The sequence below is a fragment of the Bacillus sp. GW823-FHT06A10 genome (assembly GCF_058795375.1).
In genome coordinates, this window is the sequence record NZ_JBXAHT010000001.1 from 2240804 (window position 1) to 2298474 (window position 57671).

A 57671-nucleotide genomic window follows, 5' to 3' on the forward strand; every position below is an offset into this window, starting at 1 on the left:
CTTTCCATTTCCGCACCGTTTCTCGAACGTTTTTCACTGCATAATGGATCGTTTCAATTTGTTGTACTTTGTTTTTATGTTCCGTAATCGTTCCAATGTTACGTAAATCATTTCTTCTTTCTTCGTCCGTTTCATTCCACTGTATAAAGAAAGGTAATTTCAGTCCGTTCTCTTCTTGCTTAACAAATAACATTTTCCATTCTAAAAGCCGGCCATCTTTTCTCATGCGTTTCCCTTCAAATGGCCCTATCGTATGTAAGCCGTGCTTCTTAAAGTTAACTACTAGCTCCTCAATTGCATCTGTTCGGATTGCGATTTGTAGCATTCCTTCTCCATTTTGTAGTTTCACCACTGTTTCTTGTACTAATGGATTTTCTGCTTCTTTCGCTTTTTCTTCATGTTGAACTGCTAAAAATTCTATATATGATAAATCAAAATAACTTAAACTATTCCAAGTACCCCAATTCGTATGCTCTCCGCCTAATACAGTATGAAATCCAAGTTCCTGCATTTGTTTTGCCGCTTCCTCCGGTGTACCATGAACTGCATGAACGAGATGATCAAATCGTAACATGTCTTTCTCCCCTTTCTCTTCATCCTTTTATTGTATATTTTATTTTTCTTTCATTCAATTCAAAAACTTTAAAACCTAGTTGATTTATACGATTAATATGTATTATAATGAAACAAATTTAATTATTGCTGATTGGAAAAACCAAAGGCACTTTTCTCATACGGGAAAAGTGTCTTTTTCATTTATTATTACAGGGGGATTATTTATGCAGAAATTAATTGTCTTTGCTATTATCGGATTTTTCGCTCAATTGATCGATGGAGCACTTGGAATGGCGTATGGGGTAACGTCTACTTCACTATTATTAATGTTTGGTATTGCACCGGCTGTAGCTTCCGCGTCCGTTCATTTAGCTGAAGTGGTTACAACTGCAGCTTCTGGCGCATCTCATATCAAATTTGGAAACGTTGATAAATATACCGTTTCTAGACTTACATTACCTGGGGCAATCGGCGCATTTGTTGGGGCATGTTTTTTAAGTAATTTGCCTGGCGATGTAATCAAACCGTACATTTCCGTATTTTTATTTACTTTAGGGGTTTATATTTTATTACGATTCATCATTCAAAAACAAATTGTCACTTCAAATAAGCGTATGTCTGCAAAACAACTTGTGCCGCTTGGTTTATTCGCTGGATTCGTTGATTCAACTGGTGGCGGTGGTTGGGGGCCGATTACGACGCCTGTTCTTCTAGCAAGAGGAAATGAAGCTAGAAAAGTTATTGGATCTGTAGATACGAGTGAATTTCCTGTTTCACTCGCTGCAACAATTGGCTTCTTCATCTCACTTGGCTGGGAACAAGTAAGCTGGGTTTGGGTATTTGCGTTAATGCTTGGCGGTATTGTCGCAGCTCCAATTGCTGCATGGTTAGTTCGTATCGTTCCAGCACATTTACTTGGGGTATTAGTTGGCGGTCTTATTATCTTTACGAATATACGTACACTGCTTACTACATTTAAAGTGGATCCAACTATTATTTCACTTTCTTACGTTGCAGTTGGTCTTGTCGTTATTATTTCTATTTTCATTGCTGTTCGAAATCATTCCAATCGTCCTAACGCATCAACGGCTGAGTATCCAAATGATCAGAAGCAAATGCTACCATAACTATAAGAAATACCGCCCAATTTAGAGCGGTATTTTTTATTTTTCTATTTTCCAATTAATCATCGTTTCTGTAGCATTTACTCTCTTCATATGTAACTTTTCTAAAACACGAATCGAACTATAATTATCTAGAAGTGTCTCTGCAATTATTGTTTCTACCTCTCCTGTTTTGAAAGCCCAATCGATTAGTTCTCTTACAGCTTCTGTTGCATAGCCCTTATTCCAATATTTCTCAATAAATCCATAGCCAATTTCCACTGTTTGATTCTCGTTTGGTTTCCCTTTAAACCCAATATCACCTATAACGCTATCATCTTCTTTCCGAAGAACATACCACGCGCCCCATGGTAATATAGCTGCATCTTGTTTTACATTCTTTACATGCCCTACAATATGCGGACCGCTATTGTATCCTTGCTCGTTAGCAATTTGAATTCTCTCTTCTGTACACGGCACTATATAGAGCCTTTCTGTTTCTAATTTCATATTGATTTCCCCTTTTCAATTAAACAATACCCCAATTTTACTAAAAATAAAAAGAATATTCATCCTATTCGTTAAATTTATACTTATTCTTTGAAACGAATTTAAGGAATAATCCTCTTTTGATAGTTATGTCGAATTATATTTTTCTGAATTTTCTTTTAATTTAGAGGATTTTTCAATATTTTTTGCGAAACATTTGTATAACAATTTTTTCTTTGCTTATTGCTACATAATAGTAGGTTCGGGTGGAGTTTTGCAAGCGTTTCCTATACAATAACCGATATTTTTTGACTTTTCCTAACAAAATATCTTGCAATATATTCAGAAAGTCATTACAATTGCCATATATTAAAAATCTTAGCAATATATAAATCCTCATCAATCCGATGAGGTAGAGGTTGCGACTTTTAATAGTAAAACGGACGAGACACAGAGAATGTCAGCTGACTCCGTTTGAAAGGAAAAGTTGCCGAAGTTTATATTTCTTCTCTGGAAATATGAGCTGGGGCTGTCTCCGAAAGGAACAGAACTGTCACGTTTACAAAATTACCGTGTAAACGTGGGGTGCTATCTTAACGGAAGGGTATGATGGGGTGGTTATTTGTGAAACGTTCCGCCAAATTCCTTTGGCGGTTTTTTGTATTTTTCTCCCCCGCTCCTTCCTAACCTACAAGAAAAGGAGTGTTGAACATGAATAGCGCAACAAATCAATCTACCTCTAAAACGCAAACTACACAAGGACAAGGTGAATTAAAACGCGGATTAAAATCTCGTCACCTTACGATGATTTCTCTCGGTGGTACAATTGGTACCGGACTATTTCTTGCCAGCGGTGGTGTCATCCATACAGCTGGACCTGGTGGCGCATTAATTGCATACGCCGCAATTGGAATTATGGTTTATTTTTTAATGACAAGCTTAGCTGAACTTGCAGCTTACATGCCTGTTACTGGATCTTTTAGCACGTATGCAACAAAATTTGTTGATCCATCACTTGGCTTTGCACTTGGATGGAACTATTGGTATAACTGGGCAATTACGATTGCTGCTGAACTTGCAGCCGTAACATTAATTATGAAATTTTGGTTCCCAGATACCCCTTCTCTTATTTGGAGCGGATTATGTTTAGCTATTATTTTCCTTTTAAACTATTTATCTGTTAAAGGGTTTGGTGAATCTGAATATTGGTTCGCACTTATTAAAGTAGTTACGATTATTATCTTTTTAATTGTTGGTTTCATGATGATTTTTGGAATTATGGGCGGTGAAACGGTTGGATTTAAAAACTTCACTGTTGCAGATGCACCATTTAACGGCGGTATCATGGCAATTATCGGTGTGTTTATGGCAGCTGGTTTCTCATTCCAAGGTACTGAACTATTAGGAGTAGCTGCTGGTGAAACGTCTGATCCAGAACGTAATATCCCAAAAGCAATTCGTTCAATCTTTTGGCGTATTCTTTTATTCTATATCCTTGCGATTCTCGTTATCGGTTTATTAATTCCTTATACAACTGAAAGCCTTGCTGCAAGTGATGTTACAGTAAGTCCGTTTACACTTATTTTTGAAAAAGCGGGCGTTGCCTTTGCTGCTTCTGTTATGAACGCTGTTATTTTAACTGCTGTACTATCTGCTGGTAACTCTGGTATGTATGCATCAACTCGTATGCTTTGGGATTTAGCTCGCCAAGGAAAAGCACCAAAGTTTCTTGGTAAATTAGATAGCCGCGGTGTACCTGTTAACGCGTTAATCGTAACGTCAATTGTTGGGAGTATTGCTTTCATTGCTTCTTTATTCGGTGATGGTGTTGTATACATTTGGTTATTAAACGCATCCGGAATGTCTGGTTTTATCGCATGGGTTGGAATTGCAATTAGTCATTACCGTTTCCGTAAAGCATATATCGCACAAGGAAAAGATTTAAATGACTTACCATATAGAGCAAAATGGTTCCCATTCGGTCCAATCTTCGCATTTACACTTTGTATCATCGTAATTTTAGGACAAAACTACGGCGCATTTATGGGTGAAGCAATTGATTGGAACGGTGTACTCGTTTCTTACATCGGTTTACCACTCTTCTTAGTACTATGGTTAGGTTATAAATTTACGAAAAAAACAAAAGTGATTCCACTTGATAAATGTGAACTAAAATAAAGTGAAACGAGCAAACAAATTTGTTTGCTCGTTTTTTGTTGCAAACCTCTTTACTTCCCTATTGCTCCTGTTTTTGCAATAATAAAGGAAATATAAATAAAGGTTGGGATACAATGAACATTCGCATTACTGATGAAGCGAAAGCAGCTATACATAGATTAGAACTTGAAGATAAAAAGATCGTTCGCATTAGAGGAACAATGACGAACTCTTGTAGTATTTTCGTTGATGTCGATTTAATTTGGGATACATATAACGCAGATGATGTTGTATATGAAGATGCAGAGCTTATCGTACAAATGGATTCATTCACGAAAGACTACACTGGTGATACCGTGAAACTTGATTATAAGACGACAGGTTTTAGTATTACGACTCCGAGTGAGACTTTGGTTTATGGATTGTCGATTAAAAAATAAAAATTGTTTTCATTTGACCACCGAGGTGAAAAAATGGGTAAATATATTCCGTTAAAATTTTTATTTAATGAAGAATTAGCAGAAAAAATAGCTGATTCTATTTGTAAACACGATCCTTGTTTCTCTAAAAGCATCTTTGTAGATTCTGTAGCTTGTAAAGTTGAAAATTTAGAGTTAAAACAGCGTATTGAAGTAATTGCAGATGAATTACACAATGCTTTACAAAAAGATTTTAATGCCGCAATACATATATTACTGAAAACATTAGGACCAGAAAATACAACAGAAGTAGGCACATTTACAAATGGATATATGTACATGCCTGTTGCAAAATACGTTGAAAAATATGGGCTTAACGATTTTAAAATCTCGTTTAATGCAATGTATGAAATAACGAAAAGGAATACTGCTGAATATGCCATTCGGCCCTTTCTTGAAACATACCATGAAGATACACTAAACATATTACAACAGTGGATTCATGATGAAAACAGCCACATTAGGAGATTAGTTTCTGAAGGTACAAGACCAAGGCTTCCTTGGGCTAAAAAAATAGGAGCTCTAAAAGGTGATTTTAAGTACAATTTACAACTTCTTGAACCATTAATGAATGACCCTTCTAAATATGTTCAAAAATCTGTAGCCAATCATATTAACGATATTACGAAAGAAGATAAAGAACTCGTTTTTCAGTGGTTACAGCAATTACGTGATAAACAGCATCCTATTAATCCTTGGATTATAAAACATGGATTAAGAACAGTTATTAAAAATGGTACTTTACCAAAAGATTTTTGTTTTTGAGTATATTAAACAAAAACGCTATCTTTTCCTATGATTCTAGAAAAAGAATAGCGTTTTTTTACTCGTCCAGTATTTAGTAGGTATAACTTTTTATATTTCAAAAGACTTTTCTCTCTAAAAATATTTTTCATACAAATTTTCACATTCTAAAAAATCTATAAATTTCTTATAATGTGTCACTGTTCTTTCTAAAGCAATCATTAAAACAAAAATAAAATAAATTGCTTGGATTCCATTCATATAATTAAAGAGTGATTCAAATATATATACAATACTTGCAATCATAGAACAAAACCATAAATAAAACTTCATTTTCAGCTTTTTAATTTTTTGCTTAGTTGTCTTACAATACTGGCCATGAACTCTTATAAACAAATAAATTGCTGTATGTAAAATAATAATTGAAAATTGAAAACTTCGATTGTCCTCCGAACTAAATTCAGAAAAATCTATTTCTAATGAATGTAATACTATCCAAATAGAAAATAAAGATAGCAGAAATACATATAAAAAACCAATTAATAATTCAAAAATAAAGAGCCAAGGTTTATTTATGATTGAGTAAAATGGATTTAGATATTTTATGGTTAATAAAAATTTTCTCACTAAATCAGTAATAATAATTGATGTATTAGTTATATTCATATAGAAAAGTAATGTTATTGGAACTAATAACATTATAGTGATGCCCCAAACAGTAATCTTAATGCCTGATAAAAAGAAAACAGCTCCATAAATTATAACTGAAAAAATAAAAGTTGATACTGGAACAAACATTAAAAATGTAAAAGTTCTTATTAAGATTAAATCCCCTAAAAAATCTTTTATTATGGAAACGTGTATTTTTTCCTCCTTGTATTTTTTCACAGTATCAACTATTTCTTTCTCAGATAAAAGAAAACACTTCAATCTATTAAACATAAAAAAACCCCTTTATATTAAAAAGATTAAAATATATACCACACTGTTATTAAAATTTCATAAAAATAATTGTAAATTTTGTATAAGCATTTTTTTCACTTTCAACTGTAATTAAGGCGTGATGTGCCTCTATAATAGCTTTGACAAGTGCCAATCCAATTCCGGTCGATCCGTGCTTTTTAGAACTACTTGATTTATAGAATCGTTCAAAAATATGAGGTAATTCTTCAGCTGAAATTCCCTCTCCAAAGTCTTGGATTACTAGTTCTGTATAGATTGGAGAATTTTTGGCCTGAATCATTATTTTACCACCGGGTTTAGAATGTTCGATTGCATTCTTCAACAGGTTTAACAAAGCTTCCTGCATCCATAATTTGTCATGAATAACGACTATTTCTCTTGGGGCATTCCAATCAATCAAAATATTTTTATCACTTATCATGCTTTGCAAGCGATTTAGTACTTCCTCAGTCGTATCTACTAAATTCCCTGGCTCTTTATCAAACGAAATCGCTTTTGCATCAATTTTTGCTACTTTTAACAAATTCTGAATTAAGACATTCATTCTAGAAATCTGAATATCATTATTTTGTAGTAATTGAGCTTGTTGCTCTCGGGATAGTTTCTCATTTAACAACATTTCATTATAGATAGAAATAGTTGAAAGCGGCGTTTTTAACTGATGAGATATATCCTGCAACATTTCTCCTAAAAACCGTTTCTCTTCAAGCAAATCATGCATATTTTTTCTAATGATATCCCTCATTGAACGAAATGAAATCGCCAGTTTCGCGAAATCCCCCTCTTTATTTTCATTGATGACAACCGAGTAATCTCCCTCGATTATCTTTTTTGCAGCTCTAGTAAGCTGGCTAATCTTATTGAAAATAATTTTTTGTTGCATGTAGTTTGCAACAAAAAGTAAAAATCCAAAAGCAATCAATCCCCACATCATAAATTGATTGTGATTAATAATTAGATTATTTAAGTGAGGAAAAAATTTTGAATCCAAGTCTTCATATAATCCATATTGCTTTAGGATCTCTGTCCCTTTTTCCTGATATTTACTTGAGTGAGACGAATGACTTGATAAGACTTTCATAATTTCCGCTTCATTTTCTGGATTCTGCTCTACCAACCTAGCTGTAATTTCCCCCCATGTTGCAATAGAGTCTCTTTTCAAATGATCATAAAATAATTGTTGAATAATAAATTGGTAAATCACAAATATAGATAAAAGGACGGCTAGTATCGTCATATAGCTTTTTAACTCGGTATTTTTCATTATCTTGCTCACCCAATCACGTCCTTGCTCCAACGATAACCATATCCTCTTTCGGTAACGATAAACTGTGGTTTTTGAGGATTGTCTTCAACTTTAGCTCTTAAACGCTTTATGTATACAGATAACGTGTTTTCATCAAAAAAAACATTTTCTCCTTCTGTTATTTGTTGTAGGAGTTCATCTCTTTTTAATGCTTTGTGAGAATTCTTCATGAAATTCAATAGCAGCTTGTATTCTAAATTCGTCAATGTAATACTTTCACAATTTTTATAAACCTTGACTAGGTTCGTATCGATTCTTATATTCTCAGATCTTAAAATTTGAGATGGCGTTTCTAGCGACGCTTGTTTACGCAATTGTACTTTCACTCTGGCCATGAGTTCCCTAACCCGAAAAGGTTTGGTTATATAATCATCACCGCCTATATCCAGCCCCATTACCACATTTGCTTCTTCATCTAGTGCAGTTAAGAAAATAATAATCGAATTCTCGTTTTTCTTTTTAAAATACAAACATAAGTCATAACCATTACCATCTGGTAGGCCGATATCAAGGATGGACAAATCAAATGTATTGTGAACAAACTGGTGTTTAGCTTCTTTTACACTGGACGCTCTAATCACCTCATAACCTTCATTTCTCAATGAAAATTCGATGGCTATGCCAAGAGCTTCATCATCTTCAACTAGTAATATTTTTTTATTCAAGTATGCCCTCTCCTTTTTTTCCCCTAGCTTATACTCCAATTACAATAGCCTGGCTATAATCTAGCCAGGCTTATAATATTATTGTTCTCTAATATTATCAATAATATTATCTTGTTGAATTTTTTTCAATGGATTTAAGACTGATAAATAACTAATTATTAAAGCTGAAACAAACGTAATGATACAAGCCTCATAAGGAATCGTCCATGTCATTTTCAACATATCAGATATAGCTAAATATATAATATAAGACAATATACAGCCAAAAAAGATTCCTTGTAAACTTCCCGAAAAACCGTAAATCAAAGCTTCATAGGTAATCATTTTTTTCAAATCCTTTTGTGACATACCAATGGATTTCAAAGCGGCCAATTCTTTTCGTCTAGTCATGATACTTATAGTTATAGTATTGAGGATATTAACGCTACTAATTAAAGAAATGACTGTAATGAAACCATATGCAAGCACTTGTAAAGTAAGTTTTTCTTCTTTTTTTGTTTTATTTTCTTGATAATTATTTACGATTGTAATGGAATAGCTTTTTCCAATCGTGTTTTCTATTTCCTTTACTGTCGCGGAAGATTGAGTTACATCCTTTAATTTAGTTTCAAAGCTATTCTCCTTTTTTTCGTATACTTTAGATATATTTTCAAGTGATTTCAATTGATGCAAAACTTGTTCACTTTCAGCTAAATGATCTGGATTATTATCCACTATCTTAATTGTAATATCCGATTTAACAGATAACTTATCAAAAGATTTAGATGCAAATGCAACACTCATTAAATACGAGAAAGTAATAAATAACACACTACTTATAATAATTGATAAGATTGTAATGGTATAGCGATTTTTATTTCGCTTAACATTTTTCATAGCCATGCTCAAAGGAATAGATAAAGGTTTTTTCACCATGGAATTCTTTTGTTTTTTGATTTGTTCCTTTTTAATTGACAACCTGCTACTAATTGCCAACAAAGGGGAGATTTTCCCTGCAAAATAAGCTGGGTACAAACTTGACGCTATTACAGAAAGCAAGGTAATAATCGAACTGATTAGTAAAATATTCCAATCAACATGAAATATCGAGACCGCTTTACTATTTTCCATTAAAAGTGAAAAAGTGAACTGCAGAGAGGCAAGTGCTATTAGGCTACATATAATTCCAATTGGTATAGCGATAACAGCCAGAAAAGTAGCTTCTCTCAGAACGATTTGTCTAATTTGCTTTCGTGTTGCACCAATGCTTCTCAACAAGCCAAACTGCCTCGTTCGTTCTACGACACTGATTTGAAAAGCGTTGTAAATCACAACAATTGTCGCTATCACAACAATGCTGATTGTAATAATTAGCGTAGCCATAATCGAATTATTGTAACCTGGTTTCTCTAATTGAATTAATTCATTACTTATATTAATATTATTTTCTCCGGAAATGGTCTTGAGTCCCTCTAAAACCTCATTAAAGTTTGCTTTTGAGCTAATTCCAACTAATATTTTTCCTTCACCAGCGCTAAACTTACTCTTATAGGTTAGTAACCGTCCCACCTTATTTTCCTGTGTATATGTACTATCACTTAGAAAACCAACCAATTTGTATTTTTTTTCATTTAATTCGAATGAATCACCTATTTGAATATTTTCTTTTATATAAGGTAATACCCAGGGATCAACAGCAACTTCTTGATCATTAGATGGCAATCTGCCCTTAATAATACTGTATTTTAAAAATTCCAAGGCGTTATCATCAGCAAAATTCATTTGTACAGCAGCCTCTCCAACTTGGACTGTTTCTCCCTGTGACATTAAACCAAATGATTCAATTTGCGGGTTATATTTAATTTTTTTCAATATCGATTCATCGTAATTTAATACAACGGCATGAAAAGAATACCCTTGCCTCTTTTTCGTATTCTCGATTTGAGAAATCTGAGTACCGTTCATAAATAGGCCGATTGTAGAAATTAACGATACAGAGAGTACGATTCCTATCAAAGTTAAAATTGTTCGTTTCTTATTTCCCTTTAAGTATCTCCTGCTTAATTGTTTATAATTACCAATCAAGATTAGTTTCCTCCCGTCTTAGGCTTATTCATGGATAGCCACTGATCGGAAATGATTTGGCCATCTTCAATTGTAATAATACGGTCAGAAGTTGATGCAATTTTTAAATCGTGAGTAATCAATACAATAGTTTGATTATATTTTTTTGCTGTCAATCTTAATAAATCCATGACTTCTTTTGTATTTTGAGTATCCAGATTTCCTGTAGGTTCATCAGCTAAGATTAAATGTGGGCGATTTATAAGTGCCCTCCCAATCGAAACCCGTTGTTGCTGACCTCCTGATAATTCAGATGGTAAATGATTTCGTCTTTCATGAAGTCCCAGAATTTCAATAATTTCGTCCATATAAGGATTATCTACAGGTTCATTATCTAGTAAAGTGGGCAAAGCTATATTCTCTTGCACATTCAATACAGGAATTAAATTAAAGAACTGAAATATAAAACCAACTTTTCTTCTTCTAAATATCGAAAGTTCATTATCTGAATAATTATAAATATTGTTCTCTCCAATAAATACTTGTCCTGAACTCGGACGGTCCAACCCTCCCAAAATATGTAACAATGTACTTTTACCTGAGCCAGAAGCTCCTACGATTGATACAAATTCCCCTTGCTGTATAGAAAGATTTATGCCCTTCAAAGCATCTACCCTACTATTTCCTTCACCATAACTTTTGACTACATTTTCTATTCTTACGATTTCCATTTATATCACCTTATTTTCATTTTAATTTAGTCTTGTACCTCTACAAAGTTTATTTTATTCTGATTATTCGAAGAGAGCTTATCAATCTGTTGTAAAACTTTGTCTACTTCTTGTTTGTTTTTATAATCAAAATTACGTTTTTGAAATTGAATCAATTTCATTATTGACTCTGATTCAGAAATTGTATTATATTCTTGGTCGTTTAGAATAACAAGGTTCATTGGAACATACCCAATCCAAATTTGCTGTTTAACATACTGAGCAGGTACTATCTTACCGTTCAAATTCAACTGGTTATTTTCAAAATTATCACCCGCATAAGAAAATAATAGATTCTGATCACTAGATACTTTATTTTTATCTTTCACCCTCTCAGAAATAATAGATGCTGAATTTGGATCTTTTCTAGCTCTTAGAAGTCCCTTATTAAATAATTTTACCGCGGTAGAACTATTAATAACTGCATATTCTGTAGTGTTGATTTCAAATTCTTCATTTGTATCATTTTGTTTCTTATCTTCTTCTGATAATGGAATCCTTTTTGTTATTGTGACGTACTTTACCTTATAGTCTATTGATTGTTTAGTGTCATCTTTAAACTCTTGTTTAACTTTTTCTACGTCAGTTGCAGTACCACTAACTAGAATCCCATCGACTGGTTGTCCTGGACCTTGCACATAACGTTTTACTCCTAATCCTATTCCTATAAAAATAGCAATAACAACCGTATAACTTATAATTTTTTTCATTAGAATACTCCTTTAGTAAATGATTTATATCTGGATTATAGATGAGTTTTTTTCATAAGTTAATGACTTCTATCTAACTATGTGACTTCTAATCTTACAATTTTGTAAGATTAGTATTCCCCATGCTCAACAAGCTAAATTTATATAATAATAATCTTATACGTTATTATTCTCTTTTTTATTGAAACGGATCGAATCACAGGCAATAACCCGACCTATAATGATTAATGTTACAGATAATAACTTAAGGCCCGTCTTATATATAATCTAAATCTTTAAAATAAACAAAGGATATTACTCCTAATACAGCACCAACTATCCCTAGCATCAAATCCTTATACTTTTGTATAAACATCTTATTCCTCTTTTCGTACAAATAAATTATTCCATATATAACAATACTAAATTATGGAATGTTTCCAAAGAATTAAAACGTTTTTATATTCAGTTTATATGTCTACTTATTTACTTATCCCATAGATAAGTAAATCCAAAGGGATACAAAAACGTCACTTCTTTTATAAACAGTACGACTTTATTGTTACATAATAGTAGTGAGAAATATCACATATCTCATAAAAGGGCTGGGCGGAAATTTAAGTTTACTAAATACCTTTTCTAAAGTTTGAGTGCAACCTTTTTCTGTACACTCCATCCAATCTTTCATCAAACAACTACCTTCTCCCATAATTTTAAAGGATTCCCACTCGATTATCCCGAATATATAAATTACTATTCTCACAAGGAGCGAATTTATATGAATCTATTCGAACACGAAACGTAAAACCGTTCCCCTTTCATAAGAGGTCCTCCTTTTTTCTTTTCTCACCATATCATTTACTTACAAAATAGGAGGATACAATTATGAAACGTGATCCATTATTTTTAACTTTATTAGAAAGTGCTAATACAAATTTTAGCGGTTGGGATTTTTCTTTTATTTCAGAAACGGGTCGAATGAAGAGCGAGCCTTTATCGTGGTCATATGGCAGTACAGCTTTCCAGCTTATGCAGCATGCAGAATCAATGCTCGATATGGGGACTGGCGGCGGAGAGTTTTTATCTCTGTTACAACCGTTCCCGTCAACTATTTATGCTACTGAGGGCTACGCTCCAAACGTGCCAATTGCTCGAAAGAAATTAGAGCCTTTAGGGGTTACTGTTGTAGAGGTGAACGATGATACTGCATTGCCATTTCAAGATGGTCAGTTTAATCTAATCCTAAACCAACATGAATCATATGCTGCTTCTGAAGTAAAAAGAATTCTTTCTCCAAATGGAACATTTCTTACACAACAAGTTGGCGGTCTCGATTGCGCGGAACTTAATGACCAATTTGACACACCACTAAATAGTGAATTTGCAAGTTGGTCGCTTGAAGCGGCATGTAATGAACTACAGGAAAACGGATTTACTATCTTAGAAGCAAAAGAAGAATTCCCTTTCCAACGCTTTTATGATATTGGCGCTATCGTCTATTATTTAAAAGCAATTCCGTGGCAAATTCCTGATTTCACTGTCGAAAGGTATTATGAGGAGTTATATCGTATACATGAGATTATCTTGCAAAAAGGATATTTTGATGTGAAGCAACATCGATTTATGATTAAGGCGATTCGTGACTAACGGAAAAGAGGTGGCAAAGCCACCTCCTTTTTTGTTCCTTTTACGTATGTTCTCTACTCTTTCACCATAAGAAAAGTTATATCATACATATTACAATTATGACCAATGAATTGTATTTCTGAAACTTATAATCACCTCGCATATATAACAAGAGCAAAAACGTGATTTTTCACTTTCCTCTTCTATTGAGAAACAAGTTGTTTTTCATATCGCTTGTTCGCATCATCTTCTTTCAAACATGCAGTTGTGTAATTAATAATATTCCGGTTATCGTACGTGAATATATGTTTTAACTTATTTTCTTCTGTTAATACTGTCGGTAAGTATTTTGGTAAATTGCTAACTACTCCTCTATTATCACCATCTAATATCCAATCAATTTCTTTCCATTCTAATAAGCCTTCAGCCGTACGTAATGGTGTATTCATTTGCATTCCATCTGGCAAATCAGCAACGAACACATACATTCCTTCACTAGCCTGGGGCTCACCTTTACCTTTAAAACCAACAGTCCCTTTATACGTTACACTTGAAAGTTCTATGCCCGTTTCCTCAAACGTTTCTCTAATTATTCCTTCGTATGGCGTTTCATTCTCTTCTATTTTTCCTCCAACACCATTCCACATCCCCATATTCGGCTTTTTATTTCTATGTTAATAGCAGTATTTTATCGCTTTTTCTAATAAAGCAAATTGTGTATTTGTACATACGATCATTTCCTTTCATTTTCCACATGAGTTATTTGGCTTATTTTCAAGTAAAAACACTCGCCTTACAATTCCTTACTACATAATATATAGTACAACTTTCATGCGTAAACACTTTACGTCAAACGAGAGAATCCTTTTTAGAAAGGAGAATTTAAAATCGATACTATAAGCAATGAATTTCTAAAACAATATTACGACAGCCTTGTGTGGTTAAAAGATACACATTGGTTTGGAGTTCCAATCTATAAACTTCCCTCTGATCTCTTTTTGTATCAAGAAATCATTTATGAATTAAAGCCCGATTTAATTATTGAATGCGGGACTTTTCACGGTGGTAGTGCACTGTATTTAGCTTCTATGTTAGATTTAATTGGAAAAGGTCACGTACTTACTATCGATATAACTCCGCAGCCAAATCGGCCATCACATAATCGGATTACGTATTTAACAGCATCTTCTGTTTCTGTGCAGGCCATCCAAACAATAGTAAGTATGCGCAAACCTGATGATGTGATTTTAGTTATTTTAGATTCTGATCATAGTAAAGAGCATGTTTCAAAAGAACTCTTGCTATATAAATCTATCGTCACTACTGGCAGTTATATAATTGTAGAAGATACCTCCATTAACGGAAATCCGCTTCTTCCCGATTGGGGTCCTGGCCCGATGGAAGCTGTGGAAGAGTTTTTAACTAAAAACAATAACTTCATAATCGACGAGTCTAAACATAAATTTTTCATATCATTTAATCCAAAAGGTTTTTTAAAGAAAATAAAGTGAAACTTTAATAAGTGGGGTTTTGCTCATCCCCCACTTATTCTATCATTTTCATTTTTGAAAACGGATAATATACAAATTCCACCTTGCCAATTATGTTATCTTCTTTAATATATCCTAAGCCATTGCGACTATCTCTACTTACTTCGCGGTTATCTCCCATAACAAATAACTTATTTGGCGGAATTTTTGTCTTTTGAAAGTTATAAAACACTTGTGTGTTGTTAAATAAATCTTTGTTCGTATATGGTTCTTCTTGCTTTTTATCGTTCACATATACCTTTCCGTTCGTTATGTTAATTACATCACCAGGAAGCCCTATTACACGTTTCACATAATATTTCGATTCATCCTCTTCTTTTATAATGACAATTTCTCCGTGTTGTAAATTAGAAAGACGTACTACCGCTTTATTTACAAATACGTAGTCTTCTTCATATAAAGTCGGCTGCATCGATTCCCCTTCCACCTTACATAAAGTAAAAGAATGGTAGCCTATGACTATCACCAATATAAATAGTATGTACTTTCCCCAGCCTCTCTCAATCTCCTTTTTCATATCCATTCCCACCTTATAAAGCGCTTTTTAACTCAAAAAATATATCACTGCACAATATGTTTCCATGCAGTGATACTATTTTTACTGTGCCTTGTTCGGTTGTTCTACTGGAACTGGATTTGTATTTGATCTATTTGTTTTTAATTCAAAGTACGCATCCAAAATCTCTTTACCAATCGCAGAATTAATTCCTGATTTATCATCATTCACCCATGGTACAACAACTGAAAAAGCTACTTCCGGATCCGCATCATATGGTGCATAACCGGCAAGAGTTAAATTATAACATTTTTTTCGGTTGTTGTTCTCATCTCTTCCAATATCACTTTCTCCACCATATACTGTCTCAGCTGTTCCTGTTTTTCCCGCTGGTTTATATGGTAGACCTTTAAATGTTCCGGTTCCGGTTCCGTCAGCTTCTTGAAAAACTCTTCTAAATCCTTCTTTTACATGATTAATGTACGAAGTTTCCATATCCACTCTATTTAATACAACTGGTTCAATCGACCGAACGACTTTTCCTGCATCCTCTGGTCTATTCGGTTGCTCTCTAACTTCTTGTACAATTTGTGGTTTCATTCGGTAACCGCCATTTGCAATGGTTGAAATATATTGCGCAAGCTGAAGCGGCGTATATGTATCATACTGTCCAATCGCGTAATCAAGTAAAAATCCGGGTATGTTATCAGTTCTACCTATTTGACCGATCGATTCATTTGGCAGGTCAATACCAGTCGACACACCTAGGCCAAATTGTCTAAAATAGTAGCGCATTTTATTAAATGTTTCTTGTTTAATATCTAATGGATTGTTTGGAACATAATTAATGCCTGCCATTTTTAAAGCTGTATTAAACATATAAACGTTCGATGACACTTGCAAAGCTCTTAAATCATCAATATCCCCAAATTCTTTCCACGATTTCTTCGGCTTAGAACTTCCTTTAAAATACATTGGTGCATCAAAGAAGTGTGTATACGGCTTAATCGCTTCTGTTTGATATCCAGTTAATAAAGTAGCCCCTTTTACAGTTGACCCTAACTCATAAGAACTTGTCATCGTTCCTAATGCATAATCTTCTATTTGCATACCGCCATCTTTATTTACAATTTTCTTTCCTGCCATTGATAAAATTTGACCGTTTTTCGGATTCATCATTACTACGAACGCACGATCCATCATCGGCTCTGCAGCATGAAAGGCTCGTAAATTCTTTTCAAGGCTTCCCTCTACTCTTTTCTGTAAATCCATATCGACTGTTAACATCAAGTTATTTCCACTTTTTCCTTCAGTCACTTTTTCTGTTCGAACAATCTTCCCTGCTTTATCCATAATATTTTTAGACTGTTCTTTCGTTCCATGTAGTGCATCTTCGTATTGTTTTTCGATGTAACTTTTACCAATACGGTCGTTTCGATTATAATCACGAACTAAATAATAATCTAATTGTTCTCTTGGCAACCCTTCATTTTCATTAGAAACGCTACCTAGTATAGAGCGCAGTATTTTATCATTTGGGTATTCACGTTCCCAATCTACTGTTGTATCCACTCCCGGTAAACTTGCCAACCTTTCACTAACGACAGCATATTCATTTTCACTTACGTCTTTTTTAACGATTTGCGGCGTCATTTTATATCCCGCATTCATTTTGCTTTTAATTACTAATACTTCTATATCTTCCTTTGAAAGCTCATTTAATTCTTCTTGTGTAATTCTTTCCCGGCGCAGTTCTTCTACTTTTTTATCTAACTCTTTTCCTTCTATTTCTTGCTTTCTAAATTTACTCTCATCTTCTTTCGTTACTTTCGCTGCTGCCCGCTTTTCATTTAACTGCATCCAAAAATCTTTTTTATCTGTCTCTGTTAACTTATCCATGTCCTCTTGCGACATTTCAATTAGCTTAGCTAAATCTCTTGCTACTTGTAAAACTTCTTTCGAGTCCACTCCTCTCATTTTCGTATATGTAACGGTTCGTAATGGTTTATTATTTACAATAACGTGACCTTGTCGATCAAACATTTTCCCTCTAGGAACGGGAGTACTTACCGTTACATCTTCCTTTTTGTTTACTTCATTTCTATACGTTTCTCCATCAATGATTTGTACTTTACCTAATTGAATTATAATAGCTGAAAATAAAAGAAAGACAATAAAAAATAGTACATTTAACCGAAATGGAATATGAGTCTTTTTCTTTTTCGATTGTTTTTTCTGCTCCTTTTTCTGTCTCATTTCGCTCCCTCGCTTCATTCTATTAACATTTCTACGCAAAATCATTATGTATCAAATTTATTTATATGATATATATAGAATTTTATATTAATTACTAAAGAAATAAAAGATTTAATTTTCAGTTTTTTAATTTATTATCCTATTTATTACCATTCCCTTAATGCACAATAACATGAATATTATTCTAAAAGAAAAATGGGCAAATTGATTTTTATACCATTCGTTTACATTTATTTGTATACTAAAGAAATAAATTCATAAAAGACATTACTTAAGGAGAGAACGAAAATGACAGATTCGTTTATCATACATACTAATACGCCACATTGTTTAAACTTTATGATCTATATTCAAAATATTTATCTCAATCAAAAAGGAAAAAAAGAAAATTTTCGTTTTCCTTACATAACAAAAACATTACATTTCTCCACTGACTTTAAAACAAATTTCAAAGAATTATGGCTGACTCTTCGTAAGCAAACTGCTAACGACAGATATGATTTACAGATTTTTCACGAGGAGAATCATATATTTTATGAGAAGCTTTTTGACGCTAATTTATGTGATGAGGAATCATTTATAGAATTGATATGTAGTTTTAAAGTATGGTGGACTAGCATAGCAGGTCAGCTTTCAATAGAATATTCCGTAAGTCATTATAGTGAACAACTCTATAATGACTTAGTTTTATACTTAAAACAAAACGGAATAAAACCTTCACAACAGCTACAAATTAGCTTACTTTATGACGACTGTGTATTCACTAAAGATAATATTACTTCTTACTCTGCCATTTTACCTACGAAACACTTTTTTATAAATTATAGAGATGTGGTTACTACACTATCGACATGTTTTCATGTTGTTTAATATAGCAATTACTCAAATAAAAAACTGAGGTATCCACCTCAGTTTTTTTAATAGTTTATTTCATTGAAGATAATCCCTCAACAAACTCACCAATTTTATTTTGAAAAACATAATCAAAGTTATATTCCTGTTCTGTTAACTCTTCATTTACTAAGATGGTTGTTGCTCCTACTTCCCTCTTTGCAATTTGCGGGAATGAAGCGACAGGCTGTACTTTTAGTGACGTTCCCATAACGATAAGCACATCTGTTTCATATAAACGTTTGATTGCATTTTGATATTGCGGCAATGTATCTCCGTATAAAACAACGTCTGGATTTAAAATGAAATTACACTTCTGACAGCGCGGCACTTCATGATTAATCATATGCTGTAAATCATAGCCTAATTTACATTTTGGACAATGTGCTGTTTGAAGTGTTCCATGTAAATCGATGACATGCTTACTGCCACCTAATTGATGTAAACCGTCAATATTTTGCGTTAAAATCGTAATATCTTTCCCTTGTTCTTCTAGCTCAGCTAAAAAGCGATGGCCACGATTTGGTTTATATTGATGGAACGTATTAATTTGAAAGATTTCTTTATAATGCTTCCAAAATTCTTTCGGACTTCGGTTATAGTACCCTCTTGATAAGTACATCTCCACATTCGCATCAGCATACAATCCATTTGCTGAACGAAAATCTGGAATACCACTTTCCGTACTTGCACCAGCGCCTGTTAATACTGTAATTTTCTTCGCTTTTTCTAAAATTGAACGTACTTCTTCAAATTGCTGCACAAAAATCACCTCTATGTATTTTCCTATTCTTATTATACCAGTTGTTTACAGGAGGTGTTGTACAATTCATTTTACTTAATGCGTTGCGCCCCCAACCTCTACAATATCTACTTCAACTGTCGTCGTTACTTCGATTGCCAATTCTATCCCCTTACGAATAGTAGAAAGTGACATACTCGGTTGCCCTGGATAATTACTCGCTTGTTCTGGTAAGAACGGAATGTGAATGAATCCGCCTTTTATTTTCTTATCATGTTTCTCTAGTTCATGCATAAGTCCATAGAATAAGTGATTACAAACGAATGTACCTGCCGTTTGTGAAATAGATGACGGTATGCCTTCTTCGCGAATTTTTTTTACAATTGCTTTCATCGGGAGTGTGGACCAATACGCAATCGCTCCTTCTTCTACAACCGGTACATCTACCGGCTGATTCCCTTCATTATCAGCAATTCTTGCATCATCAATATTAATTGCGACACGTTCTATCGTAATATCTGTTCTGCCCCCAGCTTGTCCAATGCATATAATAATTTTCGGCGCTAGTTCTTCTATATACTCTTTTAATACGCTTATTGATTTATGAAATACTGTTGGGACTTGTTTGCTTATTATCTTGTATTCTCCAATTGTTTTTTCATGCAAACCTTTTGCTACTTCCCAAGCTGGATTGATATTTTCTCCGCCAAACGGATCAAACCCTGTTAATAATACTGTTTTCATAGTTTTATCCTCCTAATTAGAAACGATATACAAGGCCGTACATAATAAACATATTTATGATAAAAATTGAAAGAGCAATTGGTACTTGCGCTTTAATAACCGCATTTTTATCCTTTAGCTCTAAAAGCATCGCAGGTACGATATTAAAGTTTGCTGCCATTGGAGTAAGTAGCGTTCCGCAATATCCAGCAAACATACCGAGTGCTGCCATAATTGCCGGGTTTCCTCCGTGCATTTGAACAATTAAAGGTAAGCCAATTCCGCCAGTAATAACAGCAAACGCTGCGAATGCATTTCCCATTACGACTGTAAATAGCATCATGCCTAAACAGTACGCCATAACAGCAACGAACGGATACTCTGTCGGCAGCACTTGTCCGACTAAATCTGAAACAACTTGCCCAACGCCAGACTTCGCGAATATACCGCCAAGTGCTGCTAACATTTGTGGTAAAATCACAGCCCAGCCGACAGCTTGTAATAGTCTGCTTCCTTCTTGTACAGGCGTTGTTATTTTTGATTTTGTAATACGCATCGCCGCAACAAATGCAAGTAATGCACCAAGCGCTAATGCAACTAACGTTACTTTATCTGGATCAACAAGAGAGACATTTCCCCATTTGATTTTCCCTAACGTCAACGTACCGATAATTGTAAAAATAGGAATTAAAAGTGCAGGCATAAAAATTTTATTTTTTAATTTCTCAGCATGTTTCACACGTTCTTGCACAGGTACTTCTTTCTCCTCTGATTTTGTTACTTTATTCATTGAAGCTAAAACGACCATAGCGAGCACTATACAGCCAACGTAAAACGAAGGAATTACATTTCCGAATAAAAATGTAACTGCAAACAATGCCCAAAATAAACTAGAACCGAATCTGTTTGGATGTTCACGATCGAATGCGATACGAACAGCGATAAAAGCAACAATTATCCCTAATACATAATAGATTGTATCCATTGTTATGATGTTCATATTAGATTGCCTCCTTCTCTTCTTTTCCTTCTGCCTTCATTGTTTTCTCTATATATTTATCAAACCTTCTAAATCTAATCCAGCTTACAATAAGTGCAGATATTGCTGTCGGAATGCCCCAAAGTGCCATATCCCATACTCCGACATGCATACCTACTGAATCGAAGAATCCTTTCATTAATAAAATAGCTCCAGTTGCGATGAAAATATCTTCTCCGAAAAACCAAGCTGTATTTTCAGCAGCTGCTGCGTTTGCTTTAATCTTTTCTCTTAATTTTTCAGGAAGTTTACCGTATTTACCTTGCGCGGCCCCTTCTGCCATCGGTGCAACGAGCGGCCTTACTGTTTGCGCATGCCCACCAATATTAAGCCCTAGTGCTGCTGACGATTCTCTTATCGTAAAATATGACATTAATACTCTTCCAGTTGTTGCTCCTTTTGATTTCGTTATAAGTGCTTCTGCTCTTTCTTTTAAACCGTAACGCTCTAAAATTCCGATTACTGGTAAAGTTAATATAATTGGCATAGACATATATCTATTTTCTATGAAAAATTTACCGAACATGCTGATCACATCATAAAAACTTAACCCTGAAACCATACCAGTAACAATACCTGCAACCATAACTACTAAAAGTGTATTTAATCTAAATAAAAAGCCCACTGCAACAAGTAGTATTCCGATTAATTTAATCATCCCAGCACTTCCCCCTATTTTTTATTTCGGTGCACAAATAGAAACACCATTAAGTTTGAATGTTCTGTATATTCTTTCTGCAAATTGCACTGCTTTTTCCCCATCACCGTGTAAACAAATCGTTTGCGCCTGAACTGCTACTTTCTTTCCATTGACCGCATATACTTGGCCTTCTTTCACCATTTGAAGTACTTGCTTTATCGCTTCGTCTTCATCTTTTATAAGCGCATTTTCTTCTGTACGGCTCGTTAATGTACCATCTTGCTTATATGTACGATCCGCAAAAGCCTCTTGTACGAGAGTTACTTTGTATTTTTCTGCAGCCTGTATAAACGCCTCGCTATTTGCTAATCCATAAAGTAATAGACTTGGATTTATATGATAAATTGCCTTTGCAATTGCATCTGCAATTTCCGGATTAGACGCCGCCATATTATATAAGGCACCGTGCGGCTTTACATGCTGCATTTTCCCGCCTGCCGCTTTCACAAATGCGTCTAATGCGCCTGTTTGATATAAAACATAATCGTATACTTCACTTGCTGAAACATTCATGTTTCTTCTACCAAATCCAATTAAATCAGGAAATCCAGGATGCGCCCCTATTGCTACGTTATGCTCCAAAGCTTTTTCAACAGTTTGACGCATAATAGACGGATCACCCGCATGAAAACCGCAAGCAACGTTTATAGAGGAAACGAACGGAAGAATCTCATCATCATTCCCCATTTTATAAGCGCCAAAACTTTCTCCTAAATCACAGTTTAAATCGATTGTAGTCATAATGTATTCCTCCTAATTTCAGCTTCGTAAAGCGATGAATTTCTTTAATAGATTCATATTTACTTCTTGTTCTATGTACAATTGTTCCGCTTCTTCAAGCGTAATTTTCTCAAAAGAAACATAGTCCCCCGGCTTTAGCTGGGCAAGAAGAGGTAAATCTACTGAAATGATATTTCCCATTCTCGGATAGCCACCTGTCGTTTGCCTATCTGCCATTAATATAATCGGCTGTCCACCATTAGGAACTTGAATGGTTCCAAATGTAACAGGACTCGATAAAATCTCTTTTTCTTCATTCCTATTTAAAACTTCTCCCTCAACCCTATAGCCCATACGGTCAGCATAATTAGATACCTTATACTCTTTCGTAAAAAATGCCTTTCTACTTTCTTCTGTAAATTGATCATATTCAAAGTCAGTTATGACACGAAGCTTTGGATGTTTCTTATACTTTGGTAGTACTCTGTTGCTAATTGCCCATTTCGTTTTTATTCTCGCATCTTTTTGTAAATCTTGAATGAAACGACTCGCCATTTCTGGTTGTGCACCAATTTGGAAGTAGTTACCCTTTTCCAACATTCTTCCTTCTATACCACCAATCGCAGCACATATGTACGTACTTTTGCTTCCCATTGTACGCTCAATATGTATACCACCCGCAAAAGTTACATACGCTCTGCAACCACTTTTCACTTTTCCAAAACAAAGCATACTACCTTCTTCCGCTAAAATGGGACGCCATAACGGGATACGTTCTCCATTCAATAACGGTTCCATATCTGCTCCGCCAATCGCAAGTAAAGTCGTTTTCTTTATTAACAATTTAGGTCCCATAATCGTCATTTCGAGTCCCGCTTCATTCTCCTCATTACCAACTAACATATTGATCATCCGAAGTGCACTTTGATCCATAGTCCCGCCAACTGGTACACCGTATTGTTGATAATGAGATCGCCCTAAATCTTGGACTGTTGTAAACATTCCCGCATGCAAAACTTCTACATCCATTCTTTAGCCCCCTCAAGTGATACGTACTCTTCCTTCGTTATTGGGATAAATCGTAAATACATACCACTTTGAATATATGTTGGTATTTCTTCTTCCGGATTAAATAATGAAATAGGAGTTCGGCCGATAATATTCCATCCTCCTGGTGTTTCAAGCGGATATATACCTGTTTGATTTCCGCCAATACCTACTGAACCAGGAGAGATTTGTAACCGTGGTGTTTCTTTTCTAGGTGTTTCTAATTCTTTTGATAGTCCTCCTAAATACGGGAACCCTGGTGTAAAACCTAACATATATACAAAATATGTAGTTTCACTATGTATTCGAATCACATCTTCTACTTGTAAATCTTTATAATGTGCAACCTCTTCTAAATCAGGTCCATATTCTCCCCCGTAGCACACTGGTATAGAAATATGTTTCACATCCTGTTTTACTTCTTCTTTATAAGAATCACACAGCTCCTTTATATACTGGCGAACGTAATCATATGGCCTTTCACTTCTCTCATTTCTCTTCCATACTTCGTATACATTGTAGTAAACAGCTAATGAAGTAAACGACGGAACGCACTCAATCATTCCTGCAAACGGATGTTGCTGCAGTGCTTGAAATAACCGCTGTACTTTCTCATATATATCCATCTTAATTTCTTCACCAAATGTAACAATAATTGCTTGATCCCCTAACGCAGAAAATTTCATCCTACTCCCTCTTTCTATGCCAAAAAGCCGAGTTCTTTCGAAATGCGATGTGCTGTTTCTTTCACCTTAGCGATAAAATATGAAATGTTACTTTCGCTGTACTCAATTGCTAATCCCGAAATACTCATACCTGCTACAACCGTTCCATCACTTGCGAAAATGGGCGCTGCTATTGCGGCTGTATGATTTTCTAACTCAGAATAACTAATTGTGTAGCCTTCCTTTTTTGCCATTTGCAACACTTCTAGCAATTGTTCCTTATCCACAATTGTTCCATCTGCAAACTGTTTTAAATCCACTTCCTCTATGTATCTCCGTTTCTCTTCCTCAGAAAAATACGATAGTAAAATTCTCGGACATGCACCAGCATAAAGCGGTGCTCTTCTTCCAACCGCCGTATACACGCGTACTGGCTGAACACCTTCCATCTTTTCAACATAAATTGCGTCATTACCATCTTGAATTATTAAATTAACTGCCTGTCCTAAACTATCTCTAAGTTCTTTCATATAAGGAATTGCTATATTTCTTACTGATAATCGGTGTGAAACAAGTTGACCGAACCGTAAAAATACGACCCCTAAACGATATTTCCCCTTTTCGTTTTTTTGTAAAAACTCCATCTCTTCCAACGAACCAATTAAACGATAAACAGATGTTTTCGGCATATTTGTAAGCTGAACCATCTCAGTTAAACTTAGCTCTTCATGCTCATAAAACAACTCTAAAATATCCATTGTCTTAACTGCCGTTTTATTTATACTCATTCTATCTCCCTTTCGTTCCGAATTACGGAACTTAAATTCCGTTTTTCGAAACAAACATATAATTTAAAATTATAAAATATTCTTTCAATTCATTCAATAGATTTTAAGCAAATAAAAAAGTATGGAAGAATATCTCTCCCATACTTCACCACACTTTATAACGCTCTTACTTGTTCCAACGGCCAGAAAACAGCTTGTCCTTTTCCGACAATTTCATCTTCTGAAATAAAGCCAAACATGCGACCATCCTTAGAAACTTCACGATTATCCCCTAAAACAAATACTTGGCCTTCTGGCACTTTCGTTTTCCCAGTGATTTGTTCTAACGTAAAGTCTGGAGTTAATACACGGCCTACTGCTTTTTCTTTAAACTTTTTTAAATATGGTTCTTCCATCGCTTTTCCGTTTACATATAAAACATCATTTTTATACTCAACTGTGTCGCCTGGCAAACCAATTACTCGTTTTACTAAATCGTATCCTTCTTTTCCGTGGAAGACGATAATATCAAAGCGATCTAATCCACTTATACTATAACCAATCTTATTCACGAGAACTCGTTCGTTATTTTTTAAAGTGGGCATCATTGATTCACCTTGCACTAAAGAAGGTGTAAATAAAACACCGCGAATAATAGCAATTAATACAAGGGTAAAACCTATCGTTTTAGCCCAAGAGAATAATTCTTTCTTCGTATTTTCCTTCATCGTTTCTCCTCTTTCTTAAGCACTTATTTTATGATTTCAACTAATTCTTGTACTAAATTAGGGTCTATTTCAGAAAAACATGATTTTCCTTCTCTTACCGCTGTACCGACATGAGCTTGCGAAATTCCAGTTTCATCTAGCAATCGCTTTATATTTTCTTTCGTCACCCCAGCTCCAGCTACAAGCTGAATTTGACCATCGCTTACCTTTTGCATTTCTGTAAGCACCGGAATATTCTCTACTATATTTCCTTGTCCACCTGAAGTTAAAACGTGAGTCACTTTATGAAACTTCTTTAAAGTGTTCATTGCTTCTACTGGATTTTCTATATCATCTATCGCACGGTGGTACGTTACATTTATTCCATCTACAACAGATAGTAAGTTCGCTAATTTCCCTTCATCCACTTCATTTCGTTCATTTAATACACCTAATACAACACCAGCTACTCCTAATTTCTGAGCAACTACAATATCTTCTTTCATCATTTCAATTTCTTCTTCCGTATATGTAAAAGACTTCGCATGCGGACGAATCATAACATGAATTGGTATACTTACCGCTTCTACCGCTTTCTTTATAAAAGCATAACTCGGTGTTAAACCACCTTCTGTATAAGATGAAATTAATTCAATCCGCTTCCCGCCAGCACTTTCAATTCGTTTTACATCTTCTAAACATGTTGCAATAACCTCTAGCATGAGATGACCTCTTTTCGTGCTTTTTTCTTATTATAACATTAGTAAAAATAAGAAGCCTAGCTTTCTCCTTTAAAACTTAAAAAAGAAGAATGAAAAGAAAGATTTTTTATTAGCAACGATTATTGATAACATCCTATTATTCATGTACACTCCTACCATAATGAAAAAGCCCGTCATTTTGACGGACTTTTCTAATTTCAAGCTTTTCTTTCCTCAGTTTTCATATCAATGCCTAATTGATCTTCTAATAACTTTACACCTTTCTTTGTAAGATGGACAGCTCGGTTCTTATCCGTTTTCGTAATCCATCCCTGTTCAAAAAGCAGTTTTGCAATTGCAGACCCTAACCAACCAGAAATATGGTAGCGTCGTTCACTCCAATCAAGACAAGGTTTTGCAAATACCCTCCTTTTTATATCTGCCTTATCAATATTTATTCCAAAATTCAGAAACCATTTCTTACCTTGTTCCGTTACAATGTATTCTCCATCCTCTAAAATTATAAATTTCCTATCAAGTAATTTTTCAGTTATCTCTACACCGAGTTTGCCTGCAAGATGATCATAACAAGTTCGAGCATAACGAATTTGTTTTAGTTGGCTTGATTGTTTTAAAGAGCGAACTTGAACTGTTGGTGCAATTGTCCCTAACTTTTCAAGCACTTCTGCAACTTCTTGATTAGCAAGTCGATAGTAGCGATGTCTACCATGTTGTTCAACTGTAAGTAAATTCCCTTCTACTAATTTAGAAAGATGCGAACTAATTGTTGGATGTGACACTTTTGCCATATAAGCCAATTCACTAGCAGGTAGTGCCTGATTATTCATTAGACACTCTAAGATGATTGCTCTTGTAGGTTCAGCAATTAGTTTAGCTATATATGAGATATTCGGATATACATTCATATTTCGATGATACCCTAACTATTAAATTGATACAATTATTTTAAGTTTAATAGTAAAGGAGAATGTATTATGAATGCAATTGATCTTAGTATATTAAATTTAAAAGAAACGAGAAGGCGCTCAGAAAAATTATGGAATTCTCTTCCCGATAATTTTCTTAATTGGAAGCCTGATCCTGAGGCTATGTCCTTTGGTGAAATGATTCGTCACGTATGGAGCTCAACTTTTTACTATCATATGATTATAAAAAACAACGGTTCAATAAACGACATACGTACCCCGTATGATGACGAGCCAATTACTTGTGTAAAAAAAGAAATTGAATTGGCACAATCATACTTTACTGACTTCATAGAATATGTTCAATCAATAAGCATAGCCGAGCTAGATTCAAGACTTATTGATAGAAGTGATGTTGGCTATCAACGATATTTAGGTGATATGCTATTAAGAATTGCCTATCATGATGCGGTCCATGCAGGTCAATTTTTACAATATTTACGAATGGTAAACTTAGAAAGACCATTAATTTGGGATTAAATACGAAAAATGTTTATACAGCCTCCAAACTGGCATTACAATAAGAATTTTCAACAAGAAACAATCAAAAAACCATGATAATCATTTATATTAAAAACCTACATCTCAACCAAGTACTTCATACACATAAAAAGCACGGGTTTGATTACTAATCAAACCCGTGCTTTCAAAACAACTATAATATCCATAAACAATAAAATGTAAGCTTTAAATACTACGACCGAAACGCCGCATCCGCCAGCATAGACAATGTTGCATCATCCATCGGTGGATTGTGTAATCCTGCTCTGACGTTTAAATAGTAACGATGGAGCGGATTTTTTTCTGATAAACTTTTTGCTCCTACGATGCGCATTGATTTATCCACTATGGATATCGCCGCATTTGTTACGGCGTATTTCACTGCCGCTAATTCTGCTTGCAGTGACAGTTTATCTTCTGCCTCATCGTATTTTTTCGCAATTTGATATAAAAAGACGCGAGCTTGCATAAGCTCGAGTTCTAATTCTCCAACTAATTTTCTAACATTCGGTAATAAACTAATAGAATGGTTTAAACTATTTGGCTTGTATGATCCCGCAAATTGAACTGCATAATTTCTTGCTGATTGTGCAATTCCTAAATAACATGCTGGTATATGTAGCAACCAGCCAATACCCTTTTGTTTCACTTTCCCGCCTTTTACATCCGTAAAAAAGCGGCTTTCTATCTCTACATTTTGTAAGACAAGGTCGTGGCTAGCAGTCCCTCTCATTGCAACGCTATCCCACGTTTCTTCAATAGATACACCGAGTGTATTTCTTGGAATGACAAACTCACCAACTTCTTCTTGGCCTTCCATACTTGCTGAAATAATAAAATAATCAAGTACTGGCGCCATCGTTGTAAAAGTTTTTCTTCCATTTATAACCCACTTCTCGCCTTGTTGAACCGCTATTGTTTCTGGTTTGCCGCCACGCGTCGGACTCCCTGTTTTCGGTTCTGTTGCTGCCCTGTTAAAGAGCGCACCATTACGTACTTCTTCGCAAAACCATTTGAACATCTCATCATTCCAAGAGCGATTTTCCGCTAGCTCCTTCACAATGCCAAGATGCCAGCCAATCGATAATGCAGTAGCTCCACAGCCTTCCGCGATTTTCTCTTGAAATAAAACGAAGTCATATAAAGAAATCGCACTATCACCAAATTCCTTCGGTAACGTTAATTTCGTATATCCAATATCTTTCAAATCATTTATATTTTCATACGGAAATGATCCTAATTCACTTAGCTGATGCTCCCTTTCCATGAACTTCGGAATCAATTTATTTATTTTCTCAATAATTAAAGACTGTTCTTCTGTTTCAACAAATGAGAGTGCCATACTATAATCTCCTTTATGCTCGATTCATAAACCGTTCATTTTGTCATTATGATTATATGAAGCTACCTCTCTATTGTTTCACTATTCCGATAAAAATACAATGTTTTTGACTAATAAGAAAAGTTCCTATTTAAGGATAGATTCTTTTCTTATATTAGTCCCCCTTCAATGCTTTTAACGGCAAAGAGGTTACATATCCAATATACGAGAATAATTCTTTAAAGAAGAATGGTATTTCTGTATCTAACGTTTTATATGCTGATGTCGGCGTTGGTGAAGCATACGCTTCAATATTAATATGTTTTGCGATTCTCATTGCGCGTTTCATATGAAGTGGATCACTTACAATCGTGTATGTTTGTATACCGTTCTCTATTCCAACTTGCTTCGCATTTTTTAAATTTTCTTCAGTGAAAAGGGATTTAGTTTCAATTAAAATATCTTCCTCTTTTACACCTTGTTTCATTGCATATACTCTTGCAGTACGTGCTTCCTCAAGTTCTGCCTCGAACTTTGTACCACCTGTAAAAATAATCTTTTTAATATTTCCGTTCCTATATAAAGAAATCGCATGATTAATTCTTTCTTTAAATACAGGAGATGGTTTTCCATTCCATGAAGCTGCGCCTAGTACGATACCAGCATCCGTTTTCACGTCATCATTTGCTTTAAAACGATAACTCCAAATATCGTAAGCTGCATAACTTACATATAAAATAGCAGAACAAATCATTAGTAAAAATACTTGAAAGATTCGTCTTTTCTTACTTTTCTTATTTTCTTTCATTTGTAATTGCCTCCGTACATCATCCATACTTCTATAAAAAACATTTATATCAAATCGTTTTGTTTGAGTTTATTTAAAAGAAGGAACTTTACTTGTTATTTATGTATAAAAGGGTTTTCATTTAAAATTGAGGATTATCAATTCATTTTCATTTGCGGTTTTCATTACATTTTTTAAATTCATAAGTTTATTACCATACAACTACATTGTAACGAATTTTTTCTCAGAAGGGAACGATGAAACAAAAGGAATTAAAATAAAGTAGCATTTTGTAAGAAAAAAGGTATATTTTTCATATCTCACGAACAATATACCTTTCAAAACACGAATTATAACTTTTCTTTATACAACTCTAATTTTTCTAACAATTGTTCTTTTACGCCTGGCCATTCACTCGAGATAATACTGTACACCACCGCATCTCTCACATAACCATTCGGTAATTTTCTTTCATTTCTAAGCACACCTTCTTTTACTGCGCCTAATCTTTCAATTGCTCGTTGTGCTTTTTCATTTCTTGTATCCGTCTTAATTTGCACTCTCAGCATATGCAATTTTTCAAAAGCATACTGAAGAAGCATATACTTACACTCTGTATTTATACTCGTACGTTGCACACTCGGATGATACCACGTTTGCCCTAACTCAACTGTCTTATCTTCTACTGAAATATTATATAAACGTGTACTTCCTACAATCTTATTCGACTGTTGATCTACGACTATGAAAGGTATTTGAGTACCTCTTCCGTAACCCTTTATCGCTTTTTGAACGTATTGTTGCATATCTTGCACACTATCCATTTTAGAAATTAAATACGCCCAAATATCCCGATTTCCTTCTACAATCGAAAACAAAGTTTCGACATCAGTATTATCCATTAACCGCAACTTTGCTCTTTCGTGAATAATTTCCATTTTTAAGCCCCCTTTGTTGTTACTATATCATAAGAATCAAAAACTTATTATAAGAATAAAGAAATATAAAGAAAAGAATTCTTTTCAAATATATTCTTCTCGTATAAGGTAGGAAGACTCATCAGTAACCCTTAAAAAAGAATTTTTTTGATAATTTCCAATAAATTCTATATAATGATAAACGGGAGGGGATAATAAATGCTAGATCAAATTACTTGGGGAACGCCAGGCAGCTTATTATGCTTAGGATTCTTTTTTGCGGGACTAGGAATCTTCTTAAGAAGCGTTACGTCATATACGAAAAATAAATAAGAATATCCCGCTTTTAAACAAAAGAAGCCCTCTTTTTTACAGACGGCTTCTTTTGTTTAACTTTATCTTATTAAAACTTCAAAGCAACAAATAAGCAATCGGCGTAATGATAAGCAACGTTAAAATCGTTCTCTGCACATACAGAATAATAAGTTCAGATACTTTTAACGGAATATCTGTTGATAATATACAAGGAATGGAAGCGGAGAAAAACAGTATAGATGATACGGAAACAACTGCAATGACAAACTTTGTCACAAGTGGTGCACTTACTACTAATAATGACGGTAAAAACATTTCTGCAATACCAACTGATGCAGCTTTAGCAGCTAAGTCTGCTTCCGGTAATTGTAATAGCCATGTAAACGGATAGAAAATATAACTGATCCAATCAAATATTGGCGTGAACTTCGCTAAGACGATACCAATTAATCCTACTGACATAATAGATGGTAAAATTCCCATTGTCATAATAAATCCGTCTTTTAAATTCACTGTAATATTTTTCATAATGCTCGGTGCAGACTTTGATACTTCTAACGCATCCTCCCAAGCACGTTCTAGCATTTTTTCTTTATAAACAGGCTCTGGAAATCCTTCTTCTGTTACATATGTATCTGGTTTTCTACTAAGGGGCGGGATTCTTACGGTGATAGCAGTCACGATGAATGTTACAACAAGCGTAGTCCAAAAATAAACATTCCATAAATGCATAATATCTAATGTTTTTGCGATGATGATCATAAATGTAGCGGATACTGTAGAAAATCCTGTAGCGATAATTGCTGCTTCTTTTGTCGTATACTTTCCTTCTTTATACACACGATTCGTAATAAGAAGGGCAAGCGAATAACTTCCAACGAAGGAAGCAACTGCATCAATCGCCGATCTCCCTGGCGTATTCCATAATGGCCTCATAATCGGACGGCAAAATGTACCGATAAATTCAAGCAATCCATATCCAACTAATAACGCTAAAAATGCCGAACCAATTGGAACGAGCAAACTTACTGATATGACTAGCTTCTCATACAAAAACGGCCCAACATCTGGTGCAAAGAACCAAGCTGGCCCTATTTTCAAACAATATAATACTCCAAAAACGACACCAACTACTTTTAAAATAGAAAAACAAACGTCTACGATAGATGCATTCCATTTCTTCGTATAAAATGGATAAATCGCACCAATTGCCATAACAAATAATGCATAATAAGGTACTACACCTGGAACGGAAGCCCTGATCCACGATACGATATGATCAATCATAATAGACGATGCACCGTTTATCGTAACAGGAACGAAAAACATAAACACTCCAACGAGACTAGTAAGTATAAACCGAAGAATAATCCCCTTCTCTCGCCCTGTCTTAATTACATTACTCTTTAATTCAATTTCACTCAAAATTCGACACCTCCTATTATCTAAATATTCTGTATAATTATGTTATATTCCTTCTTTCTATTTCTACTATTTAATCATATGAAAAAGCCTATTTTAAAATAGGCTTTTCTATTACCTCTCATAATCATCCACAATCACTTGCATGATACGATACAATTCTTCTGCTACTTTTTCATTACTACCCCTATTCGCATCATATGTAATTAACGCCTTCCAAAGTGCCCATCCTCTCGCTCTATTCCACGTTTCTTCATCCATGCGTAATACTTCTTTAAATACATTTCTACTATTTTCATCAAAAAACGTCCACGCCATCGCTGCATCACAAGCAGGATCTCCTACTCCTAAAATACCAAAATCAATTACAGCACAAAGCTTTCCACCTTTAACGAGTAAATTACCCGGCGCTACATCTCCATGCACCCAAACTGGTTTACGATCCCACGTTGAGCTAAGTGCTAAATTCCAAAGATGCTTTAATAATGCATCTTCAAAAATATCCTTATTATTTTCGATAGCAACTCTCGCCTCTTCATCATATACCGATATAAGTCCGCCCCGGTAAAAATTATGCGGTCCAGCTAAAGGGCCGTTACTCGCATTAATAGATTGCAATTCTACTAAAAAAGATCCTAAGTCCGCTGCAAATTCATTTAAATCACGAACGTTTTGTTTCGTAACTGTTTCTCCCTCTATCCACTTATTAATAGACCAAGGCAATGGATACGCTTCAGACGGATTTCCTTTCGCAATTGGTGTAGAAATTGGTAAAGAAAGTCCCTTACTTAATATAGGAAGCCAACTATTTTCTTTCTCTACTTGCGGTGCATATGCCACATCACTTGGCAATCTTACACTCATCTCATCCCCTAAGTGAAACGTCCTATTATCATGCCCACTAAACTTTACAGGTTTCACTTCTAAAGGGGCCCATTCGGGAAACTGTTCCTGTATTAACTTTTCAACTAAACTTACGTTAATTGGATGCATTCACATTCTCCTTTTCTTTTGAAACTTACTAAGCCCATCCGTACTTCCAACATATTCAAAACCATTTTTCTTATAAAAATCATTCAACGTACGATTATGCCCCACGCAATCTAACTTCAAATACTCTTTATCACATTGTACATTCTCGTTTATCCACTGTAAAACCCTCTCTCCTATTCCATTCCCCTTATATTTTCGTTTCACCGCAAATCTATGAATATATAATGAATTAGAAACTTCCTCTTTACCAAAAATGTGTTCATCCCATTCATTTTGTTTAGGAGAAACTGTAATCGTACCAACTATTTCATCTTCTTTCAGAACAACATACGTATATTTCTCTCTTATACGTTCTAGTATTTCAGCCGTAGCTTCCTCTCCTAAAAGATACTGCCACTGATCCACTTCTTTATGTTGTAGCCATTGTGCTACTTCTTTTAATAGAGTTTTAATACTATCACTCTCATTTTCGGTAGCAATTCGAATTGCATATTCTTTACTTATATTTCTCTCCATATTGCCTTTCCCCTTTCAAATTGCTACCATACTGACAAACGAGTCCTTCCATCATTTTCATCTGTAATATATTCTACATAAAATCCTTGATTCACTGCGTTTTCATACATCATTTCAATCTCTTCTTGGTTTTTCGCATAAATTTGCATATACTCACCATCCGCTACTAATACGACTACTTCACACTTACTCTCCTTAAATTCTTCAAATGTTGCAATTTCTCCTAGTACCTCTCCTTTTAGACATGCTTTTAGATCTAAAAATAAAAGATAATATATGTTATCTTTTATTAGCTTTTTTAATTCTGATCCTTCCATGATCTCGTTATCTTCTGAAAATAATTCTGGACCTAATTCATTCCCTATTATTATATAAGCTTCCTCCCTTCCCATGACTTGCCAATCAAATACAGTAATATCAATTGACTTTAATACTTTCCAAAGTAAATTATCATATCCATCTAGAATATCTACTGTAATCCCTCTTTTCATATGCTTGCTCCTAACTTATTCATTTTCATACATTATATATGAAATGTAATTACTATATTTTGTCGATACATATGTACATCATAAAAAACCGCTCCACTACTAGCGAAACGGTTTCCTTTTGCTTACATTTAAATATTTCATTCAATTGTTGCACTGCGTTTTAAAATAATTTTTAATATATGCACCACATCATTCGTTCATTCTTAATGCTCACTTCGACTTCACGAAGTAATATAAAAACCATACCGCATGGTTTTGTTCATCTGCAGCTATTCTCCGTAACAACTCTTTCAAATGTGCATCTGATGTCTCATCTGAAATTTCCAAATAAAAATCTACTGTTTTTTGTTCATCTTGTATAGCGAACTCTAATCCTTGTAAATACGTATTTGGGCAGTCTTCAGTAATTTGTGGTTTCGGCTGCCTACCAGTTAAGTTCGTATAAATTTGTACAAAGTTGTGGAAATGCTTTATTTCATCATTACGAATTTCAAGAATTTGTTTTTGTTCTACTTGATTTGGAGCCATATTCGCTAATTTTGCATAGCAGCTTATGGCGCTATACTCTCCATTTATAGCTTTTTCAATATCACTTATCAACTTATCATTTTGCCTATACCAATCATAATAATTTGAATTATACATCGTATCCCCCCATACTTTCGCTTAACATTTTATGCATTTAGAAATAGTAGGAGCCTGTGTATTTAACGGGACGGCTTTAGAATGAAAGAAAAGTTTGAGAAAAGGGTCTATTTTGTAAAGGAATTGCTTATGCATAAAATAATACTATTGTATACTGTTGCTATAAACTCTCGCGGGAGTTAGGAAAATAAATTCGCGAATCAACGATTGGTTCAACATGATGCGGTGCGAAGCTATTATGAGTTAAGTGACATAATTAGGAGGTTCCACTATGCCATCTTTATTTAAAACTATGGAGTTCCAGCTAAAAACCGAACGACTTGACCTGAGTATGTGGGAGGAATCCGATTCAGTTTGGATGAGGAAATTAATTGGCGAACGTGGTGTGGACATGCCGACCCTCGACTCCGTTCGTAACCGGCTTATTGAGATGCGTAAGAAGGCAGATGAAAATGGCATTTCCCTTCTCACTATTCGAAGAAGAGACGAAGGCGATTTCATCGGATACTGCGGCTTGATTATCGGTCGTTCCACACTTGAAGAGCCGGAGATTGCATACGAGTTGTTCCGCAGCGCTCATGGTAAAGGTTATGCGACTGAGGCGGCATCTGTTGTACTGGACGCGGCGATTGCTACTGGGCGCCAAAGACTTTGGTCGACTGTAGGTGCTTGGAATATCGCTTCCCTCCGGGTACTAGAAAAGATAGGATTTAAGCGTCATCACAGTACGTGGGATGACGAACGTGGTGAGATTGTCTGGAATGTACGTGACCTTTAGAGATCCCGACTTAATTCTAAACATAACACTTTTCAACAATTAGGTGTTTACATTGAGGAAAAGCCAGAAAAATTAACAAACTTTATTATCAGCAAATATTCATTCTTCAGCTTATAGATTTCATCAAAAAAAGCCGTTTCACTAATTAGTGAAACGGCTTTTTTTTAAGCGTTCAATTCTGTTTTATGCCCTTTTACTACACTACGTTTGAATGCAGTTGCTAATATAGTAACCATACTTACTATACCAATCCAAACGAGTACAGTAACAGGTGTATTCCAGCTTACCCCTTTTCCGAAGAAGAAGATTTCTCTTAAGCCTTCGATCATAAATTTCATTGGTAACCATGGGTAAACCCAGTCTTGATAAAACGGAGACAACATCTCAGGTGCTAATGATAATAACGGCGCCCCGAAAAATAGTAATAAAGCGAATAAACCGATTCCTTTTAGCCCAACTAATGAAAGTACCGCAGATATCATTAAGAAGAAACTAAAAGAAGTAATGGATAAGAATAGAGCTGTATCCGTGAAGTTCGAAATATTTAATCCTACCATCCCATCTGCAATCCATGTAAGACCAAATCCAATTACAAGTGCCGCAATAGCTCCTGTTACGATTTGTTTTACTTTCAATATAAAGTTTTCTTTTCGTGAACTTACCGGTATTTTACTAATCGCAATAAAAATAATCGCTGCGCTCGCTAAACTTGCAATCCATAACGGCTGGAACAATGATATTGGTGAGTTACCGTTCGCACTATTTTTGCCGACCTCATTCATATTTTTCACGTTCTTTACAATAGGTGTTACTAATTTCACAGCTTGATCTGTTGTTACAGTATCTCCTTTTGCTTTTAACCCTTCTAATATTTGCGTACGAACATTATTGTTCATATTATCAACGGTCGCCTGTAATATTTGTCCTGCCATAGTTGATGCAGCCGTATTCATTCCTTGATTAATATATATTTCTATCTCAGGTGAAGATGGCTGTGGTGTTCGTAACGACGCTTGTTTTGCGCTAAATTCTTTCGGGATGACTAATGCCGCGTAATACTCTTTATTGTTTAATCCCTTTTGAACGGCTTCTTTATTTTTTACTTCTACCCACTTCACTGCGGGTTCTTCCTCTGATTTCGATGATTTTTTCACCGTATCAACAATTGTTTGCCCCATATTCATTTTCGGTTGATTTGGAATTTCTACACCTTGATCCTCATTTACAATTGCAATTGGCAAGTTTTTCGGCTGCGGTTGAACAGTTGGAAATAACGTTAATGAAAAAATAAAAACAACAAGTAGTGCAATAACTGGTGATAACAATAAAAGTTTATTTTTAAACATCTTCTTTTCTCCTCCTTTAATTTGATTTATAATAATCAACAACGTGTTGTTTATTTATATTTTGAATTATATGTTCGAGTTGAACCTTATACAATAATCAAAAATCGTGAATGTGTCGGTTATAAGACACATTTTCTAAATGTGTTCAGTAAAATTAAGGAGGGACATGCTTTGCGCGATAGTAATTTAGATTTGCGTGTTGTTCGTACGAAAACTGCCATACGGAACGCATTGGTGGAGCTAATTGAAGAAAAGGGTTTTGACGCCATTACAGTGAAAGATATTACAACGAAAGCAAACATAAATCGCGGTACTTTCTATGCGCACTATCAAGATAAATTTGATTTAATGACAAAATGCCAAGAAGACATTATGTACGAGTTTTCTAACATTGCTAAACAGAAATTCCCGGAAGTTATTGCTGACCTTGGAACAAATCCTTCTCCAACAATGCCATTTATACTTATCACTTCTATTCTTGAATTTCTAAATGAAAATAGTGATTTTATGAGAGCTGTACTAAGTCCGAAAGGAGATTTATCTTTCCAAACAAAACTGAAAGACTTTATGTGGAAAACATTATTTGAAGATACGAATGGTCCTCTCATTAATAAGGAGAATTTACTTGTTCCAAGCGAATACTTAACTTCTTATATGGCATCTGCACATATAGGTGTCATCCAGCAATGGTTAAATAATGGACAAAAAGAAACACCTGAGGAGATTGCTCGCTTTTTATCAACTATTGCAGTTCATGGACCTTTTTATGCAGCTGGTTTAAAGAAATAAGTCCGCTATATAATAAAAGATCATCCACTTTAATAGCGGATGATCTTTTATTTCATTACAACACTTCAATATATCCTTCTGTTCCATGTACCCGAATTCGTTGTCCGTCTTTTATTATTTTCGTAGCATTCTCCACACCGACAACTGCCGGTAATCCATATTCACGTGCAATCACTGCTCCATGTGTCATAAGTCCACCAACCTCAGTGACTAACCCTTTTATAGACACAAATAACGGTGTCCAGCCCGGATCAGTAAAAGCAGTAACTAATATATCGCCCTCTTCTAAATTCGCTTCTTCCATGTTTAAAATAACGCGTGCCCTTCCCTCTATAACTCCTGATGAAACAGGCAAACCTACAATCGCATCAGCTGGGAGGTTCTCTCGTTTATATTTACCTGTAATGATTTCTCCATCAGACGTCATTATACGAGGAGGCGTTAGTTTTTCATATAATTTGTAATCATTTTTTTGTTTTTGTATCAGCTCGTAATCTAGTTTATTCGTGCGAACAACTTCGTGAAGCTCTTCAAAAGTTAAATAGTATATATCATCAACTTCATGAATGACACCGCTCTGCACAAGTTGCTCAGCTTCTTTCAGTAACGCCTGCTTATATATGAAATAACGATTAACCATGCCGTATTTTGGATATTCACGATACCCGATACAATTACGGATGTTGCGAATCATACGCTTCGTTTCTTCTACTTTTTGTTTACTATCCGGTAAGTGTTGTAATCGATTTACTAACTCTTCTTCTTTTTTCACAGCTTCCTGCAGCCCTTCTTCAAACTTCCGTTTACTAGCACCATATTCAAAGTCCCTTATATGATTTAAAATCATCGGTATAATTGTAGCTGGCTGTTCACTCCAGCGCGTTTTCGTAATGTCGATTTCTCCGCTGCATCTCATTCCATATTTATTTAGAAAGGCATCGATTGCATCCCGAACTTTTTCCCCGCCTTTAAACTGAATTAATTCATCTAAAAAGCTGTCATCTTCTACATGTTGTAAATACGCAATGACTTCTGGATACGGCCGAATCACATCTGCAACATCTAATAATGCTAAACCCATTTCTGAAGTAATATTATTTTGTACAGATTGTGAAAGTACATCTGCTGCATTCTTTTCCCCTAGCCATTGTTCCATCTTTTCATTAATCCATGATGAAGCATTCATACCTGCCATAATAATAGCTATACTTTGCGAGTTAAATAATACTTTCTTTAATTGCTGAATGTCTTCTAAAATAAAATCAAGTACATCCACCCCTGATTTCGTTTGCATGTTTCGTTTTAACTCTTCTATTGATATTTGACTATTCTTTATTAAATTCGTAACGATTTCCGGATCATTCTCAGGTTGTTGTTGCGAACTTGCAGATGGCACATTTTTACTAAGATCCTTTTCTTTTTCATCATCCGGTAACAATTGAATAAAATCATCTCGCTCGATTATAGTCGTTAATGCATCTCTTACAAGTGGATCCGATTTTCCTAAAGTGTTTATTAAGTAATCTCTGCTAGCAGGTAAAGCTAATTGTTGCATAGCATCAACAAATAACCTGCCTCCCGCTTTACGCATAGGGGCACTAGTCGTTAACAGGAAAAAAGATAAACCTAATGGTTTCATCGCATCGGTCATCATTTGTTGGTGACCAACTGATATATACACGTGATTTTCCCCATCATTTACTTCTGGAATTGGATATAAAGTCGTAATCGGTCTGCTTTGGACTATATAAATTGTATCATGGGCTAAGCACCATTCAATATCTTGCGGACAACCAAAATAAGCTTCGATTTGTCTTCCGATCTGTGCTAGTTGTAAAATTTGTTGTTCAGACAATGTTTGAAGTTTTTGCTGAACCGGATCAATCTGTTTCGTCTCTGTTCCGCCCTCTTTTAAAGCATAAATAGCTATTTTTTTAGTCGCTATCATCGTTTCTGAAATTTCGCCTTCTTTTACTTTATAATTATCGGCAGAGACCAGTCCCGATACTAATGCCTCACCAAGTCCAAAACTGGCATCAATTGATAACACCTTTCGGTTAGAAGTAATCGGATCAGCCGTAAATAAAATGCCCGAAGCCTCAGGGAAAACCATTTTTTGAACGACAACACATATAGAAACTTGATTATGTTTAAAACCATTTTGTATGCGGTACGTAACTGCTCGCTCTGTAAATAAAGACGCCCAGCACTTTCTTACATGCTGTAAAATCGCTTCTTCTCCGATAATATTTAAATACGTATCTTGTTGACCTGCAAATGAAGCATACGGTAAATCTTCAGCCGTCGCACTAGAACGCACGGCATACGCATGTTCATTTCCAAAACGTGAGAGATAATGAGCTACTGCTTCCACTACATCAGTAGGGATTTCTACTGCCATAATGACTTCTCTAATCTTCTTACTCATTTCACCAATTTGAGCACGCTCTTCCATTTTCAACTTTGTTAGCTGCTGCAACAAAGTTTGAAGCTCTTCATTTTGCTCGATAGCCTTTTCATATCCTACCGTTGTAACACAAAAACCTTCGGGTACTTGTATACCTTGAATGTTTGTTAACTCCCCTAAATTCAAACCTTTTCCACCGACGAGCGAAAGCTGCGTGTTTTCTATTTCCTGAAAATCGAGAACAAAAGAACTCATGTAACATCTCTCCTTACTATGCATGTGTTCTTGATTGTAGCAGGAGTCAATACGAATAAATAGTCTATTTCGAACTTGATTTACATGATATAATTAACTTAGGAAGAGATATGCCTCCTCTAATTCACTTCAACTACATCACCAAACTTAAACATCCTTTGATTATGAAAAGCATCCTCCGTCCTCCGTACAAGTAATTGTCTTATTTACTGGATTTATACCAGCTTCTGTTATGTAATTTTTATATAGATAGCTATTTTTATAATATGTAAATAAAACCTCTTCTTCACCTAAATATGAAGTTAACAGCTTATTTTCAATCCTTTCTTTTGCATCTTGCGTTAAGATTGGGCGCGGAATCTTTGTTTGCTCCTGTATCATTTTTTTAATACAGACGAACTGCTCTGGCATACTAGCAAGCAGTTAAATATACTACAGTGTTTTTCCTATCATTTGGTTAGCTGTTATTGAAGTATATACGTTCGTATTTTAATGATGATATGTAATGATTGGTTGAATGTTTCTTACACTGATAAAAAAGGCCAATTCCCTTAGCGTACAGGGAATCGGCCTTTTCTATGTTGAAAATTGCTTAGCGTACGAAATTCACGTTTTGTTGATGCTTTCCCTCCAAGTAAAAATGGACAGTTTTGTTTGAAGGCGTTATATAATTCTTAAATTGATGGACATATAAATTTAAACTAAATTATATACTCGACACTCTTCACTAAATAAATTTGTATCATATGTATGTTCTATATAAATTTGATGCCATACCATAAAGGTTAGTACTGTCCAAATTTTACGACTATGATCACCTTTATCTGTGCGATGTGCCTCCAGTAAGTTTAATACATATTTTTTATCAATTAAATGTTCGGTTTTACTTTCTTTAATAATATTCAGAGCCCAGTCATACATTTCATCTTTTAACCAATGACGGATTGGCACTGGAAAACCGAGTTTCTTACGATCTAGTACATGATCTGGAACAATACCACGTACGGCCTCACGTAAAATAGCCTTTGTAGTTCTATTGGCAATTTTTAATTCTGTTGGAATTTTAGAAGCGACATCAAAGACTTCTTTATCTAGAAATGGAACACGTAATTCTAGTGAGTGAGCTGTAGACATTTTATCCGCTTTTAATAAAATATCTCCACGTAACCATGTGTACATATCAATGTATTGCATTTTACTTACATCATCATAATCCTTAATTTCATTGTACAATGCTTTGGTAACATCCTTATAGTTAACACTTTCATTGTAAGACTTTATTAACTTAATCTTCTCTTCTTCACGAAAGATCTTTGCATTACCATAATAACGTTCTTCAATTGGTGTACATCCACGCTCTAGAAAACTTTTCCCTTTAAACCCTTCTTTAAGTGCTCCACTTAAAGCTTTTAAAACCGTTCTCCCGGAAGTGGGAATGTATGAGAACATTTTTAAAGAGTTTGGCTCACGATAAATATTATATCCGCCAAATAGCTCGTCTGAACCTTCACCAGACAGAACAACTGTTACATGTTTACGTGCTTCTTTTGCAACAAAGTACAATGGTACTGCTGCTGGATCTGCTAATGGGTCATCCATGTGCCACATGATTTTCGGGAATTCATTCATAAATTCTTGTGGTGTTACCAATACACTATAGTTTTTTACTCCTAATTTCTCAGCAGTTTCTTTCGCTACATCTATTTCACTAAATCCACGGTGCTCAAAACCAACAGAGAATGTTAGGAGATTTGGATTTATTTCTTTTGCAATAGAAGCAATAATAGATGAATCAATCCCGCCAGATAAGAATGCACCCACTGGAACATCGCTACGCATATGTACTTTTACTGAGTCATATAATACATCACGAATTGCTCGAATGTGTTCCTCTTTTTTGTTATCTGAAGCATTGAAATATGGTTTCCAGTAGCGATAAACCTCTATCTCTTTTCCAATTTCTTTTATGAAATAATGACCAGGTTCAATTTTATTAATATCATTTGTTAATGTTTCTGGTTCTGGTCCGTATTGGTATGTAAAATAATGTTGGAGAGCAGTTGGATTTACACCCTTATCTTGCATTACATGTAGGATACTTTTCTTTTCAGATGCGAAGAAAGTTATATCGTTCTGTTGTGCAATGTAAAGTGGTTTAATTCCAAAATGATCGCGAGCACCAAATAATTTTTTCTCTTGACGGTCCCAAATTACAAAAGTATACATTCCACGAAGATAATTTACACATTCTTCTTTTACTTGGGCATATAATGCAACAATAACTTCCGTATCTGACTGAGTTGAAAAACATGCTCCCTGTTTAATTAACATTTCACGTAATTCTATATAATTATAAATTTCACCATTGAACATAAGTATATAGCGTTCATTATCATATGCTAGCGGTTGATGTCCCGCATCCAAATCAATAATACTTAACCGTCTAAACCCAAATTGAACATGCTCGTCACGAAAATATCCCTGGTCATCTGGACCACGGTGGTATAACAGATTCGTCATATTTTCAAATTGTATTTTTTCTGTTTCTGAATATCTTTTTGCAGTATTATACAAACATCCTACATAGCCACACATTTTTTTACCTACTTTCAAATTATCTACTCTCTAAAATTTTTATAGTGTAATCCACTTTCAATAAAAGTCAAAAAAATACGCTCGTCAATTAAAGCTTCACAAATAAGTTCTAAGAAATTTAGATAAAAAGGACATTTTTTTGATGATCTAAACTAATTGAAACTTTAATTAAATTATATATCTATAACAAGATAGGGCAATGTTACTTTTTCTATTATAATGATAGATATGTTCTATCTCCCCTCTAATAGTTATTCGAAATTCAATCACTATTTAATTAATTTTCTAATCTGTTCTTTACTTTGTTCAGAAATAGGAAATCCTAATTTTATAATTTCATTTGTAAGCAATTCAATAAAATTTCTAGTGCCAAACCCAATAAATTTATCTCTACGTAAAATAAGGTTAACTTTCCTACTAATTCTAGGATTTACTATAGGAATTGCTAATACATCATTATCTACAGTAATATCAAGTAAAGTTTTAGAGACAATTGTCACGCCAAATCCATTTCTAACAAGATCAAATAACGATTCGATACTAGAGGTCTCAATAATTGGAGACAAGTTTATTTTTTGTGGTAAACATGTATAATTCAATAACTTTCTGCATTCATGACTGTCTGGGAACAAGATTAATGGTAATTTATTCAATTCTGAGAATTGTATTTCTTGTTCATTAACTAGTGAATGGTTATTTGATACCACTAAAAATAACTCTTCTGTATATAATGGTACTTTTACAATTTTTTCATCTTCGAATACGTACTCGGAAGAATCAATTGTAACAGCAAAATTAACCTGATTCTGGTTTATTAATTCTAGTATTTCATCTGAACTTATAATTTTTACTGTTACCTCTGGATAATTTTTATGAAAATCTAATAATAAAGTGGAGACTAAGTCTGTTAGTTCGCCAGGCAAAGTGGCAATTGCTATTTTACCTCCTTTTATCTCCTTTAATTCACTGATTTGTTCTTTTACATTATCTAATGCATTAAAAATATTTTTACATTCGTTGGCTAAAATAGAACCAACGTCAGTTATGGCTATTTTCTTTCCCATGCGGTCAAATAACGGCATACCTATTTCGTCTTCAAGAGCTTTAATTTGATGGCTTAATGTAGGTTGCGTAATACCTAGCTTATCTGCTGCTTTTGTAAAATGAAGTTCTTTATAAAGTGTCATGAAATACTCTAACTGTCTTAATTCCATATAAAAATAATCTCCTTTTTTTAAAAAATAATTATATTTCTTTGCATATCTTTATTCATATTATGAGAAATCCTTAATTTTTCAGCCTTATAATCGCTCCGTACTCTCCCTTTACTGTATTATTGCCTAAATGTTCTATTCCTTCATTTATAAAAAAACGTAACTTTCTCTAATTAAATTTACTAGAGAAAATTACGCTTTTGTTATTTGGGATTCGATAATAAATTTTCTTAGTGGGTATATTTAATGTCCTATAGCCTTTCCCTTACAAAAATTTAGTTGGCTATATATGATTTATTTCACCTTTCAGCTTAAAAATTTCTATCTATTTAACAATGAGTACCCTTATTTTTCAATTTCTAAAGGGATGTTGTGACTATAAGTTTGACTAGAGCTTCTAATTTGAAACCCTTCAAAGAAATCAATAGTTAAATTATCATCAAGAAAAGCTAAAGAGGCTTTGTTTATATAAAATGATTTCCAGTTTGTTTGAATTTCTTCGAAACCTACATCTGATTTAATTAATTGTATTCTTACAACCCCATCCAATGGACGCCCGCAGCCTCCCATTTCATATTGTAGAAATCGAAAATGGTTAGGATATTTAGTCTCTAAACTTTCGAAATGTTTAATAGCAGCTTCTGTAACAGTAACATTAATTTGCATAATATTTTCCCGCCTTTTCTATTTTGGATTGAAAGTAGAATAATTCAAAAATTCCCAATTATAAGATTCATAACAAAGCGCTTCAAGTACTTCAATTATTTGAAATTGTACTAAACGTTGCGCACCAGGAAACTTTGAGAGATTATCTTTATCCATGTTCCAAATGATACTTGCTTCTCCTGTGATTTGTAATGTATCCCCAGTATTAAAATCAAAAAACAATAACCCAACATTTGGATTTTGGACAATATTTCCTAAAGTATTGAACAACATGTTTCCTGAGTAATCTGGAAATATAATTGTTTTTTCATTAATGACATGAACAAATCCTGGCATCCCACCCCTATGGGAAATGTCCATCTTTCCCTCAGAACTTGCACTTGCAATAATAAAAGTATCGGATTCACTAATCCAATTCTGTTGCTTTTTATTTAAAGTGTTACGCGGATGAAGTTTCTTATTTACAATTTCTTCAACAGCTTTATATTCGAATCTTCTCGCCTGTATATATTTAGGACAATTACCGAATACTTGTTCAATTTTGATTTCAAAGTTTCCATCTGGATAAATCATCGAAACCTTACCATTTATTCGTATTCTTATTCTGGAAGCAAAATCAATTACTAAAATTCCTACTTCCTTGTGTTGTAAAATATTAAAAAATAAAGGATCACCTTCATTTATTTTTGTATTGATTTTAACTAAGTCAGCTTTGATAGCTTGTATGATACCAGGGTTTCCTGCTAAAAATGAACTCCAAACTCTCCCCTTTTGATCCATAGAAGATACCACGAATGAATTCTGTCCATTTAGAAAATTCATGAACTTTTTCGGCATTGTCTGTTGAATCATTGTACTTGCAGTGCTTGCAATCTTTTGTACACCTAGTAAATCGTGTACAGTACGCTCTCCAGAATGAAAAACCTCCATTTATTATTCCTCCAATCTACTTTGCAATAGCGGACTAGCTAAAACACCTTCAAATACTTAAATGAAATAAAAAACATCGTATTCCCCAAAAATGTAAAGCGAACATTGATAATATAAGCTTTGCCATCAACAAGCTTTCATTACTTTTTATTAATATACATAGAAGAATGAAAGCCATTCACTACAAGAAAATAACTTCATTTCACACTAGTCCTCTTTTGCAAAAGCATAATGGATTCAAAGGATTACCTTTAAGTTCTAACCTAAATATATACAGATATCTTTACGTTTAAAGCCACGCTTTACAAGATACTTTATATACCCCTTATCGTGAGATTTTTATCTATTAAAGTTACTTATCATTTCGTATTGCTATCTTGTAAAGCAACTTCAGTTTAACTCTCAGTTACCTATTAATCAATTCTATAATTTCTATAGTTAACATAGATATCATCTATCATTTTAAGTACATAAAACATTTATATTAAGGATAGATTTAATTCGTAAAATAGGAGGCGCCAAAGTTTTTTAAGTTAAAAGTAGTTATTTGGGTTTGTTTCTTTATGATTTATTGAAACCTTAATCATAGATACCTTCTATGAAAACGATAGAAATGATTACATTGATAAATAATAGATGCTTTATATAATTAAGTTAAGCTCATGAGCTAGCAAGAAAATGGACAATATCAATTATTTATAGGAGGCAATTTATATGCAAAAAACAGTTGCAGGTATAGTAATTCCAGATAGTAAAATAGCAGTAGAGGCGCAAGAAATTCTTCGTGAATATGGTAACGATTTACTATGGAATCATTCAAATCGTGTTTACTTATTCGGTGCTCTTCAAGGAAAAAAAGCTGATCTTAAGTATGATGAAGAGCTATTATATGTTAGTGCTCTATTCCATGATCTTGGGCTCACAAAGAAATTTAGTAGTCCAGACAAACGTTTTGAAGTAGATGGTGCAAATGCTGCACGTAGTTTCCTTCAACAACATGGCATGGATAATGAGTCAATTAGACTGGTTTGGGATTCGATTGCACTTCACACAACGATTGGAATTGCTGAATATAAAGAACCCCAAGTTTCATTAATTTATTCTGGGGTAGGTTACGATGTTATGGGAGATGGGTATGACGAAATTTCAGAGGAAATTCGTGAACAAGTTGTATCTGCTTTCCCTCGAGATAATTTCAAACAAAAAATCCTTCCTGCTTTCCTTGAAGGTTTCGCTCATAAACCTGAAACTACTTTCGGAAATATTAAAGCAGATGTTTGCTCATTGCTTCTTCCAGGCTTTAAACGCAAAAATTTCTGTGATTGCGTTTTACATTCACCTTGGAAAGAATAGTCATTACACTTATGACTATTAGAAAAAGGAAATATCTACAAAATAAGTTGGTTACGATTTTGCTTCCTTTTTATATAAAAATTAGAACGAGCTAATTAATTTCTAATTTAATGTAGTGAAATATTACTCATAGAGATAAAAAGCTTGCCATTTTCATTAATGGCAAGCTTTTTTAAGCAAATAATATCTAATAATAGAAGGATCAATTTTTGGGCACTCCATACATGCCCACCAACCTAAGATTTTGAAGTATCCCCAAAACGAAAATTTTATCCTTTCATAGTTGTCCATAGAAATTCAGTTCATTTTTTTCGTGTTGAGAAAGAATGTATTTCTTAGCTTAATAGCAATGTAGTGCTACTCCAGCTTAAAAATATTATTAGGTAACACAATATAAAATCAAACAGTTAAAGGAGCAATAATCTATGTTAAAACTTGTGCATAACGAGACCCACCCTACATTCTTTGAGCAATTTTTCTTTGAAAATCCTGTTCAAAATGATGTTTTTATAATTGAAGTTAACAAAAAACATTTCTTTTTCGAATACGATGCTGTGATTGCTATGATCAAAAAATCAAACTCAAAACAACAAGAATATGTTAAAAGACAACTGCAAATGTATCACTATTTAAGCCAGGACTTAAGAACTTGTTTACAAGCAATCGCAACAGATTACATAAGAAGAATTTTCGAAGAGAACAAAAAAATGGAATGCAAGATTGGAGCCTCACACTCCATCCAACACATGAACTATAGAAGAAACTTATCCAAAGTGGCAAAATGGAGAACTAACGGGAGTTAAGTTCGGGGCTATTGAAACTAAAGAAAAATACTTTTTATAAAATAGTGAAAGAATATGGAGAAAACGAAGTGGCAACTAACTTATAAAGAATTGAAGCCGAAAGTTACTTAAAGTAGAAAATTCGGCTTCTTTTATATCGAAGTTTGCTTAGCGTATATTTTCGTTAAAATACGGGTAGTACCTCATCGCTATCGAGCTAAGCTCATACAACATCAATTATAGTAGAGGTCGTTTCTTTTTCTAAAGGCTACGTGTAAGGAATTTAAAAACCCCCTCAGGGATCAATGAATTCCTAAGGGGGTGCCTACATGATATAACATATTTACAATTACGTTACGTTTAAAATACGTATCTTTTTCATTTACCTTATAACCATCCTATTTAAGTGTATAAGAACTATGCTTTTGAGATAAAAGTCATTACTTGTTTTATAAACTCGTAACCAAAATAACCACTAAATCCGAATAGGACTATTGCGGCAAATATAGATACCCTTTTAATAAAGGTTGGATTTAGAAAACGTCTAGTAAAATGAACAAAGCTTAATAAGATCATATCATGCATTAAGATACCTAATAAAATACCTACAGCTATTAATATAAATGTAGATGTGCTTGCATTACCTAATGAAGAAACTAGAACCGGACCAAAGACCCCTATCCAAAATACAATATTAGCCGGTGATATAGCAATCATAAAACCAGATAAATAAGCTGATAATAAAGATTTATTAGGATCTTCTCCCTCCATGTTAACTTCTGACTTTGCCTCTTTAATACTTTCTATTCCAATAAACATTAAAAATACAAAACCTAGTAGCCACATAACTGTTTCTACCCATGGGTTGGTTAATACACTAGAGAACCCTAGATAAATCAGAACTATTAAAGATAAATCTACAGTCATTCCTCCTATACCTACAAACCAACCATGTACGAAACCATTTCTCATTCCTTGTTTAGTCATTTGGACTGTCATAGCACCTGCAGGTATCGCTAAAGATAAACCTAACAATATATATGTGAAAAGTGTTATAATCATAAAAATTCTCCTATTATAAGTATTGTAATAATCAAACCCTTTTTCTTTTTCCTCGGGTTCAGCAAATAGAGCTAGAGCACGGCGACTTTTCACATTACTTCTAGCAAGCACAAAAAACTCACAAAAAGAATAAATGCCTAAAATCCCATAAGGTCCTTTACATGTTCAGCATTCTTTTTAGATGTTAATTTTTCAAGTAATAAAAACGCAACATCAAAAGCTGTGCCTGGATTTGATGATGTAATAATATTTCCATCTTGTACTATTAAATCATTTTGTACTATTGCACCAAAATTCTTTAACTGCTCTTTTCGTTTACTCGTTGGATGACTGTATGTGGTAGCTTTTTTACCTACAAGAATTCCACTTTTGCCAAGCGTTAATGATGCAACACAAATACTGGCAATAGGCTTCTGCTTGGCATAAAAATGTTGAATAACATGTAAGAATTCTCTACTGTATGCATCCCGATAAAAACCCGCCTCTTCAAATCCTCCTGGAATAGCTAGTGCATCAAATTCATCTAATTGAATATCATCAACCGTTTTTTCCGGTATGACAGTAAAATTCCAAGTACAAGTTAATTTATTCCGAAGACCAACTGTTACGACCTCGGTTGATCCATCTCCCTCCCATTTATTCCAGCCTAGTACATCTGTAAATACACTAGCTTCTACTGCTTCAAACCCGTCAGCTAATAATAATAAAATCTTTTTCATATCGTAAACCGCCTCCTTCTACCCTTATTTTATACAAGTATAGAAGGCTGATAAATAAGTTCAATAAGGATATTTGATTGTTCGGCTTTATTTTATAAAGAATTTAGGTTATTCTATTTTATAAAAAAAGGTTGGGTAATTTATGGATCAAATTGATAAAAAAATCGTGGGACTATTACAGTCAAATGCAAAAATTTCAATGAAGGATTTAGCGGAAGCGGTTCACTTATCTTCCCCGTCAGTAACTGAGCGAGTACGAAAGTTAGAGGAACAACAAATTATTGAAGGTTACCATGCACATGTTTCTCTAAAAAAAATAAATCGTCCAATTTCTGCACTTATACTGTTTAAATCAACAAATTGTAAATCATTATCTAACTTTTGCTATAATCATCCAGATGTACTCGAGTGTTATAGAGTAGCAGGAGAAATTAGCTATATTGTCAAAATAGCAACACATTCTGTAGAAAGTTTAGAACAATTTATTGATGATTCAATGCAATATGGTACTCCATCAACGAATATTGTGTTATCTTCTTATGAAAAAAAGATAATTACTCCTTTTATTAGTGAAGAGTAAAAATACTAGCATAATTAATTAACTATTGCTTATGCAGAAGGATAATTTTTGTATGTTATATAAAAAAATAAAGACGTTATATTTTTTTAAAGGAGTGTAATTACAATGAATTTTTCTAATAAATCAGTGATCATAACAGGGGCTGGAAATGGAATCGGGAGAGAAATTGCTTTACATTATGCAGAAAAAGGGGCCAATGTTATTTTAGCAGATATAGACGAAAAAGCAGGTGCAAAAACAGTTACTAAGATAAAAGAACAGGGTAAAGAAGCACTTTTCGTACAAACAGATATAAGGCTCGAAACAAATATTATTCGATTAATGGAAGTAGCTAATCAAACATACGGTCAGATAGATATTTTAATCAATAATGCCGGAAAAGAGTTATTCAAGTCCCCTTACGATATTTCGTTAGAAGAATGGGACGATGTGATCAATACAAACTTAAGAGGTGTTTTCTTGGGTTCGCGTGAAGCAGCAAAGTATATGCGTCATAACAAAGAAGGTGGATCTATTGTGAATATCGCCTCTACAAGGGCGATTATGTCTGAGCCAAATTCAGAATCTTATGCTGCCACAAAAGGTGGGATCGTTGCTATTACACATGCGCTCGCAGCCTCATTTAGCGAAGATAGGATTACAGTGAATGCTATTTCCCCAGGTTGGATTGAAACAGGAGATTATTCAAAATTAAGTAAAATTGATCATGAACAGCACCTATCAAAGCGTGTAGGAACACCAGATGATATTGCACGAGCCTGTCTGTATTTAACAGCCAGTGAAAATGATTTTGTTACAGGTATAAACCTTGTCGTAGACGGTGGAATGACGAGGAAAATGATGTATGAGGAATAGGCGGTAATCAATCAAGAAATACAGATTCGCTATCAATAAAGCCTACTTTATCCAAGGTGATTTACCGAATCATCATGTGAATTTGAAATACAATTGAACTGTCTATAAAAAAGATGAACCGGAATTTCCTATCTCTAATAAAGAAGGGGTTTCTGTTTTTCTTTCGGATGAAACATTTGAAAGTGAATAAAAACCATGAAGTACTCAATGCAAGGACACCAACTACACTAAGAGCGTTAGTTAGATAAAAAATAGAATATATCATATAGCTAGTAAGAGATAGTAGTATCACTGAAAGGACTGTTAATAGCTATTGAAAAGCATAATTTAATCAATCTCAATTACATCACAAAACTTAAATATCCTTTGATTATAAAAAGCATCGGTACAAGTAATCGCCTCATTTAATAGATTTCTATTAGCTACTGTTCTGTATTTTTTATAAAAATATATTAAAATATTCAGATGAATCTTTTATTAACTCATAACCCCTCCTCAAAAAATAGTAAAAACTACACTTGTGAAATCAATATTTTCTGTTTGCACTTTATATAAATCGATATGTCTCCACCTTAATTTTTGTTTTTTGTAATCCCCACTAATTCTTTTCTCAAATCCCCCAAAATGGATTTGAGAAATTAGGGAACTATAATGTCGTATTGAAACATATTAAGGGGGACAAAAGGTGAACAAGGAAATGAATTATGGAAGTGATTACAAATTTATTCCAGCAACTTCAATTGAAAGTGGTCACGGCATCGAAGTATTACCTGATTTATTTTGCTACACGATTCAAATCGTCAACATATGTTTTGTTGGGAATCCGCATACCGATGATTTTGTTTTAGTTGACGCTGGAATGCCTAAATGTGCAAATGAAATTATCTCTGTTACTGAGGAGCGATTTGGTACAAATAGCCGTCCAAAAGCAATTATTTTAACTCATGGGCATTTTGATCATGTTGGAGGAATAATTGAACTCATTAAATATTGGGATGTTCCAGTCTATGCCCATCAAATGGAGATACCGTTTTTGACTGGACAACAAAGCTATCCTGAACCAGATCCAACAGTTGAAGGTGGTATGGTAGCGAAAATGTCTCCCCTGTTCCCTAATGAACCGATTGATTTAGGAAATAGCGTAAAAGCACTACCTATCGATGGAACTGTTCCCCATATGCCAGAGTTTAGATGGATTCATACACCAGGGCATACTCCTGGGCATATTTCATTATTCCGAGAGAAAGACCGAACTTTAATTGCTGGGGACGCTTTTGTTACAGTGAAACAGGAGTATCTGTATAAAGTAATAACTCAAGAACAGGAAATAAGCGGTCCGCCTCGTTATTTAACAACAGACTGGAAAGCTGCTAAAGGGTCAGTTATTAAGCTAGAGAAGTTAAAGCCTCTAACCGCTGTTACTGGACATGGGATACCGATGTCAGGTGACTTGCTATCAACAAGCCTCAAAACACTTGTTCAAGAATTTGATAAAATTGCTGTACCTGATTACGGAAAATATATAGATAAAAAGATGCATTAAATGCGGAAATACTTTGTTTGTTTTTATATTAACGAATCAAAATATAATGCAAAATCAAAACACAAAAAAATATTAAGTTTAATATAAAAAACATTGCACTTAGGCAACATCACTATTATAAGAATGGAACTACCCTTTGTGAATAAAACACGATATTCCGCAAATACTATCTATAGTATAAGCCTGCTTCTTACCTAGGTTGTACTTCTTACCATTAAAGGGTGATTAAAACGGGTTACGCTATATAAAAGCATAATCCGTTTTTAATGAAATATTGTATTCCATATACGTTTAAACAATGGAGGAAAATGATGAAACATATTGTTGCCTTATTAATTAAATACACAGCGATAACTGCAGTATTGCTAATCATGCTCAGTATCTTTCAAGGCATTTCAATTCCTAGAGTATTACTAATTTCTCTTTTTCTTACGGGAGCTGCCTATTTAATCGGAGACCTCTTCATTTTACCTAAATACGGAAATATGATTGCTACAATGGCAGATTTCGGCTTAAGCTTTTTCGGAACTTGGTTACTAACATCCTTGTTTACTAATTTAGATGCTACTCGTAACATTGGACTTTCTTCATTTATAGCCGCTTTAATTATTGGTGGAACAGAAGTTTTCTTCCACATTTATATGAAGAGGCTAGTGCTACGTAACGACGATAAATTAACAAATCACAATCATATTCAACATAATAAATATGCTATGGAAATGTCAGATGAATATATAGATTCTTCCACAATAAATAAATCCAAGCTTGAGGATACATCTAAAAAATAAAAAAGTGGCCAACGCCACTTTTTTTATTTTTATTTATTACGCTTGATCAGAATTTCTTACATGTAATGGAGGTGGAACTACCCATCCCTTTTTCTTACTTAAACGTAGCAGAGTTACACCTGCCTGCGCTTTTTTCATATGAAATTGTCCAAATAACATGCCTACATCTTCTCGAAGACATTTTCCCATTACTTGACTACATGTCACAAGTCCAGCTGCTAGCCCTGCAGAAACAGCAGCAGCAATTTCAACATCATTAATACGTGCCCCTGGGGGAATGTCTTCGATAGATGCAACTGGTCGTTCTGGAGGAGCAGGCGGTAAAGCTACCCCATTAATCTTTAAAAGAGTTTTTAACTCTTCTACTTCTGAATTCATATCATTTTCAATTAAGCTTTCTAAAAACTTCTTCAAATCTTCGTCACCTGTGTGGTTCATAAATACTTGATGGCTTGCAATTGCACCTTGTGCTGCTAAAAGATAACTCCAAATATCAAATACTTCTCCGTAATGTAACGGTTCATTTTGAGGATTTCCACTTAAAATACCCATTTTTAAATTCCTCCCTTTCGAAAATATCATAATAAATATTGATTTCAATATTGAAATCAAATTTTTAAGTATGCTTTTTCCTGCAAAAGATTTTCTACTATGCATGGAAAACACCTTTCCAACACTGCGTGTTTATTGTTTAGGAAAGTCGTTTACAAATAAAATACTCAAAGATTATGAAAGAAGATTATCAATAATCTTTGAGTGAGAATCTGTTTAATATAAGGTTTTTTATTTTTATGAATACACAAAAGAAATTGATTTACATATTTGCTATATTTTATGCCAATTTACTTAGCGGTTAGCTCTACCACCAAGTTGTTGTTCTGCCATTGCTACTAAACGCTTTGTAATTTCACCACCAACAGATCCGTTTGAACGAGCTGTTGTATCTGCACCAAGTTGTACACCAAACTCTTGTGCAATTTCATATTTCATTTGATCAAGAGCTTGTTCAGCGCCTCGAACTAATAATTCATTACGACTTCCACTATTATTATTTGCCATATCGTTTCACCTCCAATGTTTTTAATATGCTACAAATTATGAAATAATAATTATCCTTTTTATGGGAATTAAATTATGTATAAATATTGAGTTTCTTCTTAAAATAGGGCAAAGACATAAGAAAGAAGAGCTACTATAACGTACTTTCATAACAACAATATGTATAAATTTCTCTTTACTAAAGATTTCTGTTTTGCCAAGAGATACATATAAATTATGAAAAATAATTTATAAGGAGATATGAGATGAAAGCTGTAACCTATCAAGGACCAAACCAAGTACAAGTTAAACAAGTTGATGATGCGAAGTTAGAGAAAAAAGACGATATTATTGTAAAAATTACTTCAACCGCTATTTGCGGTTCTGATTTACATTTATATCAAGGGAACATGCCTTTACCGCAAGGGTACATTATTGGTCATGAACCAATGGGCATTGTTGAAGAAGTTGGTCCAGATGTTACTAAAGTGAAAAAAGGAGATCGTGTTGTCATCCCCTTCAACGTTTCTTGTGGACATTGTTTCTATTGCCAACATGAAATGGAAAGCCAATGTGATAACTCCAATCCTCATTATGATTCTGGTGGATACTTTGGTTATACAGAGAAATTTGGTAACCATCCAGGCGGACAAGCAGAATATTTAAAAGTTCCTTTTGGAAATTTCACTCCATTTGTTATACCGGAATCATGCGAACTTGAAGATGAATCTTTACTGTTTTTATCCGATGTTTTGCCAACAGCCTATTGGAGTGTAATAAACGCAGGTGTTAAGCCAGGTGATACTGTTATCGTCCTAGGTTGTGGACCTGTTGGATTAATGACACAAAAATTTGCTTGGATGCAAGGTGCTAAGCGCGTAATCGCAGTCGATTACTTAGATTATCGTATAAATTATGCAAAAAAGATTAACAATGTTGAGGTATTTGAGTTTACAAAATTTCCCGATATGGGAGAACATTTAAAGGAAATCACACATGGCGGTGCCGATGTAGTCATTGATTGCGTGGGCATGGATGGAAAAAAATCGCCACTAGAATTTCTAGAACAAAAGTTAAAATTACAAGGCGGAACTCTCGGTCCTATTCAAATCGCTACGAAAGCCGTAAGAAAATATGGAACGGTTCAAATGACTGGCGTTTATGGTGGCAATTATAATGCATTTCCACTCGGAGCATTTTGGGTTAGAAATATTAATCTTAAAATGGGACAAGCACCTGTTATTCATTTTATGCCGGAACTATTTGAAAAAATAACAAATAAAGAATTTGATCCAAAAGAGATTATTACACACAAAATCCCCCTTGAAGAAGCAAGCTACGGTTATCAAATTTTTAATAATCGTGAAGATGATTGTATTAAAGTTATTTTAAAACCTTGAAAATTGTTATGTGACTGAACCTTTTATTTTTCTATGCAGTAGACTGCTAAAAATAAACCTACTGCATAGAAAATTATTCTAATCAACCTCAATTACATCACAAAACTTAAACATTCTTTGATTATGAAAAGCATCAGTACAAGTAATCGTCTCCATTAATGGATTAATATCCACTACTGTTATGTAATTTTTATATAAATAACCATCTTTATAATATGTAAGTAAAACCTCTTCCTCACCTAAAAATGAAGTTAATAGCTTATTTTCAATCATTTCTTTTTCATCTTGCGTTACAATTGGACGCGAGGCTTTCGTTTGCTCCTTTATCATTTCTTTAATAACTGCGAACTGCTCCGGCATACTGGCAAACGGTTGCCACTTTACCATACCTCTTCCTTTTGGCATATTAGCATTCTTCACGATTTGTGCCCTCCTAATAATGTGTTTCTATATCTTGCTGTTGCGACGCTTGTGTAGGAAATACCTCGTAAAATACTGTTCTTACCAAATCGTGTTCGAATTTCGTCCATAACTTTCGTTAATCTCATTTCTTTTTCTCTTTGTACAATGTTATCGAAAAGCGAAATTTGCTCTTCCCCTTCATTAATAAGGTTTGTTAATGAAACACTTAAGAGCCCTACAATATTCAAATACTGTTTTCACCATTAGGAGATGACACTGTATTTAGTTCTAAAAAATCTCACTCAATGCATACTACATATAATTAAGAATGATATTTACGCGCTATCAATCACGGTGAGAAAAACTCTGTATACAAAACAGCTAGAATTTCAAGTAACTGATGAACATAAAAACTACTAAAATTCATTTCAGCTTTCATGTCTCTAATTCATATATTCTTCTAAATTTATTTTCAGCAAAATCTCCTACATAGCACCTGTGCCAAGATTCATCTGCATAACTAGTTACATTCTCCTTTTTGCTATTATTAATAGCTTAGTAATAAAAGCTGTTAAACAGCAAAGGTGCGAAGTCCTAAATTAGACTTCGCACCTTATACAAATTTATAATCAGTGACGATACAAACACAACTACAATAATATATACATAATAATCACTCATT

At 34.2% G+C, this 57671-nt stretch carries 57 protein-coding genes, 3 pseudogenes and 1 riboswitch (1 of these 61 cut by a window edge); of the genes and pseudogenes, 17 read left to right on the forward strand and 43 right to left on the reverse strand.

Annotation, left to right across the window (positions count from 1 at the left end):
- Positions 1-574, reverse strand: the 5' portion of a protein-coding gene (locus AC1Q8M_RS11425) for a VOC family protein (protein WP_061660000.1). 224 nt of this gene lie to the left of the window's left edge; 574 of the gene's 798 nt are visible here — the first part of the coding sequence; its start codon is at positions 572-574; the stop codon falls past the left edge of the window.
- 205 nt (positions 575-779) lie between these two features.
- On the opposite strand from AC1Q8M_RS11425, the gene AC1Q8M_RS11430 reads away from it, so the two are divergent.
- The gene (locus AC1Q8M_RS11430; RefSeq protein ID WP_001170743.1) at positions 780-1682 is read left to right on the forward strand and encodes a sulfite exporter TauE/SafE family protein; all 903 of its coding nucleotides are present in this window, start codon (positions 780-782) and stop codon (positions 1680-1682) included.
- Between the two features lie 36 nt (positions 1683-1718).
- On the opposite strand, the gene AC1Q8M_RS11435 is transcribed toward AC1Q8M_RS11430, so the two are convergent.
- A complete protein-coding gene (locus tag AC1Q8M_RS11435) occupies positions 1719-2168 on the reverse strand; it encodes a GNAT family N-acetyltransferase (protein WP_025117841.1) in 450 nt (149 codons plus the stop codon).
- 384 nt (positions 2169-2552) lie between these two features.
- Positions 2553-2746, forward strand: a riboswitch (Lysine riboswitch).
- A 112-nt stretch (positions 2747-2858) separates the two neighbouring features.
- Between AC1Q8M_RS11435 and AC1Q8M_RS11440 the strand changes: the two genes are divergently transcribed.
- The 3 genes from AC1Q8M_RS11440 (at position 2859) to AC1Q8M_RS11450 (ending at position 5548) form a co-directional block, all read left to right on the forward strand.
- Positions 2859-4325 (forward strand): amino acid permease, encoded by a 1467-nt coding sequence (locus AC1Q8M_RS11440; protein ID WP_001083396.1) that lies wholly within the window; start codon positions 2859-2861, stop codon positions 4323-4325.
- Positions 4326-4438: 113 nt separating this feature from the next.
- A complete protein-coding gene (locus AC1Q8M_RS11445; protein WP_001026167.1) occupies positions 4439-4744 on the forward strand; it encodes an iron-sulfur cluster biosynthesis family protein in 306 nt (101 codons plus the stop codon).
- Between the two features lie 33 nt (positions 4745-4777).
- Positions 4778-5548 carry a DNA alkylation repair protein gene (locus AC1Q8M_RS11450; RefSeq protein WP_075717761.1) on the forward strand — a complete coding sequence of 257 codons (771 nt, stop codon included), beginning with the start codon at positions 4778-4780 and terminating at the stop codon, positions 5546-5548.
- A gap of 114 nt (positions 5549-5662) precedes the next feature.
- On the opposite strand, the gene AC1Q8M_RS11455 is transcribed toward AC1Q8M_RS11450, so the two are convergent.
- From AC1Q8M_RS11455 to AC1Q8M_RS11480, 6 genes are all read right to left on the reverse strand, one after another.
- Positions 5663-6469: a hypothetical protein gene (locus AC1Q8M_RS11455; RefSeq protein WP_000483294.1), complete on the reverse strand. Its 807-nt coding sequence runs from the start codon at positions 6467-6469 to the stop codon at positions 5663-5665.
- Positions 6470-6518: 49 nt separating this feature from the next.
- A complete protein-coding gene (locus AC1Q8M_RS11460; protein ID WP_000798888.1) occupies positions 6519-7754 on the reverse strand; it encodes a HAMP domain-containing sensor histidine kinase in 1236 nt (411 codons plus the stop codon).
- 8 nt (positions 7755-7762) lie between these two features.
- Positions 7763-8461 (reverse strand): response regulator transcription factor, encoded by a 699-nt coding sequence (locus AC1Q8M_RS11465; protein ID WP_001035094.1) that lies wholly within the window; start codon positions 8459-8461, stop codon positions 7763-7765.
- A gap of 78 nt (positions 8462-8539) precedes the next feature.
- Positions 8540-10525 (reverse strand): ABC transporter permease, encoded by a 1986-nt coding sequence (locus AC1Q8M_RS11470; RefSeq protein ID WP_086421789.1) that lies wholly within the window; start codon positions 10523-10525, stop codon positions 8540-8542.
- A 2-nt stretch (positions 10526-10527) separates the two neighbouring features.
- Positions 10528-11235, reverse strand: coding sequence for an ABC transporter ATP-binding protein (locus AC1Q8M_RS11475; RefSeq protein ID WP_098855663.1), 708 nt, complete (start codon positions 11233-11235; stop codon positions 10528-10530).
- Between the two features lie 26 nt (positions 11236-11261).
- A complete protein-coding gene (locus AC1Q8M_RS11480; protein WP_072938836.1) occupies positions 11262-11984 on the reverse strand; it encodes a lipoprotein BA_5634 family protein in 723 nt (240 codons plus the stop codon).
- Positions 11985-12848: 864 nt separating this feature from the next.
- Here AC1Q8M_RS11480 and AC1Q8M_RS11485 point away from each other — a divergent pair.
- Positions 12849-13610 (forward strand): class I SAM-dependent methyltransferase, encoded by a 762-nt coding sequence (locus AC1Q8M_RS11485; protein ID WP_098855662.1) that lies wholly within the window; start codon positions 12849-12851, stop codon positions 13608-13610.
- 182 nt (positions 13611-13792) lie between these two features.
- On the opposite strand, the pseudogene AC1Q8M_RS11490 reads toward AC1Q8M_RS11485, so the two are convergent.
- A pseudogene (locus tag AC1Q8M_RS11490) lies at positions 13793-14318 on the reverse strand (NUDIX hydrolase).
- Positions 14319-14476: 158 nt separating this feature from the next.
- Here AC1Q8M_RS11490 and AC1Q8M_RS11495 point away from each other — a divergent pair.
- Positions 14477-15100 carry a cephalosporin hydroxylase family protein gene (locus AC1Q8M_RS11495; protein ID WP_276565387.1) on the forward strand — a complete coding sequence of 208 codons (624 nt, stop codon included), beginning with the start codon at positions 14477-14479 and terminating at the stop codon, positions 15098-15100.
- A gap of 34 nt (positions 15101-15134) precedes the next feature.
- Here the strand turns inward: AC1Q8M_RS11495 and lepB (AC1Q8M_RS11500) are convergent, their stop codons facing one another.
- Positions 15135-15656, reverse strand: a complete 522-nt coding sequence (lepB, locus tag AC1Q8M_RS11500; RefSeq protein WP_065229016.1) for a signal peptidase I — start codon at positions 15654-15656, stop codon at positions 15135-15137.
- 81 nt (positions 15657-15737) lie between these two features.
- On the reverse strand, positions 15738-17891 hold the full coding sequence (locus AC1Q8M_RS11505; protein ID WP_075719967.1) for a peptidoglycan D,D-transpeptidase FtsI family protein: 2154 nt from the start codon (positions 17889-17891) through the stop codon (positions 15738-15740).
- A 288-nt stretch (positions 17892-18179) separates the two neighbouring features.
- Here AC1Q8M_RS11505 and AC1Q8M_RS11510 point away from each other — a divergent pair, with 288 nt between their 5' ends.
- On the forward strand, positions 18180-18761 hold the full coding sequence (locus tag AC1Q8M_RS11510) for a hypothetical protein (protein WP_000132266.1): 582 nt from the start codon (positions 18180-18182) through the stop codon (positions 18759-18761).
- Positions 18762-18816: 55 nt separating this feature from the next.
- Here AC1Q8M_RS11510 and AC1Q8M_RS11515 read toward each other — a convergent pair whose 3' ends face one another.
- The 11 genes from AC1Q8M_RS11515 to AC1Q8M_RS11565 form a co-directional block, all read right to left on the reverse strand.
- Positions 18817-19545: an NAD-dependent protein deacylase gene (locus tag AC1Q8M_RS11515; RefSeq protein WP_141533039.1), complete on the reverse strand. Its 729-nt coding sequence runs from the start codon at positions 19543-19545 to the stop codon at positions 18817-18819.
- A gap of 75 nt (positions 19546-19620) precedes the next feature.
- Positions 19621-20268, reverse strand: coding sequence for a pyroglutamyl-peptidase I (gene pcp / locus AC1Q8M_RS11520; RefSeq protein ID WP_000859712.1), 648 nt, complete (start codon positions 20266-20268; stop codon positions 19621-19623).
- A 16-nt stretch (positions 20269-20284) separates the two neighbouring features.
- Positions 20285-21247 carry a DUF979 domain-containing protein gene (locus AC1Q8M_RS11525; RefSeq protein WP_001021668.1) on the reverse strand — a complete coding sequence of 321 codons (963 nt, stop codon included), beginning with the start codon at positions 21245-21247 and terminating at the stop codon, positions 20285-20287.
- 1 nt (position 21248) lies between these two features.
- The gene (locus AC1Q8M_RS11530) at positions 21249-21944 is read right to left on the reverse strand and encodes a DUF969 domain-containing protein (protein WP_000593392.1); all 696 of its coding nucleotides are present in this window, start codon (positions 21942-21944) and stop codon (positions 21249-21251) included.
- A gap of 21 nt (positions 21945-21965) precedes the next feature.
- Positions 21966-22727, reverse strand: coding sequence for a 5-oxoprolinase subunit PxpA (pxpA, locus tag AC1Q8M_RS11535; protein ID WP_025117835.1), 762 nt, complete (start codon positions 22725-22727; stop codon positions 21966-21968).
- A gap of 18 nt (positions 22728-22745) precedes the next feature.
- Positions 22746-23735 carry a 5-oxoprolinase subunit C family protein gene (locus AC1Q8M_RS11540; protein ID WP_098360728.1) on the reverse strand — a complete coding sequence of 330 codons (990 nt, stop codon included), beginning with the start codon at positions 23733-23735 and terminating at the stop codon, positions 22746-22748.
- The gene (gene pxpB / locus AC1Q8M_RS11545; RefSeq protein ID WP_000672264.1) at positions 23726-24439 is read right to left on the reverse strand and encodes a 5-oxoprolinase subunit PxpB; all 714 of its coding nucleotides are present in this window, start codon (positions 24437-24439) and stop codon (positions 23726-23728) included. Before pxpB ends, AC1Q8M_RS11540 begins: the two co-directional genes overlap by 10 nt.
- Positions 24440-24453: 14 nt before the next feature.
- Complete coding sequence (locus tag AC1Q8M_RS11550; RefSeq protein WP_000026359.1) at positions 24454-25206, reverse strand: IclR family transcriptional regulator; 753 nt, start codon at positions 25204-25206, stop codon at positions 24454-24456.
- Positions 25207-25361: 155 nt separating this feature from the next.
- The gene (gene lepB / locus AC1Q8M_RS11555) at positions 25362-25913 is read right to left on the reverse strand and encodes a signal peptidase I (RefSeq protein ID WP_000662498.1); all 552 of its coding nucleotides are present in this window, start codon (positions 25911-25913) and stop codon (positions 25362-25364) included.
- A gap of 23 nt (positions 25914-25936) precedes the next feature.
- Positions 25937-26614 (reverse strand): copper homeostasis protein CutC, encoded by a 678-nt coding sequence (locus AC1Q8M_RS11560; protein ID WP_000895115.1) that lies wholly within the window; start codon positions 26612-26614, stop codon positions 25937-25939.
- 197 nt (positions 26615-26811) lie between these two features.
- Positions 26812-27519: an ArsR/SmtB family transcription factor gene (locus AC1Q8M_RS11565; RefSeq protein ID WP_001103831.1), complete on the reverse strand. Its 708-nt coding sequence runs from the start codon at positions 27517-27519 to the stop codon at positions 26812-26814.
- A gap of 69 nt (positions 27520-27588) precedes the next feature.
- Between AC1Q8M_RS11565 and AC1Q8M_RS11570 the strand changes: the two genes are divergently transcribed.
- A complete protein-coding gene (locus AC1Q8M_RS11570; protein WP_000991274.1) occupies positions 27589-28059 on the forward strand; it encodes a DinB family protein in 471 nt (156 codons plus the stop codon).
- Positions 28060-28273: 214 nt separating this feature from the next.
- Here the strand turns inward: AC1Q8M_RS11570 and AC1Q8M_RS11575 are convergent, their stop codons facing one another.
- From AC1Q8M_RS11575 to AC1Q8M_RS11610, 8 genes are all read right to left on the reverse strand, one after another.
- Positions 28274-29422, reverse strand: a complete 1149-nt coding sequence (locus AC1Q8M_RS11575) for an acyl-CoA dehydrogenase family protein (RefSeq protein ID WP_001218355.1) — start codon at positions 29420-29422, stop codon at positions 28274-28276.
- Positions 29423-29576: 154 nt separating this feature from the next.
- On the reverse strand, positions 29577-30209 hold the full coding sequence (locus tag AC1Q8M_RS11580; protein WP_000662218.1) for a YdcF family protein: 633 nt from the start codon (positions 30207-30209) through the stop codon (positions 29577-29579).
- 329 nt (positions 30210-30538) lie between these two features.
- A complete protein-coding gene (locus AC1Q8M_RS11585; protein ID WP_000402588.1) occupies positions 30539-31126 on the reverse strand; it encodes a GNAT family N-acetyltransferase in 588 nt (195 codons plus the stop codon).
- 390 nt (positions 31127-31516) lie between these two features.
- Positions 31517-32845 carry a YjiH family protein gene (locus AC1Q8M_RS11590; RefSeq protein ID WP_001289425.1) on the reverse strand — a complete coding sequence of 443 codons (1329 nt, stop codon included), beginning with the start codon at positions 32843-32845 and terminating at the stop codon, positions 31517-31519.
- 111 nt (positions 32846-32956) lie between these two features.
- Entirely contained in the window at positions 32957-33835 is an 879-nt protein-coding gene (locus tag AC1Q8M_RS11595) for an aminoglycoside phosphotransferase family protein (RefSeq protein ID WP_000553381.1), read from the reverse strand.
- On the reverse strand, positions 33836-34351 hold the full coding sequence (locus tag AC1Q8M_RS11600; protein WP_098366021.1) for a GNAT family N-acetyltransferase: 516 nt from the start codon (positions 34349-34351) through the stop codon (positions 33836-33838).
- A 23-nt stretch (positions 34352-34374) separates the two neighbouring features.
- The gene (locus AC1Q8M_RS11605; protein ID WP_000820204.1) at positions 34375-34842 is read right to left on the reverse strand and encodes a DUF2691 family protein; all 468 of its coding nucleotides are present in this window, start codon (positions 34840-34842) and stop codon (positions 34375-34377) included.
- Between the two features lie 210 nt (positions 34843-35052).
- Positions 35053-35487: a ferritin-like domain-containing protein gene (locus tag AC1Q8M_RS11610; RefSeq protein ID WP_000282830.1), complete on the reverse strand. Its 435-nt coding sequence runs from the start codon at positions 35485-35487 to the stop codon at positions 35053-35055.
- A gap of 271 nt (positions 35488-35758) precedes the next feature.
- On the opposite strand from AC1Q8M_RS11610, the gene AC1Q8M_RS11615 reads away from it, so the two are divergent.
- Positions 35759-36265, forward strand: a complete 507-nt coding sequence (locus tag AC1Q8M_RS11615; protein WP_001139531.1) for a GNAT family N-acetyltransferase — start codon at positions 35759-35761, stop codon at positions 36263-36265.
- A gap of 164 nt (positions 36266-36429) precedes the next feature.
- On the opposite strand, the gene AC1Q8M_RS11620 is transcribed toward AC1Q8M_RS11615, so the two are convergent.
- Positions 36430-37611 carry a YhgE/Pip domain-containing protein gene (locus tag AC1Q8M_RS11620; RefSeq protein ID WP_098855661.1) on the reverse strand — a complete coding sequence of 394 codons (1182 nt, stop codon included), beginning with the start codon at positions 37609-37611 and terminating at the stop codon, positions 36430-36432.
- A gap of 171 nt (positions 37612-37782) precedes the next feature.
- On the opposite strand from AC1Q8M_RS11620, the gene AC1Q8M_RS11625 reads away from it, so the two are divergent.
- A complete protein-coding gene (locus tag AC1Q8M_RS11625; protein ID WP_043315287.1) occupies positions 37783-38400 on the forward strand; it encodes a TetR/AcrR family transcriptional regulator in 618 nt (205 codons plus the stop codon).
- Between the two features lie 55 nt (positions 38401-38455).
- Here the strand turns inward: AC1Q8M_RS11625 and ppsA are convergent, their stop codons facing one another.
- From ppsA to AC1Q8M_RS11655, 6 genes and pseudogenes are all read right to left on the reverse strand, one after another.
- Positions 38456-41062, reverse strand: a complete 2607-nt coding sequence (ppsA, locus tag AC1Q8M_RS11630; protein ID WP_098855660.1) for a phosphoenolpyruvate synthase — start codon at positions 41060-41062, stop codon at positions 38456-38458.
- A gap of 119 nt (positions 41063-41181) precedes the next feature.
- Positions 41182-41473: pseudogene (locus AC1Q8M_RS11635) on the reverse strand (YolD-like family protein).
- 285 nt (positions 41474-41758) lie between these two features.
- Positions 41759-43657 carry an asparagine synthase (glutamine-hydrolyzing) gene (gene asnB, locus AC1Q8M_RS11640; RefSeq protein WP_002094073.1) on the reverse strand — a complete coding sequence of 633 codons (1899 nt, stop codon included), beginning with the start codon at positions 43655-43657 and terminating at the stop codon, positions 41759-41761.
- A 269-nt stretch (positions 43658-43926) separates the two neighbouring features.
- Positions 43927-44871 carry a LysR family transcriptional regulator gene (locus tag AC1Q8M_RS11645; protein WP_000423358.1) on the reverse strand — a complete coding sequence of 315 codons (945 nt, stop codon included), beginning with the start codon at positions 44869-44871 and terminating at the stop codon, positions 43927-43929.
- Between the two features lie 345 nt (positions 44872-45216).
- Complete coding sequence (locus tag AC1Q8M_RS11650) at positions 45217-45537, reverse strand: iron-sulfur cluster biosynthesis family protein (RefSeq protein WP_098229956.1); 321 nt, start codon at positions 45535-45537, stop codon at positions 45217-45219.
- An 18-nt stretch (positions 45538-45555) separates the two neighbouring features.
- A complete protein-coding gene (locus tag AC1Q8M_RS11655) occupies positions 45556-46467 on the reverse strand; it encodes a pyridoxamine 5'-phosphate oxidase family protein (RefSeq protein ID WP_098366017.1) in 912 nt (303 codons plus the stop codon).
- A 714-nt stretch (positions 46468-47181) separates the two neighbouring features.
- On the opposite strand from AC1Q8M_RS11655, the gene AC1Q8M_RS11660 reads away from it, so the two are divergent.
- Positions 47182-47820, forward strand: coding sequence for an HD domain-containing protein (locus AC1Q8M_RS11660; RefSeq protein WP_001174222.1), 639 nt, complete (start codon positions 47182-47184; stop codon positions 47818-47820).
- Positions 47821-48245: 425 nt separating this feature from the next.
- On the forward strand, positions 48246-48623 hold the full coding sequence (locus tag AC1Q8M_RS11665; protein ID WP_086421785.1) for a hypothetical protein: 378 nt from the start codon (positions 48246-48248) through the stop codon (positions 48621-48623).
- A 396-nt stretch (positions 48624-49019) separates the two neighbouring features.
- Here AC1Q8M_RS11665 and AC1Q8M_RS11670 read toward each other — a convergent pair whose 3' ends face one another.
- The gene (locus AC1Q8M_RS11670; protein WP_000587495.1) at positions 49020-49664 is read right to left on the reverse strand and encodes a LysE family translocator; all 645 of its coding nucleotides are present in this window, start codon (positions 49662-49664) and stop codon (positions 49020-49022) included.
- Positions 49665-49801: 137 nt separating this feature from the next.
- Positions 49802-50383 carry a DJ-1/PfpI family protein gene (locus AC1Q8M_RS11675; protein ID WP_000722336.1) on the reverse strand — a complete coding sequence of 194 codons (582 nt, stop codon included), beginning with the start codon at positions 50381-50383 and terminating at the stop codon, positions 49802-49804.
- A gap of 142 nt (positions 50384-50525) precedes the next feature.
- Between AC1Q8M_RS11675 and AC1Q8M_RS11680 the strand changes: the two genes are divergently transcribed.
- The 4 genes from AC1Q8M_RS11680 to AC1Q8M_RS11695 all read left to right on the forward strand — a co-directional run bounded on the left by AC1Q8M_RS11680 (position 50526) and on the right by AC1Q8M_RS11695 (position 54149).
- Positions 50526-50963 (forward strand): Lrp/AsnC family transcriptional regulator, encoded by a 438-nt coding sequence (locus AC1Q8M_RS11680; RefSeq protein WP_000372089.1) that lies wholly within the window; start codon positions 50526-50528, stop codon positions 50961-50963.
- A 105-nt stretch (positions 50964-51068) separates the two neighbouring features.
- Positions 51069-51818 carry a glucose 1-dehydrogenase gene (locus AC1Q8M_RS11685; protein WP_098366015.1) on the forward strand — a complete coding sequence of 250 codons (750 nt, stop codon included), beginning with the start codon at positions 51069-51071 and terminating at the stop codon, positions 51816-51818.
- A gap of 685 nt (positions 51819-52503) precedes the next feature.
- Positions 52504-53361, forward strand: a complete 858-nt coding sequence (locus AC1Q8M_RS11690; RefSeq protein WP_098255852.1) for an MBL fold metallo-hydrolase — start codon at positions 52504-52506, stop codon at positions 53359-53361.
- A gap of 311 nt (positions 53362-53672) precedes the next feature.
- The gene (locus tag AC1Q8M_RS11695; RefSeq protein WP_065229029.1) at positions 53673-54149 is read left to right on the forward strand and encodes a YndM family protein; all 477 of its coding nucleotides are present in this window, start codon (positions 53673-53675) and stop codon (positions 54147-54149) included.
- A gap of 36 nt (positions 54150-54185) precedes the next feature.
- On the opposite strand, the gene AC1Q8M_RS11700 is transcribed toward AC1Q8M_RS11695, so the two are convergent.
- Positions 54186-54701: a DUF3231 family protein gene (locus AC1Q8M_RS11700; RefSeq protein WP_000512135.1), complete on the reverse strand. Its 516-nt coding sequence runs from the start codon at positions 54699-54701 to the stop codon at positions 54186-54188.
- Between the two features lie 294 nt (positions 54702-54995).
- Positions 54996-55208 (reverse strand): small acid-soluble spore protein, SasP family, encoded by a 213-nt coding sequence (gene sasP, locus AC1Q8M_RS11705; protein ID WP_000002841.1) that lies wholly within the window; start codon positions 55206-55208, stop codon positions 54996-54998.
- A gap of 245 nt (positions 55209-55453) precedes the next feature.
- Between sasP and AC1Q8M_RS11710 the strand changes: the two genes are divergently transcribed.
- Entirely contained in the window at positions 55454-56587 is a 1134-nt protein-coding gene (locus tag AC1Q8M_RS11710) for a zinc-dependent alcohol dehydrogenase (RefSeq protein WP_000649083.1), read from the forward strand.
- Positions 56588-56665: 78 nt separating this feature from the next.
- Here AC1Q8M_RS11710 and AC1Q8M_RS11715 read toward each other — a convergent pair whose 3' ends face one another.
- Positions 56666-57007 carry a YolD-like family protein gene (locus AC1Q8M_RS11715; protein ID WP_025118608.1) on the reverse strand — a complete coding sequence of 114 codons (342 nt, stop codon included), beginning with the start codon at positions 57005-57007 and terminating at the stop codon, positions 56666-56668.
- Positions 57004-57219, reverse strand: a pseudogene (locus AC1Q8M_RS11720) (hypothetical protein); the annotation flags it as partial. The pseudogene AC1Q8M_RS11720 and the gene AC1Q8M_RS11715, both read right to left, overlap by 4 nt.
- Positions 57220-57671: the final 452 nt, after the last annotated feature.

Excerpts from the sequence above, each read along its gene's own strand:
- AC1Q8M_RS11430 (WP_001170743.1), top strand. The coding sequence starts at position 780 with ATGCAGAAATTAATTGTCTTTGCTATTATCGGATTTTTCGCTCAATTG.
- AC1Q8M_RS11435 (WP_025117841.1), bottom strand. The coding sequence starts at position 2,168 with ATGAAATTAGAAACAGAAAGGCTCTATATAGTGCCGTGTACAGAAGAG.
- AC1Q8M_RS11440 (WP_001083396.1), top strand. The coding sequence starts at position 2,859 with ATGAATAGCGCAACAAATCAATCTACCTCTAAAACGCAAACTACACAA.
- AC1Q8M_RS11445 (WP_001026167.1), top strand. The coding sequence starts at position 4,439 with ATGAACATTCGCATTACTGATGAAGCGAAAGCAGCTATACATAGATTA.
- AC1Q8M_RS11450 (WP_075717761.1), top strand. The coding sequence starts at position 4,778 with ATGGGTAAATATATTCCGTTAAAATTTTTATTTAATGAAGAATTAGCA.
- AC1Q8M_RS11455 (WP_000483294.1), bottom strand. The coding sequence starts at position 6,469 with ATGTTTAATAGATTGAAGTGTTTTCTTTTATCTGAGAAAGAAATAGTT.
- AC1Q8M_RS11460 (WP_000798888.1), bottom strand. The coding sequence starts at position 7,754 with ATGAAAAATACCGAGTTAAAAAGCTATATGACGATACTAGCCGTCCTT.
- AC1Q8M_RS11475 (WP_098855663.1), bottom strand. The coding sequence starts at position 11,235 with ATGGAAATCGTAAGAATAGAAAATGTAGTCAAAAGTTATGGTGAAGGA.
- AC1Q8M_RS11480 (WP_072938836.1), bottom strand. The coding sequence starts at position 11,984 with ATGAAAAAAATTATAAGTTATACGGTTGTTATTGCTATTTTTATAGGA.
- AC1Q8M_RS11485 (WP_098855662.1), top strand. The coding sequence starts at position 12,849 with ATGAAACGTGATCCATTATTTTTAACTTTATTAGAAAGTGCTAATACA.
- lepB (WP_065229016.1), bottom strand. The coding sequence starts at position 15,656 with ATGAAAAAGGAGATTGAGAGAGGCTGGGGAAAGTACATACTATTTATA.
- AC1Q8M_RS11505 (WP_075719967.1), bottom strand. The coding sequence starts at position 17,891 with ATGAGACAGAAAAAGGAGCAGAAAAAACAATCGAAAAAGAAAAAGACT.
- AC1Q8M_RS11510 (WP_000132266.1), top strand. The coding sequence starts at position 18,180 with ATGACAGATTCGTTTATCATACATACTAATACGCCACATTGTTTAAAC.
- pcp (WP_000859712.1), bottom strand. The coding sequence starts at position 20,268 with ATGAAAACAGTATTATTAACAGGGTTTGATCCGTTTGGCGGAGAAAAT.
- AC1Q8M_RS11525 (WP_001021668.1), bottom strand. The coding sequence starts at position 21,247 with ATGAACATCATAACAATGGATACAATCTATTATGTATTAGGGATAATT.
- AC1Q8M_RS11530 (WP_000593392.1), bottom strand. The coding sequence starts at position 21,944 with ATGATTAAATTAATCGGAATACTACTTGTTGCAGTGGGCTTTTTATTT.
- pxpA (WP_025117835.1), bottom strand. The coding sequence starts at position 22,727 with ATGACTACAATCGATTTAAACTGTGATTTAGGAGAAAGTTTTGGCGCT.
- AC1Q8M_RS11540 (WP_098360728.1), bottom strand. The coding sequence starts at position 23,735 with ATGGATGTAGAAGTTTTGCATGCGGGAATGTTTACAACAGTCCAAGAT.
- pxpB (WP_000672264.1), bottom strand. The coding sequence starts at position 24,439 with ATGAAATTTTCTGCGTTAGGGGATCAAGCAATTATTGTTACATTTGGT.
- AC1Q8M_RS11550 (WP_000026359.1), bottom strand. The coding sequence starts at position 25,206 with ATGAGTATAAATAAAACGGCAGTTAAGACAATGGATATTTTAGAGTTG.
- lepB (WP_000662498.1), bottom strand. The coding sequence starts at position 25,913 with ATGAAGGAAAATACGAAGAAAGAATTATTCTCTTGGGCTAAAACGATA.
- AC1Q8M_RS11560 (WP_000895115.1), bottom strand. The coding sequence starts at position 26,614 with ATGCTAGAGGTTATTGCAACATGTTTAGAAGATGTAAAACGAATTGAA.
- AC1Q8M_RS11565 (WP_001103831.1), bottom strand. The coding sequence starts at position 27,519 with ATGAATGTATATCCGAATATCTCATATATAGCTAAACTAATTGCTGAA.
- AC1Q8M_RS11570 (WP_000991274.1), top strand. The coding sequence starts at position 27,589 with ATGAATGCAATTGATCTTAGTATATTAAATTTAAAAGAAACGAGAAGG.
- AC1Q8M_RS11575 (WP_001218355.1), bottom strand. The coding sequence starts at position 29,422 with ATGGCACTCTCATTTGTTGAAACAGAAGAACAGTCTTTAATTATTGAG.
- AC1Q8M_RS11580 (WP_000662218.1), bottom strand. The coding sequence starts at position 30,209 with ATGAAAGAAAATAAGAAAAGTAAGAAAAGACGAATCTTTCAAGTATTT.
- AC1Q8M_RS11585 (WP_000402588.1), bottom strand. The coding sequence starts at position 31,126 with ATGGAAATTATTCACGAAAGAGCAAAGTTGCGGTTAATGGATAATACT.
- AC1Q8M_RS11595 (WP_000553381.1), bottom strand. The coding sequence starts at position 33,835 with ATGCATCCAATTAACGTAAGTTTAGTTGAAAAGTTAATACAGGAACAG.
- AC1Q8M_RS11600 (WP_098366021.1), bottom strand. The coding sequence starts at position 34,351 with ATGGAGAGAAATATAAGTAAAGAATATGCAATTCGAATTGCTACCGAA.
- AC1Q8M_RS11605 (WP_000820204.1), bottom strand. The coding sequence starts at position 34,842 with ATGAAAAGAGGGATTACAGTAGATATTCTAGATGGATATGATAATTTA.
- AC1Q8M_RS11610 (WP_000282830.1), bottom strand. The coding sequence starts at position 35,487 with ATGTATAATTCAAATTATTATGATTGGTATAGGCAAAATGATAAGTTG.
- AC1Q8M_RS11615 (WP_001139531.1), top strand. The coding sequence starts at position 35,759 with ATGCCATCTTTATTTAAAACTATGGAGTTCCAGCTAAAAACCGAACGA.
- AC1Q8M_RS11620 (WP_098855661.1), bottom strand. The coding sequence starts at position 37,611 with ATGTTTAAAAATAAACTTTTATTGTTATCACCAGTTATTGCACTACTT.
- ppsA (WP_098855660.1), bottom strand. The coding sequence starts at position 41,062 with ATGAGTTCTTTTGTTCTCGATTTTCAGGAAATAGAAAACACGCAGCTT.
- asnB (WP_002094073.1), bottom strand. The coding sequence starts at position 43,657 with ATGTGTGGCTATGTAGGATGTTTGTATAATACTGCAAAAAGATATTCA.
- AC1Q8M_RS11645 (WP_000423358.1), bottom strand. The coding sequence starts at position 44,871 with ATGGAATTAAGACAGTTAGAGTATTTCATGACACTTTATAAAGAACTT.
- AC1Q8M_RS11650 (WP_098229956.1), bottom strand. The coding sequence starts at position 45,537 with ATGCAAATTAATGTTACTGTTACAGAAGCTGCTATTAAACATTTCGAA.
- AC1Q8M_RS11655 (WP_098366017.1), bottom strand. The coding sequence starts at position 46,467 with ATGGAGGTTTTTCATTCTGGAGAGCGTACTGTACACGATTTACTAGGT.
- AC1Q8M_RS11660 (WP_001174222.1), top strand. The coding sequence starts at position 47,182 with ATGCAAAAAACAGTTGCAGGTATAGTAATTCCAGATAGTAAAATAGCA.
- AC1Q8M_RS11665 (WP_086421785.1), top strand. The coding sequence starts at position 48,246 with ATGTTAAAACTTGTGCATAACGAGACCCACCCTACATTCTTTGAGCAA.
- AC1Q8M_RS11670 (WP_000587495.1), bottom strand. The coding sequence starts at position 49,664 with ATGATTATAACACTTTTCACATATATATTGTTAGGTTTATCTTTAGCG.
- AC1Q8M_RS11675 (WP_000722336.1), bottom strand. The coding sequence starts at position 50,383 with ATGAAAAAGATTTTATTATTATTAGCTGACGGGTTTGAAGCAGTAGAA.
- AC1Q8M_RS11680 (WP_000372089.1), top strand. The coding sequence starts at position 50,526 with ATGGATCAAATTGATAAAAAAATCGTGGGACTATTACAGTCAAATGCA.
- AC1Q8M_RS11685 (WP_098366015.1), top strand. The coding sequence starts at position 51,069 with ATGAATTTTTCTAATAAATCAGTGATCATAACAGGGGCTGGAAATGGA.
- AC1Q8M_RS11695 (WP_065229029.1), top strand. The coding sequence starts at position 53,673 with ATGAAACATATTGTTGCCTTATTAATTAAATACACAGCGATAACTGCA.
- AC1Q8M_RS11700 (WP_000512135.1), bottom strand. The coding sequence starts at position 54,701 with ATGGGTATTTTAAGTGGAAATCCTCAAAATGAACCGTTACATTACGGA.
- sasP (WP_000002841.1), bottom strand. The coding sequence starts at position 55,208 with ATGGCAAATAATAATAGTGGAAGTCGTAATGAATTATTAGTTCGAGGC.
- AC1Q8M_RS11710 (WP_000649083.1), top strand. The coding sequence starts at position 55,454 with ATGAAAGCTGTAACCTATCAAGGACCAAACCAAGTACAAGTTAAACAA.